At 51.3% G+C, this 57,671-nt stretch carries 47 protein-coding genes, 4 pseudogenes and 3 riboswitches (2 of these 54 only partly in view); of the genes and pseudogenes, 44 read left to right on the top strand and 7 right to left on the bottom strand.

The annotated features are described in order from the left end of the window. The 11 genes and pseudogenes from DWZ16_RS02720 to DWZ16_RS02675 all read left to right on the top strand — a co-directional run. Positions 1-859 carry the 3' portion of a V-type ATP synthase subunit B gene (locus DWZ16_RS02720; RefSeq protein ID WP_022358662.1) on the top strand. Its footprint begins 515 nt before the window's first position, so the window shows 859 of its 1,374 coding nt (coding positions 516-1,374); its start codon lies beyond the left edge, outside the window; it ends in the stop codon at positions 857-859. Positions 860-972: 113 nt separating this feature from the next. Further along, a pseudogene (locus DWZ16_RS02715) lies at positions 973-1,643 on the top strand (V-type ATP synthase subunit D). Between the two features lie 332 nt (positions 1,644-1,975). Next, complete coding sequence (locus DWZ16_RS02710) at positions 1,976-3,217, top strand: glycoside hydrolase family 10 protein (protein WP_118522237.1); 1,242 nt, start codon at positions 1,976-1,978, stop codon at positions 3,215-3,217. Between the two features lie 205 nt (positions 3,218-3,422). Next, complete coding sequence (locus DWZ16_RS02705; RefSeq protein ID WP_022358659.1) at positions 3,423-4,343, top strand: nucleotidyltransferase family protein; 921 nt, start codon at positions 3,423-3,425, stop codon at positions 4,341-4,343. Between the two features lie 195 nt (positions 4,344-4,538). Further along, on the top strand, positions 4,539-5,132 hold the full coding sequence (locus tag DWZ16_RS02700) for a hypothetical protein (RefSeq protein ID WP_118522236.1): 594 nt from the start codon (positions 4,539-4,541) through the stop codon (positions 5,130-5,132). A gap of 299 nt (positions 5,133-5,431) precedes the next feature. Then, positions 5,432-5,920, top strand: a complete 489-nt coding sequence (locus tag DWZ16_RS15850; protein ID WP_243015235.1) for a hypothetical protein — start codon at positions 5,432-5,434, stop codon at positions 5,918-5,920. 20 nt (positions 5,921-5,940) lie between these two features. Beyond that, complete coding sequence (locus DWZ16_RS02695; protein WP_243021901.1) at positions 5,941-7,911, top strand: hypothetical protein; 1,971 nt, start codon at positions 5,941-5,943, stop codon at positions 7,909-7,911. A 290-nt stretch (positions 7,912-8,201) separates the two neighbouring features. Next, positions 8,202-9,493, top strand: a pseudogene (locus DWZ16_RS02690) (UDP-N-acetylglucosamine 1-carboxyvinyltransferase). A 96-nt stretch (positions 9,494-9,589) separates the two neighbouring features. Further along, positions 9,590-9,733, top strand: a riboswitch (SAM riboswitch). Between the two features lie 78 nt (positions 9,734-9,811). Next, positions 9,812-10,999 carry a methionine adenosyltransferase gene (gene metK, locus DWZ16_RS02685; RefSeq protein WP_022359473.1) on the top strand — a complete coding sequence of 396 codons (1,188 nt, stop codon included), beginning with the start codon at positions 9,812-9,814 and terminating at the stop codon, positions 10,997-10,999. A 268-nt stretch (positions 11,000-11,267) separates the two neighbouring features. Then, positions 11,268-12,743: a sensor histidine kinase gene (locus DWZ16_RS02680; protein ID WP_118492943.1), complete on the top strand. Its 1,476-nt coding sequence runs from the start codon at positions 11,268-11,270 to the stop codon at positions 12,741-12,743. A 49-nt stretch (positions 12,744-12,792) separates the two neighbouring features. Beyond that, positions 12,793-13,482, top strand: a complete 690-nt coding sequence (locus DWZ16_RS02675; RefSeq protein ID WP_022359471.1) for a response regulator transcription factor — start codon at positions 12,793-12,795, stop codon at positions 13,480-13,482. A gap of 336 nt (positions 13,483-13,818) precedes the next feature. On the opposite strand, the gene DWZ16_RS02670 is transcribed toward DWZ16_RS02675, so the two are convergent. Both DWZ16_RS02670 and pflB read right to left on the bottom strand, forming a co-directional pair. Next, a complete protein-coding gene (locus DWZ16_RS02670; protein WP_118522235.1) occupies positions 13,819-14,631 on the bottom strand; it encodes a radical SAM protein in 813 nt (270 codons plus the stop codon). A gap of 2 nt (positions 14,632-14,633) precedes the next feature. Further along, positions 14,634-16,928 (bottom strand): formate C-acetyltransferase, encoded by a 2,295-nt coding sequence (gene pflB, locus DWZ16_RS02665; RefSeq protein WP_118522259.1) that lies wholly within the window; start codon positions 16,926-16,928, stop codon positions 14,634-14,636. Between the two features lie 93 nt (positions 16,929-17,021). After that, a riboswitch (ZMP/ZTP riboswitch) is annotated at positions 17,022-17,101 on the bottom strand. A 254-nt stretch (positions 17,102-17,355) separates the two neighbouring features. Here pflB and DWZ16_RS02660 point away from each other — a divergent pair. Further along, on the top strand, positions 17,356-19,014 hold the full coding sequence (locus DWZ16_RS02660; protein ID WP_118522234.1) for a hypothetical protein: 1,659 nt from the start codon (positions 17,356-17,358) through the stop codon (positions 19,012-19,014). 96 nt (positions 19,015-19,110) lie between these two features. Here the strand turns inward: DWZ16_RS02660 and DWZ16_RS02655 are convergent, their stop codons facing one another. Continuing rightward, entirely contained in the window at positions 19,111-19,923 is an 813-nt protein-coding gene (locus DWZ16_RS02655; RefSeq protein ID WP_022359467.1) for an amidohydrolase family protein, read from the bottom strand. A 413-nt stretch (positions 19,924-20,336) separates the two neighbouring features. Between DWZ16_RS02655 and DWZ16_RS02650 the strand changes: the two genes are divergently transcribed. Next, positions 20,337-21,983 (top strand): DEAD/DEAH box helicase, encoded by a 1,647-nt coding sequence (locus DWZ16_RS02650; protein ID WP_117796518.1) that lies wholly within the window; start codon positions 20,337-20,339, stop codon positions 21,981-21,983. A gap of 388 nt (positions 21,984-22,371) precedes the next feature. On the opposite strand, the gene DWZ16_RS02640 is transcribed toward DWZ16_RS02650, so the two are convergent. Both DWZ16_RS02640 and lepB read right to left on the bottom strand, forming a co-directional pair. Further along, a complete protein-coding gene (locus DWZ16_RS02640) occupies positions 22,372-23,691 on the bottom strand; it encodes an aspartate kinase (RefSeq protein ID WP_107000817.1) in 1,320 nt (439 codons plus the stop codon). Between the two features lie 35 nt (positions 23,692-23,726). After that, entirely contained in the window at positions 23,727-24,239 is a 513-nt protein-coding gene (gene lepB / locus DWZ16_RS02635; RefSeq protein ID WP_227589452.1) for a signal peptidase I, read from the bottom strand. A gap of 550 nt (positions 24,240-24,789) precedes the next feature. Here lepB and glgB point away from each other — a divergent pair. The 14 genes and pseudogenes from glgB to DWZ16_RS02570 all read left to right on the top strand — a co-directional run bounded on the left by glgB (position 24,790) and on the right by DWZ16_RS02570 (position 39,632). Beyond that, positions 24,790-27,312, top strand: a complete 2,523-nt coding sequence (gene glgB / locus DWZ16_RS02630) for a 1,4-alpha-glucan branching protein GlgB (RefSeq protein WP_243021900.1) — start codon at positions 24,790-24,792, stop codon at positions 27,310-27,312. A gap of 21 nt (positions 27,313-27,333) precedes the next feature. Further along, positions 27,334-27,909 carry a mechanosensitive ion channel family protein gene (locus tag DWZ16_RS16490; protein WP_347475078.1) on the top strand — a complete coding sequence of 192 codons (576 nt, stop codon included), beginning with the start codon at positions 27,334-27,336 and terminating at the stop codon, positions 27,907-27,909. Then, the gene (locus DWZ16_RS16485; RefSeq protein ID WP_412694217.1) at positions 27,906-28,223 is read left to right on the top strand and encodes a hypothetical protein; all 318 of its coding nucleotides are present in this window, start codon (positions 27,906-27,908) and stop codon (positions 28,221-28,223) included. Before DWZ16_RS16490 ends, DWZ16_RS16485 begins: the two co-directional genes overlap by 4 nt. Before the next feature lie 43 nt (positions 28,224-28,266). Then, complete coding sequence (locus tag DWZ16_RS02620) at positions 28,267-28,830, top strand: HD domain-containing protein (protein WP_118522233.1); 564 nt, start codon at positions 28,267-28,269, stop codon at positions 28,828-28,830. Positions 28,831-28,976: 146 nt separating this feature from the next. Beyond that, positions 28,977-29,656: pseudogene (gene cysE / locus DWZ16_RS02615) on the top strand (serine O-acetyltransferase). Between the two features lie 82 nt (positions 29,657-29,738). Next, positions 29,739-31,310, top strand: coding sequence for a DUF3794 and LysM peptidoglycan-binding domain-containing protein (locus DWZ16_RS02610; protein ID WP_118522232.1), 1,572 nt, complete (start codon positions 29,739-29,741; stop codon positions 31,308-31,310). A gap of 467 nt (positions 31,311-31,777) precedes the next feature. Beyond that, positions 31,778-32,050 carry a GIY-YIG nuclease family protein gene (locus DWZ16_RS02605; RefSeq protein ID WP_022359457.1) on the top strand — a complete coding sequence of 91 codons (273 nt, stop codon included), beginning with the start codon at positions 31,778-31,780 and terminating at the stop codon, positions 32,048-32,050. 282 nt (positions 32,051-32,332) lie between these two features. Beyond that, a pseudogene (locus DWZ16_RS02600) lies at positions 32,333-33,795 on the top strand (metallophosphoesterase). Between the two features lie 24 nt (positions 33,796-33,819). After that, positions 33,820-34,317: an NUDIX hydrolase gene (locus DWZ16_RS02595; RefSeq protein WP_107000811.1), complete on the top strand. Its 498-nt coding sequence runs from the start codon at positions 33,820-33,822 to the stop codon at positions 34,315-34,317. Between the two features lie 378 nt (positions 34,318-34,695). Next, positions 34,696-35,712: a LysR family transcriptional regulator gene (locus DWZ16_RS02590; protein ID WP_022359453.1), complete on the top strand. Its 1,017-nt coding sequence runs from the start codon at positions 34,696-34,698 to the stop codon at positions 35,710-35,712. After that, the gene (locus DWZ16_RS02585; RefSeq protein WP_022359452.1) at positions 35,712-36,209 is read left to right on the top strand and encodes a pyridoxamine 5'-phosphate oxidase family protein; all 498 of its coding nucleotides are present in this window, start codon (positions 35,712-35,714) and stop codon (positions 36,207-36,209) included. The genes DWZ16_RS02590 and DWZ16_RS02585 overlap by 1 nt, the downstream gene beginning before the upstream one ends. Next, entirely contained in the window at positions 36,206-37,927 is a 1,722-nt protein-coding gene (locus DWZ16_RS02580) for a metallophosphoesterase (protein WP_118522231.1), read from the top strand. Before DWZ16_RS02585 ends, DWZ16_RS02580 begins: the two co-directional genes overlap by 4 nt. Further along, positions 37,890-38,768, top strand: coding sequence for a radical SAM protein (locus tag DWZ16_RS02575; RefSeq protein WP_117796508.1), 879 nt, complete (start codon positions 37,890-37,892; stop codon positions 38,766-38,768). The genes DWZ16_RS02580 and DWZ16_RS02575 overlap by 38 nt, the downstream gene beginning before the upstream one ends. 6 nt (positions 38,769-38,774) lie before the next feature. After that, on the top strand, positions 38,775-39,632 hold the full coding sequence (locus tag DWZ16_RS02570) for an EamA family transporter (RefSeq protein ID WP_022359449.1): 858 nt from the start codon (positions 38,775-38,777) through the stop codon (positions 39,630-39,632). Here the strand turns inward: DWZ16_RS02570 and DWZ16_RS02565 are convergent. Next, entirely contained in the window at positions 39,629-40,576 is a 948-nt protein-coding gene (locus DWZ16_RS02565; protein WP_118522230.1) for a DNA-3-methyladenine glycosylase family protein, read from the bottom strand. The two genes, DWZ16_RS02570 and DWZ16_RS02565, sit on opposite strands and share 4 nt — an antisense overlap. 391 nt (positions 40,577-40,967) lie before the next feature. Here DWZ16_RS02565 and DWZ16_RS02560 point away from each other — a divergent pair, with 391 nt between their 5' ends. The 7 genes from DWZ16_RS02560 (at position 40,968) to DWZ16_RS02530 (ending at position 47,972) form a co-directional block, all read left to right on the top strand. Beyond that, positions 40,968-41,441 (top strand): zinc ribbon domain-containing protein, encoded by a 474-nt coding sequence (locus tag DWZ16_RS02560; protein WP_333489790.1) that lies wholly within the window; start codon positions 40,968-40,970, stop codon positions 41,439-41,441. A gap of 120 nt (positions 41,442-41,561) precedes the next feature. Then, positions 41,562-41,951: a thioesterase family protein gene (locus tag DWZ16_RS02555; protein WP_022360593.1), complete on the top strand. Its 390-nt coding sequence runs from the start codon at positions 41,562-41,564 to the stop codon at positions 41,949-41,951. A gap of 238 nt (positions 41,952-42,189) precedes the next feature. Beyond that, positions 42,190-42,906, top strand: a complete 717-nt coding sequence (locus DWZ16_RS02550; RefSeq protein ID WP_118522228.1) for an MBL fold metallo-hydrolase — start codon at positions 42,190-42,192, stop codon at positions 42,904-42,906. After that, the gene (locus DWZ16_RS02545) at positions 42,903-43,280 is read left to right on the top strand and encodes a VOC family protein (protein WP_118522227.1); all 378 of its coding nucleotides are present in this window, start codon (positions 42,903-42,905) and stop codon (positions 43,278-43,280) included. The genes DWZ16_RS02550 and DWZ16_RS02545 overlap by 4 nt, the downstream gene beginning before the upstream one ends. A 216-nt stretch (positions 43,281-43,496) precedes the next feature. Then, complete coding sequence (locus DWZ16_RS02540) at positions 43,497-44,696, top strand: dihydroorotase (protein ID WP_243021897.1); 1,200 nt, start codon at positions 43,497-43,499, stop codon at positions 44,694-44,696. Further along, positions 44,693-46,192 (top strand): 4-alpha-glucanotransferase, encoded by a 1,500-nt coding sequence (malQ, locus tag DWZ16_RS02535; RefSeq protein ID WP_118522226.1) that lies wholly within the window; start codon positions 44,693-44,695, stop codon positions 46,190-46,192. The genes DWZ16_RS02540 and malQ overlap by 4 nt, the downstream gene beginning before the upstream one ends. A gap of 142 nt (positions 46,193-46,334) precedes the next feature. Further along, positions 46,335-47,972: an ABC-F family ATP-binding cassette domain-containing protein gene (locus tag DWZ16_RS02530; protein ID WP_022360588.1), complete on the top strand. Its 1,638-nt coding sequence runs from the start codon at positions 46,335-46,337 to the stop codon at positions 47,970-47,972. A 127-nt stretch (positions 47,973-48,099) separates the two neighbouring features. Here DWZ16_RS02530 and DWZ16_RS02525 read toward each other — a convergent pair whose 3' ends face one another. Then, positions 48,100-48,462, bottom strand: coding sequence for a helix-turn-helix domain-containing protein (locus tag DWZ16_RS02525; RefSeq protein ID WP_022360587.1), 363 nt, complete (start codon positions 48,460-48,462; stop codon positions 48,100-48,102). Between the two features lie 287 nt (positions 48,463-48,749). On the opposite strand from DWZ16_RS02525, the gene DWZ16_RS02520 reads away from it, so the two are divergent. The 10 genes from DWZ16_RS02520 to DWZ16_RS02490 form a co-directional block, all read left to right on the top strand. After that, positions 48,750-49,676 (top strand): nucleotidyltransferase family protein, encoded by a 927-nt coding sequence (locus tag DWZ16_RS02520; protein WP_107001017.1) that lies wholly within the window; start codon positions 48,750-48,752, stop codon positions 49,674-49,676. 36 nt (positions 49,677-49,712) lie between these two features. Next, positions 49,713-50,903, top strand: a complete 1,191-nt coding sequence (locus tag DWZ16_RS02515) for a dicarboxylate/amino acid:cation symporter (protein ID WP_118522257.1) — start codon at positions 49,713-49,715, stop codon at positions 50,901-50,903. Positions 50,904-51,178: 275 nt separating this feature from the next. Beyond that, positions 51,179-51,949 (top strand): exodeoxyribonuclease III, encoded by a 771-nt coding sequence (locus tag DWZ16_RS02510; RefSeq protein WP_022360584.1) that lies wholly within the window; start codon positions 51,179-51,181, stop codon positions 51,947-51,949. Beyond that, on the top strand, positions 51,946-53,814 hold the full coding sequence (locus DWZ16_RS02505; RefSeq protein WP_118522225.1) for an ABC-F family ATP-binding cassette domain-containing protein: 1,869 nt from the start codon (positions 51,946-51,948) through the stop codon (positions 53,812-53,814). Before DWZ16_RS02510 ends, DWZ16_RS02505 begins: the two co-directional genes overlap by 4 nt. 189 nt (positions 53,815-54,003) lie before the next feature. Then, positions 54,004-55,020: a hypothetical protein gene (locus tag DWZ16_RS15835; RefSeq protein WP_243021896.1), complete on the top strand. Its 1,017-nt coding sequence runs from the start codon at positions 54,004-54,006 to the stop codon at positions 55,018-55,020. A gap of 5 nt (positions 55,021-55,025) precedes the next feature. After that, entirely contained in the window at positions 55,026-56,024 is a 999-nt protein-coding gene (locus DWZ16_RS15830) for an alpha amylase C-terminal domain-containing protein (protein WP_243021895.1), read from the top strand. 28 nt (positions 56,025-56,052) lie between these two features. Continuing rightward, on the top strand, positions 56,053-56,202 hold the full coding sequence (locus DWZ16_RS15385) for a hypothetical protein (protein ID WP_182427286.1): 150 nt from the start codon (positions 56,053-56,055) through the stop codon (positions 56,200-56,202). A 20-nt stretch (positions 56,203-56,222) separates the two neighbouring features. Further along, on the top strand, positions 56,223-56,648 hold the full coding sequence (locus tag DWZ16_RS16480; RefSeq protein WP_412694269.1) for a S8 family serine peptidase: 426 nt from the start codon (positions 56,223-56,225) through the stop codon (positions 56,646-56,648). Between the two features lie 5 nt (positions 56,649-56,653). Continuing rightward, complete coding sequence (locus DWZ16_RS16475; RefSeq protein ID WP_412694273.1) at positions 56,654-57,232, top strand: S8 family serine peptidase; 579 nt, start codon at positions 56,654-56,656, stop codon at positions 57,230-57,232. Positions 57,233-57,362: 130 nt separating this feature from the next. Then, a riboswitch (FMN riboswitch) is annotated at positions 57,363-57,480 on the top strand. 181 nt (positions 57,481-57,661) lie between these two features. Then, positions 57,662-57,671: the beginning of an ECF transporter S component gene (locus DWZ16_RS02490; protein WP_118522224.1), read on the top strand. Its footprint extends 602 nt past the window's final position; 10 of the gene's 612 nt are visible here — the first part of the coding sequence; its start codon is at positions 57,662-57,664; its stop codon lies off the right edge, out of view.

Below are 57,671 nucleotides of genomic sequence, written 5' to 3'. Positions count from 1 at the left end.
CACGGACGAACCGTTTGCCGTTGTCTTTGCGGCGATGGGTATCACCTTTGAGGAAGCGCATTTCTTTACCGAGAGCTTTAAGGAGACGGGCGCGATCGACCGTACCGTCCTGTTTATCAACCTGGCAAACGATCCGGCGGTTGAGCGTATCGCGACCCCGCGTATGGCGCTGACGGCTGCCGAGTATCTGGCATTTGAGAAAAATATGCACGTTCTCGTTATCCTGACGGATATCACGAACTACGCGGATGCGCTGCGAGAGATTTCGGCTGCCCGCAAGGAAGTTCCGGGACGCCGCGGTTATCCGGGTTATATGTACACGGATCTTGCATCCCTGTATGAGAGAGCCGGACGCCAGAGAGGCAAGAATGGTTCGATCACGATGATTCCGATCTTAACCATGCCGGAGGATGACAAGACGCACCCGATTCCGGACTTAACCGGATATATTACCGAGGGACAGATTATCTTAAGCCGTGATCTGTACCGCAAGGGCATCACACCGCCGATTGACGTACTTCCGTCGCTGTCCCGTCTGAAAGATAAGGGAATCGGCGAGGGCAAGACGCGTGCTGACCATTCGAACACCTTAAACCAGCTCTTTGCGGCGTATGCGCGCGGCAAGGAAGCGAAGGAACTCATGGTGATCCTGGGCGAGGCGGCATTGTCCGATGTTGACTTAATCTATGCAAAATTTGCGGACGCCTTTGAAAAAGAATATGTTTCCCAGGGCTACAATACGGACCGCGATATCGAGGAGACGCTGCGGATTGGCTGGAAACTGCTTTCCATCCTGCCGAGAAGCGAGCTGAAACGTATCGATGAGAAGTATCTGGATCTGTATTATGGGAAAGAGTAAAAATGCCTGTGCATGGCGGATGCGCTTGAAAACGAAAGTGGCGTGTCATAACGCGGCTGCGGGAGCTGGCGGATCTGTCGTGACAAAGTGATTGCAGGAGAGAGGTGGTACGCATGGCATCGACACAGGTCAACCCGACCCGAATGGAGCTTACGAGGCTGAAAAAGAAGCTGGCGACAGCCACGCGGGGACATAAACTGCTGAAGGATAAGCGGGATGAGCTGATGCGCAGTTCCTGGATCTGGTCCGGGAAAATATGGCGCTGCGCCAGAAAGTGGAGGCGGGCATCAGGAGTGCGAATGTGAATTTCGTCATCGCTAAAGCCGGGATGTCCGAGCAGGCGTTAAATACCGCGCTTGCCGCGCCGAAACAGGCGGTTTATCTGGAGGCAGACAAGAAAAATGTAATGAGCGTCGATATTCCGGTGTTCCATTATAAGACCCGGACGGCGGATGAGAACGATATTTACTCGTATGGATTTGCGTTTACTTCGAGCGATCTGGACGGGGCAGTCAAGTCGCTGGCGGACATTCTGCCGGATATGCTGCGGCTGTCCGAGACAGAGAAAGCCTGCCAGCTCATGGCAGCCGAGATCGAGAAAACGCGCCGGAGAGTCAATGCGCTGGAACACGTAATTATTCCGGAGGCGCGCAAAAATATCAAATATATCACGATGAAGCTGGATGAAAATGAGAGAAGCACGCAGATCCGCCTGATGAAGGTGAAGGATATGATGCTGGAGGAGAAGCATCATTATAAGGAGAAGCGGGAGCTTTGTTCGTGATGATGAAAATGCCTCTTCTGGCGGCTTTAGGGCTGTCAGGGGAGGTTTTTTTGCACATAGTTGTGAAAATGACGGGACGAGCCCACGAGGTCCGAACCGCCCTTTCGATATACCTTTGTTCGCTTGCTTTCACTACAGATGTTCGCCCATGACGGACTGCGTCCGCCCTGTTCGGACACCTGTGTTCAAGATGCGTACAAAGATATATGAAAGGCGGTTCGGACCTCGCGGGCTCGTCCCTGTGTATTGGAAAAATAAAAGAGACAGAAAAAAGTAAAGTATTTATTGGAAATATTTGGTAGAATAGGAGGAAATGAGGGGAGGAATTTTGCATGACAAAGCAGGTACAGAGGGCGATCGGCTGGGTGGCAGCATTTCTTTTGGCGGTGGGGATGTTGTTCCTGCCGGTTTCGAAGGCGTATGCGGGTCCGGTATCGGGCGGCAGTCCTGGAAGTGGAGAGATGAGAGGTGTCTGGGTTTCGTATCTGGACTGGAATGGATGGGCGAAGGATGAGGCTGGATATAAGAAAGCGATGGATCAGACACTGGACCTCTGTGTACAGAAGGGGTTAAATGCGGTTTTCCTACAGGTTCGCCCGGATGGAGATGCGATGTATCCGTCACAGTATTTCCCGTGGTCGAAATTTGCCTCTGGAAAACAGGGAAAGAATCCGGGGTATGATCCGCTGGCATATGCGGTGCAGGCGGCGCATCAGCGGGGCTTGCAGCTTCATGCGTGGATCAATCCGTACCGGATCACGGGGTATCTGAACCGTTATTCGGATCTGTGTGCGTCAAATCCGGCGATCGCGTGGGCGAAGGACGGGGACAGTTCGAATGACCGGTGGGTATTGTGCCAGAATGGTGAGTATTATTACAATCCGGCGATTCCGCAGGTGCGCCAGCTGATTATTGACGGTGTGAAAGAGATCGTGACGAATTATGAGGTGGACGGCATCCATTTTGATGATTATTTCTATCCGAATCTCGATGACAGCAAGGCGGAAACATGGTTTGATTATCCAGAGTACCAGGCGGGCGGCACATCGCTGAGTGTGGCGGCGTGGAGACGGAATAATGTCAATGAGCTGGTAAGGGGCGTTTATAGTGCGGTCAAGTCGATCCGTCCGCAGGCATTGTTCGGTATCAGCCCGGAGGGATATTTACAGAACCTCCGAAAAGATACCCGCCAGTTTACAGATGTGGATGCGTGGATGACCCAGAGCGGCTATGTGGATTACCTGATGCCGCAGATTTACTGGGGATTTGAGGCGAAGCAGAACGGCCAGGCAGCGGGCTATGCGTTTGCAAACTGCCTGAATGAGTGGGTGACGCTGAAAAAGAAGGGCAATGTGAAGCTGTATGTCGGTCTGGCGCTCTATAAGACCGGAACAGATGCAGTGGACGGCAACGAGGTGCCGGAGTGGCAGCGGTATCATGATATCATGAAGCGCGAGGTGCAGGCTGGACGGGCAACCGGACAGGTAAGCGGTTACTGCTTCTATGATTTATCGTCCCTGACGCGTGCGGCGGCAGCGGAGGAAGTGGCGAATGTGACGGCGCTGTTCCATTAAGTGCTTCCTGATAGTTACTGTTCACGCATACGTGCCCAGTAACGGAATTTGCCGTGGCTTCGCATTTAATTGTGGAAATGGAAACCCCTGTGGATGATTGCAACCACAGGGGTTCTGTGCTATACTGGACATACGATTGCAGTAAAAATGTTGTTGTTTACATAATGTTCAGATGGCAGCAAATATACGGACGAGGAGAGGGAAGATGAAAAAAACAGCACTTGTCATTATGGCAGCCGGAATCGGAAGCCGTTTTGGCGGAGGGATCAAACAGCTGGAGCCGGTGGGTCCGAATGGGGAGATCATTATGGATTACTCCATCCATGACGCGCTGGAAGCTGGATTTGACCGGATTATCTTTGTGATCCGTCATGATTTGGAGGAGGACTTCAAAGAAGTGATCGGGAACCGGATTGAGAAGATTGCGCCGGTGACATACGCATTCCAGGAGCTTTCGGATGTACCGGAGGGATTCAGTGTCCCGGCAGACCGGAAAAAACCGTGGGGAACTGGACAGGCGATTTTGAGCATCCGCGGACTGGTCGAAGAGCCATTCCTGGTGATCAATGCGGATGATTATTATGGAAAAGAAGTGTTCCGAAAGATTCATACATACATGGTGGAACAGATGGACGTGAACGCACCGGTGTATGATATCTGCATGGGCGGCTTTATTCTGGCAAATACGCTCAGCGAGAACGGCGGCGTGACACGCGGCGTCTGTGAGGTGGGCGAGGGAGAGATTTTAAAACGCGTAACCGAAACCTACAATATTCAGAAGACAGCGGACGGCATGACGGCGACGGATAAAGAGGGGAATCCGGTTTCGGTTCAGGAGAACCAGCATGTATCGATGAATATGTGGGGACTCACACCGGGCTTTGTGGAGGAGCTGGAAAAAGGATTTCCAGAGTTTCTTGCGGGGCTGAAAGAGGGCGACGTGAAGTCGGAGTACCTGCTTCCGACGATCATCGATCAGATGATCCACGACGGGCGCGCAAGGGTGAAACTTCTGGAGACGCACGACTGCTGGTTTGGTGTGACCTACCGTGAGGATAAGGAGAGCGTGACGGAGTCGATCCGGGCGCTGATCCGTGAGGGCGTGTACCCGGAAAAACTGTTTTGACAATTTGAGGAACAGTTTAAAGAAACAGAATTATTTAAAAAGATAAAACATCATGAGAACGATACTGCGAAATGGAGCAGCTGATTCGGCTGTGCAGAGGATAACGTGAAAAACGGTACGTGAGAATAACATGATACGCATAAATCCTGCATAGGATACCATGTAAGCCTTGAATTAAGGGGGAATGGCAGTCCGATGCAGGATTTTGCATATTTTAAGAGTCTTTATCCGGCTGCATGTAAGCAGATGCAGCTTTGCGTGGAAGCGGTCTGTGATGAGCTGGAGTATGAGGGGAGTCCCATCTATGATGAATATCCGGATCGGATCTTTCTGGAAAAACTGACAAAACGGGCACTGGAAAAATGGCAGAAAGTTTATCCGGCTGGAACGGAAAGGACGGATACACTGACGACCTATATGAAGGCGGCGGACGTGGGCACCGTATCCACAGAAGAAGGAACGGCGATGGTGGAAAATTCCCTGAAAATAGATTCTCCTGGTGGAGAAAGAGAAGAGAATCTGGCGGGAACCAGCATACAGCCGCATCTTCCTGGAAATGATGTATGGTATGGACCACTTCGGGGCGAACAGAAGGGCGGAAACGCTGGATATATGGTGTGGGAGGCGGATGAGCCGAATCTGACCGCGCAGGAGCGCCGTCCATGGAGTCCGCCGCCGGGACCGCGCCCGGGAGGACCGGGGAATCCGTGGGGAGCGCCGCTTCAGGATTTTCTTCAGGTTTTATTAATGAATGAGCTGCAGGAGCGAAGACGGTGTCGGAAGTGCTGAAATGGCAATTTTCAGGTGTAAATTTTCTGAATTAAAATGCGAAGCCACGGCAAATTCCGTTACTGGGCCCGTATGCGTGAACAGTAACATAATCGGAGTTCTTACAAATCATAGAAATTCTGGAATTTGAAGCCTGCTTGTGTTATACTGAAACAAAGGCTGCCGCCGGGACAGATGGGTGCCTGCGGCAGTTTTTGGCGTGCATGACAAAACGGAAACAGTTCGGCGGGTAGATTTTCCTGTACCTGTGAAGATACGGACCTGCTATGGTGGAGCGATAAAAGGAATTGATTTGATATATGAAGAAAAACCTGAAAAAGATACTGATTTTACTGATCTTATTTGTGCTGGCAGCAGCCGGTTATTTTACCTGGTCCTGGATGCAGCTGCGGGAGGATGGGGCAGTCTATACTTCGATTGAGGACGCGAACCTTCCAGTCGCTTATGTGAATATTCTGGGGCGGCGGATGAACGAGCTGGACGGTTTCGTGGAGGACAGCCAGAAAGCGGCTGGACGCGGGGATCTGACGCTGCTTCCGGCAGACCGGAAACTGTCGGTGACGATCGACAAGCTGGACTCCCAGATTACGGGGATGCAGTATGAGATCCGCAGTCTGGACGGCGAACGTCTGGTAGAACGGACAACGCTTGACCACTGGGAACAGTCAGGGGAAGAGGTTTCTGCGGAGCTTCCGATCCAGAACCTTCTGACGGAGGAAAGCGAATACCGCTTAACGATTGCGATCGCGACGGAAAAGCACCCGGCGATCTATTTTACACGCGCGTGATGTGGCAGCAGGAGAGCCGTGTGCAGGAGATGGTCGATCTGGCGGTGTCCTTTTCTGAAAAGACGTTTGATTATGATTCAGCGAGGGAGCTGACGACCTATCTGGAGACGGATCCGAATGCGGATAACAGTTCGTTGGGACATGTGATGTTAAAAAGCGATTTCAGCCAGCTGACCTGGAAAGGGCTTTCGATGGAGCGGGTCAGCGAACCGGAAATTCATCTGCGGGAGCTGCAGGGCATCATTGGGACGATCGATTTAAAGTATGTTGTAAGTGAGATGAAGGATGGCAAGGCGGCTGCTTATTACGATGTGATCGAGAGCTTCACGATGAAGCTGGGCGCACAGCGCATCTACATGATGAATTATGACCGCCGCGCGGACCAGATTTTTACGGGGGAGAGCAGCGCCTATTCTGGCGACCGGATTCAGCTGGGGGTTTCGGATGCGGAGGATCTGCAGTCGATGCAGGATGAAGCGGGGAAATACCGTGCCTTTGTGGCAAACCGGGCGCTCTGGATTTATGATACAGGAAAAAAAGAGAGCACAAAGGTATTTGCGTTCCGCAAGAGCGAGAATGATACGAGGGTCAATTATGATACCTACGGAATCAAGATTCTGGATGTGAGCGAGGCAGGCCAGATTGATTTTGCCGTGTACGGCTATATGAGCCGCGGTAACCACGAGGGAACGACGGGAATCGCGCTGTACCGCTATGAGAGTGCGGGAAATGCCCTGACAGAGCGGCTGTATCTGCCGGCATCGACCGATTACGGCAACCTGCGTCAGGATATCAACCAGCTGTGCTACTTAAGCGGCGGGCAGACACTGTATGTGCTGATGAACCATGCGGTTTACAGTGTCGATCTGACGGGAAAAGAGTACATGGTGGTGGCAGATGGCCTGACGGAGGAAAATTTTGCAGTCAGCACGGATGCCTCCCGGATTGCGTGGCAGGATGGGGCGGATATTTACCGTTCGACCAAGCTGCATGTCATGAATCTGGAGACAGGCAAGAAGGATGAGATTTCTTTCCCGGATCAGACCGTGATCCGGCTGATCGGATTTGTCGGAACCGACTTAGTCTACGGGCTTGCCCATCCGAACGAGCAGCTTACGATGGACGGACGTGTGACGGGGCTTCCGCTGTATGCGGTCGAGATCGTCGGCAGCAATATGGAGATGGAGACCCGCTATGAGAAGCCGGGCATCAGCCTGGTGGATGTGCGGATTCAGGACAGCCGGGTTCATCTGTCACGGATGCGCCAGATAGGAAGCGGCTATCAGCCGATGGACGAGGACACGCTGGTCTGTAATGAGGAAGTGTCGAAAGATCCACTGGATGGAATCGCTACGTTAAATGACAGCGCAAAGGGGCGTCTCTACTGCGTCAAGCTGGATGCAGGCAAGACGGCACGGAGCACGAAGGTGCATGTTCCGAAGCAGGTGGCAGCAGAAGAAAATGATGTGATTGTGCTTCAGAACAATGGCGCGGCTGCACAGCGGATTTACAGTGCCTACAGCGAGGGACGCCTGAAAGGCTCGTATGCGGAATTTTCCAGCGCGGTGCAGGCAGCTTACGATGGCATGGGACTCGTAACGGATGAAAATGACCGGGTTGTCTGGGTGAGAGCAAACCGGAGCGACGCGAAGACGATCCGAGACGTCCAGAATATGGCGGGAACCGTCAGCCGCTATCTGTCGGATATGGCGGACGGAAAGACGACCTCCTCGGATGGCACAGAGTTAATCGACGCACGCGGGCTGACGCTGAACCAGATTCTCTACTTTGTCTACGCGGGCATGCCGGTGGTGGCATATCTGGGAGACGGAAGCTATGGTCTGATCTGTGGATACGACGCGTACAACATCTCCTGTCTCTGGTATCCGGGCACGGAATTTGCCTACACGGATAAGATGGGACTCAACGATGCAGCGGCATTTTTCGAGGGAAACGGAGGCAATGATTTCATTTGTTTCCTTTCCAATTAAGGGAAAAACGGAAATTACTGTTCACGGGTAGGCACTTTTGGAACCGAAAGTGCCGTAAGAAAACGTGGTGGCAGCAGGAATTTGCCGTATTAAAATGCGAAGCCACGGCAAATTCCATTACCGGGCACATATGCGTGAACAATAATAAACGGAAAGCCAGTGCTTTACAAATTGAGATGTTATGATATAATCATGTAGATAACGTGATATAAATTTAAGAAAATATTAAAGATTTGAGGCGCCATCTGGCGCGTGTAAGTATCGTAAGATAATAGATTTTGAGGTGCAGAATGGAACAATTTATTATGAAGGGCGGAAATCCGCTGGTAGGCGAAGTGACTATCAGCGGAGCGAAGAATGCGGCGCTGGGAATCTTGGCGGCATCGATTCTGACTGACGAGGATGTTTTAATAGAAAATCTGCCGGACGTGCGTGATATCAACGTGTTTCTGGAGGCTGTTTCGGAGATTGGCGCGATGGTAGACCGGATTGACCGGCACACTGTCCGCATCAATGCGAAGGGGATTCATGCGATCCATGTGGATGACGAGTACATCCGTCGGATCCGAGCTTCCTACTATTTTATTGGCGCCCTGCTTGGCAAGTATAAAAGCGCACAGGTTCCGCTTCCGGGCGGATGCAACATCGGCAGCCGTCCGATCGACCAGCATTTAAAGGGCTTCCGTGCCCTCGGTGCGAAGGTACAGGTGGAAAATGGCGCGGTGCTCGCACATGCGATTGATTTAGTTGGTACCCATATTTATCTGGATATGGTGTCGGTCGGCGCGACGATCAATATCATGATGGCAGCGACGCTGGCAGAGGGCGAGACGATCATCGAGAATCCGGCGAAAGAACCGCATGTCGTCGATGTGGCGAACTTCTTAAACAGCATGGGAGCCAATGTCAAAGGTGCCGGAACCGACGTGATCCGCATCCGCGGCGTCCACAAGCTGCATGGAACCGAATATTCGATCATCCCGGACCAGATCGAAGCAGGTACATTTATGTGTGCGGCAGCGATCACCCGCGGCGATGTGATGGTACAGAATGTCATTCCGAAGCATCTGGAAGCAATTTCTGCGAAGCTATCGAGATGGGCTGTGAGGTGACGGAGTTTGATGAGGCGGTTCGTGTTGTGGGACGCCCGAGCCATGTGCATACCGATATCAAGACACTTCCGTATCCGGGATTTCCGACTGATATGCAGCCGCAGATCACCGTGACCCTGGCACTGGCAGAGGGAACCAGTGTAGTGACCGAGAGTATTTTTGAAAACCGTTTTAAATATGTGGACGAACTTGCCCGCATGGGTGGACGCATCAAGGTTGAGGGCAATACCGCGATCATTACCGGTGTGAAGAAGCTGACTGGAGCACAGGTGGAGGCACCAGATCTGCGCGCAGGCGCTGCCCTGGTCATTGCGGGGCTGGCAGCGGAAGGATATACGACCGTTGATGAGATTGGTTATATCCAGAGAGGCTATGAGCATTTTGAGAAGAAGCTGCAGGGACTGGGCGCGGTGATCGAGAAAGTCGATTCCGAGAAAGAGGCGCAGAAGTTCAGACTCAAAGTGGGCTGATAAAAAAGAATACGGTGTCACATATTGCTTGACAGACACCGCGGAGTATGTTATCGTACTGTTGAAACTTTTAACAATTAAAAAGTTCGTATATATCCCTTATTCAGAGTGATGGAGATACAAAGGATCTATGAAGTCACGGCAACCCCGTTACATGGGACTGAAAATTGGTCTCAGCAGGGAACGGAAGGTGCCAGCCTGAGCGAGGAACCGGGAGATCGGTTTATCGAGCAATAAGAGGAGTTGATCGAGATAATCAAGTCCGTGTTGCTGCGGACTTTTTTTATGTCTTACGACAAACTTATCAAAGGAGGAAATATGGAGAGATTACTTTTTACATCTGAATCAGTAACCGAAGGACATCCGGATAAAATGTGTGATCAGATTTCCGATGCGATTCTGGACGCGCTCTTAGAGCAGGATCCGATGAGCCGTGTGGCTTGTGAGACGGCGACGACAACCGGTCTGGTTATGGTTATGGGCGAGATCACAACGAAAGGCTATGTGGATATCCAGAAGGTAGTCCGCAATACCGTCCGTGAGATCGGTTATGACCGTGCGAAATACGGTTTTGACTGTGATACCTGCGGCGTGATCGTGGCACTGGATGAGCAGTCCCCGGATATCGCGATGGGAGTTGATAAAGCGCTGGAGGCAAAAGAGAACAAGATGACCGACGAGGAGCTGGAGGCAATCGGTGCCGGCGATCAGGGTATGATGTTTGGTTATGCGACCAACGAAACGGATGAATATATGCCATATCCGATTTATCTGGCACACAAACTGGCACGCCAGCTGACCAAGGTCCGCAAAGACGGAACCCTGCGCTACCTGCGCCCGGACGGCAAGACACAGGTAACCGTAGAGTACGATGAGAACGGCAAACCATCACGTCTGGATGCAGTGGTTCTTTCCACCCAGCATGACGAGGAAGTAACCCAGGAGCAGATCCATAAGGATATTAAAAAATATGTATTTGACGAGATTCTGCCGGCAGAGATGGTTGATGAGAATACAAAATTCTTTATCAATCCGACCGGACGTTTCGTTATCGGCGGTCCGCACGGAGACAGCGGCCTGACCGGACGTAAGATCATTGTGGACACCTACGGCGGCATGGCGCGTCACGGCGGCGGCGCATTCTCCGGAAAAGACTGCACAAAGGTGGATCGTTCTGCTGCATACGCAGCCCGCTATGTTGCGAAAAACATCGTAGCAGCCGGACTGGCAGACAGATGTGAGATTCAGCTTTCCTATGCGATCGGTGTTGCACAGCCGACCTCCATCATGGTAGATACATTCGGAACCAGCAAGTTGCGTGAGGATCAGCTGGTTGAGATGATCCGCAAGCACTTTGACCTGCGTCCGGCTGGCATCATCAAGATGCTTGACCTGCGCCGCCCGATCTACAAACAGACGGCTGCATACGGACATTTCGGCCGCGACGATCTGGATCTTCCGTGGGAGAAGCTGGATAAGGTGGATGAATTAAAGGCGTATCTGTAAGAGTTGGAAACACTGCAGGGATATCTGCCCGTAAAAAATCATAAGATCAGAACGAGGGGGCTGCCGCTTTTGCGGCAGTCTCTTTTATTACACAAAAAGGCACATGCTTTTTTATTTATAATACTTTTAGAGACGTAATCTGCAAAATATGATACACTACTTGTGGAAGATATCAGGAGCAAAAGCGCAGAAGTCCGACGCAGTTTTGCGGGAGAATTTTTGTAGGGGCAATCTGGTATCAGACCGGGCAATGACTGGAGGAAATAGGATGAAGATACGCACACGTCTGGCGATTGCTTTTGTGACGATTACGGTCGTTCCGATTGTGCTCATATTTGTGGCGGCGTTCGGACTCGTAAACTATCAGGAGCATCTGTTTCAGAAAACATACGGGCTGTCGGAGCAGATCGATCTGCTCTCCGGCAATCAGACACAGGTGTTTAACCGGCTGACGCAGGGAATCCAGGAGGAGATCCGCGAGGCGGTCGGGGAAAATACAGATTTATTTGAAGAACCGGCTTATTTGAGCAAGGTCAATGAAGAACTGCGCGATAAATATTCGTATCTGGTCATCCGCAAGGGCAAGGACATCACATTCTGCGGAAGCGAGGATGGACGCGAGCTCTGCGAACGGCTGGCGCCGTACGGTGATCAGGGAAGTATGGCAGGCAGTATTTACATGGATGGCGAGGAACAGCATCTGGTCAAACAGATCGATTTCCGGTTTTCAGATGATTCACAGGGCAGTGTGTTCATCGTGACGAACGTCGGGGATTATGTGCCGGAGATCAAGGCGCTGCTCGGAGAGATGCTGCTTCTCGGCGTGCTGATCATCAGTTTTATGGGCGGTCTGCTGATCATGTGGATCTACCGTTCTCTGCTGCGTCCGCTGCACAAGCTGCAGGAGGCGACCAAGCAGATCCGGGATGGAAATCTGGACTTTACGCTCGATGTGGATGATGAAGATGAGATCGGAATGCTCTGCCAGGATTTCGAGGAGATGCGTCTGCGTCTCAAGGAATCGCAGGAAGAAAAACTCCAGTACGACAAGGAGAGCAAAGAGCTGATCAGCAATATTTCCCATGATCTGAAGACTCCGATCACGGCGATCAAGGGGTATGTGGAAGGTATTCAGGATGGCGTGGCTTCTTCACCTGAGAAACTGAATAAATATATTCGGACGATTTATAATAAAGCAAACGATATGGATCGACTGATTGACGAGCTGACGTTCTATTCGAAGATTGATACGAACAAGATTCCGTACAACTTTTCAAAGATCAATGTGGCGGAATATTTTGGTGATTGTGTTGAGGAAGTTGGTCTGGATATGGAGACGCGCGGCATCGAGCTGGGATATTTCAACTATGTGGACGAGGATGTGGTCGTGATCGCGGACGCGGAGCAGATGAAGCGAGTGATCAACAACATTATCGGAAATTCGCTCAAATATCTGGACAAGAAAAAGGGTATTTTAAATATCCGCATCAAGGATGACGGCGATTTTATCCAGGTCATCATCGAGGACAACGGAAAGGGAATCGCGGCGAAAGATCTGCCGTATATTTTCGACCGTTTCTACCGGACGGATTCGTCGAGAAATTCGTCCAAGGGCGGCAGCGGCATCGGGCTTTCGATCGTAAAGAAGATTATCGAAGATCACGGCGGACGCATCTGGGCGACCAGCAAGGAAGGCATCGGAACGGAGATCCATTTCGTTTTGCGCAAGTATGTCGGGGCATAGTGATTTGAAGTTTGGTCGTTTAAATAAAAACAGCAGGAGGAATTCACAGATGAGCAGAATATTAATCGTAGAAGATGAGGAGAGTATTGCAGAGCTGGAAAAAGATTATCTGGAGCTTTCTGGTTTTGAGGTTGAGATAGAAAATAATGGAGAAACGGGACTGAAACGTGGCATGGAGGAAGATTTTGACCTTCTGATTCTTGATCTGATGCTGCCGGGGGTCGATGGCTTCGAGATCTGCAAGAAGATCCGGGAAGTAAAAAACACACCGATCATCATGGTATCTGCGAAAAAGGACGATATTGACAAGATCCGCGGTCTGGGACTGGGCGCGGACGATTATATCACGAAACCATTCAGTCCGAGCGAGATGGTGGCGCGTGTCAAGGCGCATCTGGCGCGTTATGAGCGCCTGATCGGCAGCGGTATGCCGGAAAACGAGATCATCGAGATCCGGGGACTCAAGATTGATAAGACTGCCCGCCGCGTTTACATCAACGGCGAGGAGAAGAACTTCACGACGAAGGAATTTGACCTGCTGACCTTTTTAGCACAGAACCCGAACCATGTATTTACCAAGGAAGAACTCTTCCGCGAGATCTGGGATATGGAGTCGTTGGGAGATATCGCGACGGTTACCGTGCATATTAAGAAGATCCGTGAGAAGATCGAGTTCAACACGGCAAAACCGCAGTATATTGAGACGATATGGGGCGTTGGATACCGGTTTAAAGTCTGATGACTGGATAAGTCACATAAAAACGACCCTTGGGAAACGCAAACAGGAGCGCTTTCCAAGGGCCGTTTTATATTTCATAAGAAATTGCGTCCTATGAAATATAAAAGTTATTGTTCACGGGTAGGCACTTTTGGAACCGAAAGTGCCGTAAGAAAACGTGGTGGCAGCAGGAATTTGCCGTATTTAAATGCGAAGCCACGGCAAATTCCGTTACTGGGCACGTATGCGTGAACAGTAACATATAAAACGCTCCGCGAGGATGCGCACTCGCACGAAGCAGAAACATGTCGCAAGCGACCGCGCGAGACGCCCGAATGTGCCAAGGCACATTTTTTTTCATCCCAACAGGATTTGGTTTGCCCGTTTCAGATCGTTCTCGTCCGGGATACGGATGTCGGACAGGGAGTAGGGAATGCCAAGCGTTTCCCATTTATAGATGCCGAGTGTGTGGTAGGGGAGAATTTCTACCTTTTCCACATTTGAAAGTGTGTCCAGAAATGCACGGATTCCATGCAGGTTGGCCGGATCATCGGTAATGCCGGGGACTAAAACATGCCGGACCCACATGGGCTTATGAATCTGGTCTAAAAACCGGGCAAAGGAAAGAATGGATTCGTTGGAGTGCCCAGCCAGAAGACGATGTTTTTCCGGATCGATGTGTTTCAGATCCAGAATAACAAGATCGGTGTGCTCTAAAAGCGTGGTCAGGCGGGAAAAGAAAGGTTCGGCGGTGGTAAATGGCTGTCCCGCGGTGTCCAGTGTGGTGTGAATGTGCTGTTCTTTGGCAAGCTGGAAAAATTCACATAAAAAGTCAGCTTGAAGGAGCGGTTCTCCGCCGCTGACGGTGATGCCGCCGCCCCCGCGCCAGTAACTCCGGTAGCGGAGTGCCTGGCGAAGAAGTGCTTCCGGGGTGATTTCCTGCGAACCGGTGTGTTTAGATGGGCAAGAAACACCTTCGGAAAGAGCGGATGCGCCGGAAGTGCGGGTGGAGGCGTCCGGGAGGGGAAGTCCCTTTGGCAGTACCCATGTATCCGGATTGTGGCAGTAGCGGCAGCGCATGAGACAACCCTGCATGAATACCACGAAGCGGACACCGGGACCGTCTACGGAGCCGAAGGTATCGATGGAATGAATATAACCGGTATGCATCGTTACAGCACCTCGTGGCAGGTACGGGCGATCACGTCGAGTTGCTGTTCTCTGGTCAGATTGATAAATTTAACGGCATATCCGGAAACGCGGATGGTGAAGTTGGCATATTCCGGTTTCTCCGGGTGTTCCATCGCGTCTTTCAGTTTTTCGATTCCAAAGACATTTACATTTAAATGATGCGCGCCCTGATCAAAATATCCGTCCAGGACGTGAACCAGGTTGTTTTTCCGTTCTGTCTCGGAGTGACCGAGCGCCCCCGGTGCAATCGTTTCTGTGTTGGAGATGCCGTCGAGCGCATATTCATATGGAAGCTTTGCGACCGAGTTTAAAGAAGCGAGCAGACCGTTCTGCTCTGCGCCGTAGGAAGGAGTTGCGCCCGGGGCAAACGGGGTAAATGCCGGCCGTCCGTCCGGAAGTGCGCCGGTTGCCTTGCCATATACAACATTGGAGGTGATCGTGAGGATCGAGGTGGTTGCCTCGGAATTCCGGTAGGTGTGGTATTTTTTTACTTTATGTAAAAAGGTTTTTAACAGCCGTACGGCAATCTCATCGGCGCGGTCGTCATCATTTCCGTAGCGTGGGAAATCGCCCTCTGTCTCAAACTTGCGGGCGATGCCGTATTCATCACGGATGACCTTCACTTTTGCATACCGGATCGCGGAGAGAGAATCGACCACGTGGGAGAAACCGGCGATTCCGGTGGCAAAGGTACGCCGGACATCCGTGTCGATCAACGCCATCTCAGCGGACTCATAGTAATATTTATCGTGCATATAGTGAATCAAATTGAGGATATTCACATAAATGCCCGCCAGCCAGTCCAGCATCTGATCATATTTATGCATGACTTCCTGATAATCGAGGTATTCGGATGTAATCGGCGCATACGCCGGACCAACCTGCATCGGGCGTCCGTCTTTGGTAGTGTATTTCTCGTCTCTGCCTCCGTTGATGGCATAGAGAAGGCATTTGGCAAGATTGGCACGGGCGCCGAACAGCTGCATTTCCTTGCCTGTCTGGGTGGCGGAGACGCAGCAGCAGATGCTGTAGTCGTCCCCCCAGATCGGACGCATGACATCGTCGTTTTCATACTGGATCGAGGATGTGTTGATGGAGATTTTGGCAGCATATTTCTTAAATGCCTCTGGCAGGCGGGAAGAGTAAAGGACGGTCAGGTTTGGTTCCGGGGACGGTCCCATATTTTCCAGCGTATGTAAAAAGCGGAAATCGTTTTTCGTTACCATCGGACGCCCGTCTTGTCCCAGACCGGCAACCTCCAGCGTCGCCCAGACCGGATCTCCGGAGAAAAGTTGGTTGTAGGATGGAATCCGGGCGAATTTTACCATGCGGAATTTCATTGTCATATGGTCGATTAATTCCTGCGCCTCGGCTTCGGTCAGTGTTTGTTCTGTTAAATCCCGGTTGATGTAGATATCAAGGAAGGTGGAAACGCGTCCGACACTCATGGCGGCACCGTTCTGGGTCTTAACGGCAGCGAGGTAACCGAAGTAGAGCCACTGGATGGCTTCTTTGGCATTGGAAGCCGGACGGGAGATATCAAAACCATAGATGGCAGCCATCTCCTGAATGCCCTTTAGAGCGCGGATCTGCTCGGAGATCTCTTCCCGCTGGCGGATGATGTCATCAAACATGGCGCCATTTCCACAGCGTTCCAGATCCTTTTTCTTTTCCTGAATTAGGAAATCGATTCCGTACAGGGCGATCCGGCGGTAGTCGCCTACGATCCGGCCGCGTCCATAGGTATCCGGAAGCCCGGTGACGATATGGCAGTGGCGGGCGGTTTTCATTTCCGGGGTATACGCATCGAAGACGGCCTGGTTGTGGGTTTTATGGTATTCGGTAAAGATTTTATGAAATTTTGGATTGACATGGTAGCCGTAGGTTTCGGCGGCTTCCTCCGCCATCTTGATTCCGCCGAACGGCATAAAAGCCCGCTTGAGTGGTTTGTCGGTCTGAAGTCCGACGATGCGTTCCAGATCTTTAAGCTCCGGATCGATATATCCCGGACCATAGGCGGTCAGGCTGGATACGATTTCAGTTTCGCATTCGAGCACACCGCCCTTTTCGTGCTCTTCCTTCTGAAGCTTTTGAAGGCGTTCCCAGAGCAGATGAGTGGCACTGGTCGGGGCAGCGAGAAAGCTTTCATCACCATCATATTGCGTATAGTTGTTCTGGATGAAATCGCGGACGTTCACTTCGTCGGTCCATTTGGAGCCCAGAAAACCTCTCCAGGCCGTTTGAAAGATAGGTGTGTTTTGGAATGTTTGATACATAGCAGACATGTGTTTCCCTCCTGGTTGAAAAATTTCGATCCCAGCAGAGACAGTGAGAGTGAAAAAAAGTAAAAAAAATACCCACGGTCTGTGCTGTGACGCCCAGACGGTCGGCAATTTCCAGTCATACTTCATGTGGTTGATCCACTTATCCGTCAGTTGTATGACTGCTATGTTTAAGATATATCAGAACCGAAGAGGAATGTCAAGCTATATTTTGGGGAAGAGGTAACGGTTCAAATCCGTAGCTGTTCACAGTAACAAAAAGAGTGCCGGAAAGAGTGGACATTTGGCAAATGACTTGATAAAATGAGTGAAGTTTTAGTGCAGATGGGAATGAAAAAGGGATAAAAAGTTGCTGGGCACGATGCTTGAACAGTAATGATGAAACCTGAATTTGACAGAAATGACAGAAGAGAGGAAGGAAATGCTGGAAAAATTTTGTGTCGGGCTGGTGCGGATTTTGTTGGGAGGAATTCTTTTTTTTCTGACACTGCTCAGCGCGGTTGTGACCTGCCGGGTCTATGGAGGTTCTGAGATTGTACAGTATGGAAGGGACAGTCTGTTTCTGCACCTGTTTTTTGGTGCGGGTGTGATTGGACTGACGATGTTTTACAGGCGGAGAAAGGAACGAAAGTGCCGGAAGAACCAGTGGCTTCTTTTAGCGGCTGCTGCCTATCTTTTTTGGATTCTCCTTGTCCCGTCCTGGGGCGGTTCTGACTCCCATCAGTGTATGGCGTCCGCGCAGGGACTTCTGCAGGGCGATTTCAGCGCCTGGGAGCCGGTGGCGTATTCATATGGGACAGCGGAAGGACCGCTTGGGTATGCGTACACTTATCCGTCTCAGAACGGGCTGATTCTCTATATGGCAGTGCTGGCATTTTTCTTTGGAGATGCGGCGTATGCAGTTTTCCAGATTTTAAATATCGGATTTTTTATTCTGGGGATCGTGAGCCTGCAGCGGATGATGGTCCGGGGAAACGAAAGGTGCAGCTTGCTTTTGTGGATGGCGTGCTGTCTGCCATTTTCTTTCTATATCCTCTTCGTGTACGGCACGATGCCAGGATTTGGACTTTCGTGTCTGGCGATGGAACGTCTGGTGCGGTATGTGGAAGAGGGGCGGGGAAGAGACTTCTGGATTGGCGCGGCAGCAGTAGCGGCGGCGGTGATCCTCAAGTCGAATTATGAGATTGTGCTGGTGGCGCTGTTTTTGTATCTGGCATCCTCGGGAGTCTTTCGAAGGAAAGCACGCCTGCTGGTGGCAGCGGTGCTTCTGATTACAGTGTATGTGATTGGAAACCGGGGGATTCAGACAGGAATTTCTTCTGTGACCGGACGCACGGTATCGGACGGTGCGCCGATGATTGCCTGGGTGCAGATGGGACTGGAGGAGAGCAAACGTGGACCGGGCTGGTACAATGGCTATCAGGTAAAACTCTTTCAGAAGGCAGATGGGGATGCGGATCTGGCGGCCGCATGGGCGCAGGCAGATTTGCGGAAAACGATTTCAGATATGGCAGAGGAACCGGCGAAAGCCGCTGATTTCTTTGTTCGGAAGATCGAGTCAATCTGGGCGGAACCGACCTTTCAGAGTCTCTGGATCCAGGAGGTGGGAAATACCTCCTGGGCGGAGGGAAGCCCGCCATGGGAGCTTTTCAAGGAAGAAGGGGGTCTGAACCGGCTCTATGTTTTTGCGGCGAATCTGGTGCAGACGTTTGTGTATGCGATGGCATGCGTATGGGTGATTGCCGGGATGAGTGCCAAAGGAAGCCGAAGTAAGCATGTCCTGATGAAACGAACATGGGAAAAGAGGATAGAAGCAGAAAAGGCAGAAAAAACTGTGAAAGCTGTGAAAAAACAGGGAATGGAAACGGTCTGGGAGAGGCAGGAACGTGGAGAACCGGACAGATGGGGGATGCTGCTTCCGGGAATCGTGTTTATTGGGGGATTCCTGTTCCATCTGGTCTGGGAGGCGAAGGGGCAGTATTCGGTGGTGTATTTTATGCTGCTGCTGCCGTATGCGTATCTGGGGATGGAAAGAGTGGCGGATGTGTTTTTAGACGTGACAGGTGCCGGGAAAGAATGATGGTTTGAGATAAAAAAGATACTGGGAACAGCCTGAAATAAGCCGTTTTCAGTATCTTTTTTATGGTTTAAAAGAGCTATGATTTCTAAAAATCCATTAAAAATTGCAATGATAAATCCGCTCCGCTGCCTGATAGAACACAGTTTCCCAGTATTTTTCCGGAATCAGCCGTTTCGTAATTTCGATGTAATCTTCATAGTTGGCGAGCGGCCAGTCGGTGCCGAACATGAGCTTATCATAGTCGCGGATGTAGGCAAGCCAGGTTTTCAGGGTGCTGATATACCCGCTCTGCTCTTCCAGAAACTCCGGAATGTCAAATTTGCCCTCTAAAAGCCCCGAGAGGTCGGCGGCGACATTTTCATTTTTCTCGACAACGGCGGCGGCATCCATCAGCCACGGGTTGCCGAAGTGGCACATGACGAACTGGACATCCGGATGGCGGACGGCGGCTTCATCGAGGGTCAGCGGATGGCTGTATTTGATGAATGCTTTGGAACCGGCGGTCTGTCCGGTGTGGATGGCAACCGGCTTTTTATACGCCTTGGCGAGGTCGTAGATCGGTTCGAAGCGCTCGTCGGTAACGTAGATGGAATCATATCCCGGATAGAGTTTGATGCCGACGCAGGTATTCCGTTTTAAGTTTTCTTCGACAAGATCGCATGTCTTCTGAATCTTTTCCGGCGTCAGTTTTCGTGCTTCGACGCCGACGCAATAGCGCAGAAAATCCGGGTATGTGTGATTATCCGGGTGAACGCCGCGGTTTCCCATGACGATGCCGCCGACGATATTATATTTCTGAAAGCATTCCCGCAGATGCTCTTCATTATTGATATGACCGGCTTCGATGGCAATCTCATCGAAATGCGGGTAACCGGGACAAAAGTGCAAATGTGAATCAATGATTTTCATAATGATAACAGGCGCCTGTATCAAAAACCTTTTGGAAAAAGAACGGCGCTGTCCTCCTTTCTGCTGTGATGTATGTCTGGAAGTTTTGAGAAAATCCGGTGCAACAAAACTTCGGGTGTATATAAATAAGAAATGCAGTGACAGTCCGGCAGGTTCATAGAGCATGCAGCAACTGTATGAAATCAACTGTTAGTGTAGTCCCAAATGGGGTGGATGTCAAATTTTTCTCCATCTGTTTGACATCCACACTATGATCTGGTATAGTGATAGCTATGCGTATTGCAAAGGGGCAAACTGCCTCTTTCTTTTTTTGTAAATATTCCGGAAGAATGCAAAAAAAAGATAACTAATATGATATATGAAATGTATCTCCGGAATGTGCAGACCGTTAATCAGACAATGAAAGGAATAGAATGGAAACAATCAGATTTGAAGATTTAGAGTTAGATGCAAAGATCATGCGTGCGATCACCGATATGGGGTTCGAGGCGGCTTCTCCGATTCAGGGACAGGCGATTCCGCTGGAACTGCAGGGACTGGATATCATCGGACAGGCACAGACCGGTACCGGTAAGACGGCTGCGTTTGGTATTCCGCTGTTACAGAAGATCGATCCGAAGAATAAGAAGCCGCAGGCGATCATTCTCTGTCCGACCCGTGAACTTGCCATCCAGGTATCTGAGGAGATCCGCCGCCTGGCAAAATACATGCACGGTGTCAAGGTTCTGCCGATCTACGGCGGACAGGAGATCGGACGTCAGATCCGTTCCCTCAAGGATGGTGTGCAGGTTATCATCGGTACGCCGGGGCGTGTGATGGATCACATGCGCCGCAAAACCGTCAAGATGGATCAGATCCACACGGTTGTTCTCGACGAGGCGGACGAGATGCTGAACATGGGCTTTTTAGAGGATATGGAAACCATCTTAAGCGCACTGCCGGAGGAGAGACAGACGCTGATGTTCTCAGCGACGATGCCGCAGGCGATTCAGCGGATCGCGGCGAACTTCCAGAAAGATCCGCAGATTGTGCGCGTGGTCAAGAAAGAGCTGACCGTTCCGAAGGTAACCCAGTATTATTATGAAGTAAAACCGAAGAACAAGCTGGAGGTTATGTGCCGTCTGCTGGATCTCTATGATCCGAAGCTCTCTGTGGTATTTTGCAACACGAAAAAGCAGGTCGATGAGCTGGTACAGGGCTTACAGGGACGCGGCTATTTTGCAGAAGGGCTTCACGGCGATTTGAAACAGGAGCAGCGTGACCGTGTCATGCGTGCATTCCGTACCGGACGGACGGACATTCTGGTGGCAACGGATGTGGCAGCCCGCGGTATCGACGTCGATGATGTCGAGGCGGTATTCAACTATGATGTACCGCAGGATGACGAGTATTATGTACATCGCATCGGACGTACCGGCCGTGCCGGACGCGAGGGCAAGGCGTTTAATCTCGTAGTTGGCAAAGAGGTTTACAAGCTGCGCGAGATCCAGCGCTACTGCAAGACCCGCATCATTCCGCAGGCGATTCCGTCTCTGGACGATGTGACCTCCATTAAGGCAGATAAGATTCTTGACCAGGTGGGCGAGGTGCTGCAGGACAGCGATCTGAGCAAGGTGATCGATATTGTAGAAAAACGTGTGCTGGAAGAGGACTACACGACGCTCGATCTGGCAGCAGCGCTGCTCAAAATGATGATGGGCGAAGAGGGCGAGGAGCTCTTAGAGGAGAACCGCCCGCTGCGTGAGCTGGAGGATCTCGAGGATGAGAGCCGCCGCAGCCGTGGTGGAAGAAACGGCAGAGGAAGCCGTGGCAGAAATGAGGACGTAGCGCGTCTCTTCATCAACATCGGAAAGAACCAGGGCATCCGTCCGGGCGATATCCTCGGTGCGATCGCCGGAGAATCCGGCATGCCGGGACGTATGGTCGGAAGTATCGATATGTTCGATAATTACACATTCGTCGAGGTGCCGAGAGAGCATGCGGACGTTGTACTGCAGGCGATGCGCGGTGCGAAGATCAAGGGCAAGAACGTGCATATGGAGAAGGCGAACCGGAAGTAAAGAGCATATTGAAATTATATTTGGCATATGCTATAATGCCATTAGGCGAAAAGACAAAAGTGTTCAAAGTGGCACAAAAACAAATCCCTCAGGTGCGGGCACACCTGAGGGATTTTATTCCATTTGGGCGAGGTGGCTTAAGCCTCTGGCTGACTACCTAACGATGTCCGTCCAACCACTTGCATATGTAATAGGCGATTACACTTGCCACGACGGACACAAGAAAAGACAGAAATATATTCAAAATGGCACACCCCCCTTTCTGCACCTGTCTAGGGGTGGTAGCTGTATTAGTATATCATAAAGATAAAATTATAAAAAGTCATCTTTGAGATGTTTTGTTTGTCTCAAAGATGACTTTTTATCTTAATAACTTTAAAATTTGCTCTTACAGCTCCGCTGTAATAAAAATATCATAAATCGCTTTCACAGCCGCCTCGAAATCTGCGTTCTTCACGCCGATGATGATGTTGAGTTCACTGGAACCCTGGTCGATCATCTTGACGTTGATGCGGGCGTGTGCCAGGGCGGAGAAGATACGTCCGGCAGTGCCGCGGGTGGACTTCATGCCGCGTCCTACGACGGCGATGAGTGCTAAATCGGACTCAAGCTCGATGGAATCCGGCTGTACCGCGCGGTGGATGTTGGAGATAACGAACTGCTCATGCTGTTCGAATTCGGACTGGTGTACGAAGATGGTCATCGTATCGATTCCGGACGGCATATGCTCGAAGGAAATACCGCAGTCCTCGAAGACACCCAGAACTTTTCTCCCAAACCCAATTTCGGAGTTCATCATCGCTTTCTCGATGGTGACAGAGCAGAAACCAGTCTTTCCGGCGATACCGGTGATGGTGTATTTCGGCTTCCGGCAGGTATTCTCGACGATGAGTGTACCCGGATCCTCCGGCTTGTTGGTGTTGCGGATGTTGATCGGGATGCCCTCGCGGCGTACCGGGAAGATGGCATCCTCATGAAGGACGCTGGCACCCATGTAAGCCAGTTCACGCAGTTCTTTGTAGGTGATGGTCTCGATCGGAACCGGATTTTCCACGATGCGCGGGTCGGTTACCAGGAAACCGGATACATCGGTCCAGTTCTCGTAGAGGTCTGCGTGAATCGCGCGGGCTACGATGGAGCCAGTGATATCCGAACCACCGCGGGAGAAGGTGTGGATCGTGCCGTCCGGATTGGACCCGTAGAAGCCTGGGATAACGGCGCGCTCAGTGTGCGCGAGGCGTTCGGACAGCTCTTCATTGGTTTTCTCGGACAGGAATGTACCATTCTCGTCAAAGAAGATTACCTCGGCTGCATCGATGAACTCATAGCCCAGGTAATGGGACATGATGATACCGTTTAAATACTCACCGCGGGAAGCTGCGTAATCGCTGCCTTTTTTTGCGATAAAGTTTTCCTCGATGGTCTTGAACTCATAATCGAGGTTTAAATTCAACTCCAGGCCGTCGATGATCTGCTCATAGCGCTCTTTGATGGCGGAGAGAAGCTTGCCGTAGCTTGCGCCGGTGGAAGCTGCCTCGTAGCAGGCATAGAGCATATCGGTTACTTTGGTGTCATTTTTGTTGCGTTTGCCCGGAGCAGACGGTACAACGTAGCGTCTGGATTTATCAGCACGGATAATATCTCCGACTTTTTTGAACTGTTTTGCGCTGGCGAGGGAACTTCCGCCAAACTTTACTACTTTCTTCATGATGTTCTTTGTTCCTTCCTAAAGTAAATATTGGGTTAATTCAGTTTCTGGATCTTCGGAAAATACTGGAACAGTACCTTGGCAACCAGTTTGTCGCGCTTGACGTATTTGTGCGTCCAGCGGCGGGCGTCGTTGGAATAGTTCCGGTTGTCGCCCAGCATGAAATAGCAGCCATCCGGCACTTCGTAGTGCTGCGGTTCCTCCGGTTCCATCGGTTCATGCAGATACGGCTCGTCGAGCGGTGTATCGGAACCATTTAAGTATACCTTGCCGTCCACGATGTCGATCGTGTCGCCCGGCATACCGATGATACGTTTGACATAGTACGTTTTGATGCCTTTCGCTTCATCATCCGGATAAATGAAAATGGCGATGTCACCCCGCTGCGGATCTCCGAATTTGTAGCTTAACCGTGAGCCGATGACGCGGTCGCCAGCCATGATGGTCGTTTCCATCGAGCTGGTCGGGACTTCGCTGTTGGCGATGATGAAATGGTTGACGCAGAATGCGATAATAGCGGCGGCAACCAGGACTTGAATCCAGCTTATGACCTCGTCCCTGAGATTGAAGCCTTCCTTGCGGCTCTTGCCCTTCTTGGATTTTTCGGCATTTCCGGTACCTGAAGCGTTGTCGTTCTCTTCGGGCGTATCTTCCGAATCGTGTTCCGAAGAGTTCTGGCCCGGCTGGTTGATGCCGATTTTTCCGGCGCGGAGTTCATCGAGCATCTCATCCAGTTCCTGATCGGAACGCCCGGAGAAATGGCTTCGGGACGAAATATGGTCTCTATCTTGATCTTCCATATATATCTCCTCTCTCTGCTGTTGCTGTCTGTGTGACGTTATCTTATGGCACTTTCAGTTCCAAAGGTGTCTGCTACGGCAGTAACGTTTGTGCAACGCATGAGCAGTAATAGGCTACTGTAATATGGTAACCTTCTGCCATAATAGTGTATATGAGATGCCTTGATTTATCAAGTTTTTTCACGAAATTTCGGGAAAATTCATAAATGTTTTGAAGTGTATGATTGTATTATTGGGCGCGGGATGCTAAAATGAAGCTAAAACCAAAAACCACAAAGGAACGCAAGGGGGCGTATGTATGGATAAAACATTATACGATCTGATGGACTGGGCTGGAATTGAAGAAATTGTCTATTCGGAAGCGGCAAACCCGCACCGGATGCTGGGAGCCCATATGACGCCGGAGGGAATGCTGGTACAGGCGTTTATTCCGACGGCGCGCGATATTACGGTCAAACTTTCGGCAACCGGCAAGCAGTACCAGATGGAGATGGCGGACGAGACTGGCTTTTTTGCGGCGCTGATTCCGCGCAAGACTCTGGCGGATTATACCCTCCTTGTGTTTTATGATAATGGTACGTTAAGTGAGATACACGATCCGTATTCCTTTGCACCGCAGTTTACGGAATCGGATTTGAAGAAATTCGAGGCGGGCGTCCACTACAGCATTTATAATAAGATGGGCGCGCATCCGATGACGGTCAAAGGTGTGAGCGGCGTCTATTTTGCAGTCTGGGCGCCGGAAGCGATGCGCGTGAGTGTTGTCGGTGATTTCAACCTGTGGGATGGCAGACGCAGCCAGATGCGGCGGTTGGGAGATTCGGGCGTGTTTGAGATTTTTATCCCGGAGCTAAAAAAGGGAGCTGTTTATAAATATGAAATTAAGTTCAAGAACGGTGACCCGGCGCTGAAGGCGGATCCGTATGCGAACTATGCGGAACTTAGACCGAACACGGCATCCATCGTCTGGGATCTGGACGAGTATAAATGGAACGATCAGGACTGGATGAAGAAACGGGCGGCGCTCGACACGAAGACGGCGCCGATGTCGATCTATGAGGTACATCTCGGTTCCTGGATGCGAAAACAGATCGAGGTGGATAAGAGAGGACGCGAGATTGTCGGATCGGAGTTTTACAATTACCGTGAGATCGCGGTCAAGCTGGCGGAATATGTGAAGGAAATGGGGTATACCCATGTGGAACTTCTGCCGGTCATGGAACATCCGCTGGATGCTTCGTGGGGCTATCAGGTGACAGGATATTACGCACCGACCAGCCGCTTCGGCACACCGGATGATTTCATGTATTTTATGGATTATCTGCACAGACAGGGAATCGGCGTTATCCTTGACTGGGTTCCGGCACATTTCCCGCGTGATGCATGGGGCATGGCGCAGTTTGACGGAAGCTGCCTCTATGAGCACAAGGATCCGAGACAGGGGGCGCATCCGCACTGGGGTACGCTGATCTACAACTACGGCAGACCGGGGGTTTCAAACTTCCTGATTGCGAATGCGATGTTCTGGGCGGACCGCTATCACGCGGACGGCATCCGGTTTGATGCGGTGGCGTCGATGCTGTATCTGGATTATGGCAAGAATCCGGGTGAATGGATTGCCAATATGTACGGCGGTCATGAGAATCTGGAGGCGGTCGAGTTTTTAAAGCATCTGAACTCTGTCTTCAGGGGACGCAAGGATGGTGCGATTCTGATTGCCGAGGAATCGACGGCATGGCCGAAGGTTACCGGCGACGTGAAGAACGGCGGTCTTGGATTTGATTATAAATGGAACATGGGCTGGATGAACGATTTCCTGGGCTATATGGAGCAGGATCCATATTTCCGGTGCCACCACTACAATGAACTGACCTTCAGCATGATTTACGCCTATAGTGAAAATTTCGTCCTCGTTTTCTCACATGACGAGGTGGTTCACGGAAAAGGTTCCCTGGTCAATAAGATGCCGGGACAGACGTTTGAGGACAAGTTTGCGAACCTGCGGGCGGCATACGGTTTTATGATGGGACATCCGGGCAAGAAACTCCTCTTCATGGGACAGGATTTCGCCCAGATGGATGAGTGGAATGAGAATGCATCGATCGAGTGGGAACTGCTGCAGTACCCGATCCACAGCCAGATGAAGGAGTATGTGAAGGAGTTAAATCACCTTTATACCAGCCATCCGGCACTCTATCAGAAAGATTATCAGACGGAGGGCTTCGAGTGGATCAACTGCATGGATGCAGCGGACAATATCATTGCATTTCTCCGGCGCGGCGCGGATGAGACACTGCTCTTTGTCTGCAACTTTGCCCCGCAGTTGCATGAGAAGCTGACGGTCGGCGTACCGTTTAAGGGAAAATACAAAGAGATTTTCAACAGCGATGCGGAGAAGTTCGGCGGAAGCGGAAAGGTCAATCCGCGTATGAAGTCCTCGAAGGTAGAGGAATGTGATGGAAAGGAAAATTCCATCACGATCCAGCTGGCGCCGCTTGGCATCAGCGTCTTCAGCTGCACGCCGACGGAGCCGGAGAAGAAAGAAAAACCGGCGAAGACGAAAAAGACGACCCACAGCACTAAGAGTGTAAAAGAAAAGGCTGAAACCGATCTCCAGAGCATGATGGCGGATGCAGCGGCGGCATTCAATGGAAAAGCCGGGGGGACAGCTGCTGCGGCAGCAGAACGCTTGGCGGGTATTTCAGATAAGCTGGCAGAGGCGAAGGCGGGGCTTTCCTCCAAGATTATCAGTCTGTCCTCGATTGCGAGACGACAGGCGGGATTGGAAGAAGGTCTGGATAAAAAGGTGGGAAAAGAGTAAGTACAGGAAGGAATGAAATAGATGGCAACAGCGGCAGAGCTGACAGGCGAGGAGATCGCGGCGGTAGCAGAGTCACTATCGGATCCGGCAAATTTGAACGTGGATACGATGGCTGCGATCATGCACCGGATTGGCCCGGGGCTTATGGCATTGGGACAGAAGGTACTGGTGGCGCTCATCATTTTCCTGATTGGACGTAAGGTCATTTCGATGATCGAGAAGATGCTGTCCCGCTCGATGGAGCATGCCGGTATGGATGTGGGGGTGACTCGTTTCCTGCGGGCGCTGACCCAGTTTGTGATGAATGTATTCCTGCTTTTTATGATTGCAGGGCAGCTTGGCATGGACAGCGCCTCGATTGTGGCGGTTCTTGGCGCGGCAGGTCTTGCGCTGAGTTTGGCGCTCCAGCAGAGTCTTGGAAACTTTGCGGGCGGACTCTTGATTTTAATTATGAAACCGTTCCGGGTGGGGGATTATATCATTTCCCCGTCCGGGGAGGGAAGGGTTTCGATGGTCGGGCTGGTTTACACGACTATCCTGACAACCGATAATAAAGCAATTACCATCCGAATGGCACCCTTTCAAACTCAACCGTGACCAACGTGACGGCGATGGACAAGCGGATGCTGGAACTCAAGGTCGGTATCGCCTATGAGGCAGATATCCGGACGGCAAAGGCAGTGTTAGAGCGCGTTTACAGGGAACATCCGATGGTGAAGAAGGACGAGGACATCAAGGTATTTGTGGACAGCCTGGGCGACAGCAGCGTGGTTCTTGGTATCCGGGGCTGGGTAGAGACGTCCGATTACTGGCAGACGAGATGGGACATTCTGGAACGGATCAAGCTGTCATTTGACGAGGCGGGCATCGAAATTCCATACAACAAGATGGATGTACATTTGAAACAGTAGCAATCGTTTAAACAGTATAAGCAATATAGACAGAGGAACAACCATGATTGACAGAGCGGCAAAATTCGCAGAACAGGCGCATAAGGGCGCACATCGGAAGGGAACCAGAATTCCGTATATCGTTCATCCGCTGGAGACGGCGCTGATTGCGTCGATGCTGACGAACGATGAGGAGATACTGGCAGCGGCACTTCTGCATGATACGATCGAGGACACGGGTGTGACCTACGAGGATTTGAAACAGGAGTTTGGCACCCGGGTTGCAGATCTGGTCTTGGCGGAGAGCGAGGATAAGTCCAAAACCTGGATTGAGCGCAAGGGGCACACGCTGGAACATTTGAAAACAGCGAGTCCGGCGGAGAAGATCCTGACGATGGCGGACAAGCTGAGCAATATCCGCAGCATGGCGCGTGACTATCTGTTGGTCGGGGAGGAGCTCTGGCAGCGGTTTAATATGAAGGACAGAGAGAAACAGGCGTGGTATTACACGTCGATGATAGACCTTTTAAAGGACTTGAATGAGACACCGGAATATCAGGAATATGTGCGTCTCTGCGGCAAGGTATTTGGCGGGATCGCAGGGTGTTGTAGTTTACAAAATATATGAACGGCAGCATAAAAACAACATAGGATGACAATGAGAAACTGCAGCAGCCAGTCAGAAAGAATGGCTGTCGGAGAAGAGAAGGATGATAGGTTCTGAGATTTTGCGGAAACGGAAAGGTCATTCAGTTCAGTAAAAGGGGAAGAGACATGATTTTAAAAGATATTTGGATGGATGTAAAAGCGGTTCAGGAGCGAGATCCGGCTGCGAGAAATGCATTGGAGGTACTACTTTTATATCAGGGCGTACATGCCTGATCTGGCACCGGGTGGCGCACTGGTTTTATGAGCACCATATGTTTTTCATTGCGCGCCTGATTTCACAGGTGGCACGTTTCTTTACATTGATTGAGATTCATCCGGGTGCGCAGCTCGGACACGGTATTCTGATTGACCACGGCTGCGGCGTTGTCATCGGTGAGACGGCGGTGGTTGGCGACAACTGTACGATTTACCAGGGTGTGACGCTGGGCGGTGTCGGAACACAGAAGGGTAAACGTCATCCGACGCTGGGAAATAATGTGACGGTCGGTTCCGGCGCAAAGATTCTCGGTTCTTTCGAGGTCGGTGATAACTGTTCCGTAGCGGCAAATGCGGTTCTGCTCCGCCCGCTCGAGGAAAATACCACGGCTGTCGGCATTCCGGCGCGTCCGGTCAAGAAGGACGGCGTGGCGCTGCCGAAGAAGCAGAAGATGATCATCGGCGAGGACGATCAGCGTATTTTAGAGCAGATCGACGCGCTCCGGAAAGAGCTTCAGGAACTTAGAGAAGAGTCGGCAAACCTGCGGAAGGAACTGGAGGCAGTGCGGGCAGGACAGGAGAAAGCCTGACACAAAATTATTCATAACACCCCTTTCGGCTGCATAAATTTCTTTGAGAGAAATGCGTGCGGTTTGGAAAGGGGCGTTTTTTATGATAGAGCTGATCAAAAAAGAGATACATATGAACCGGCAGAGGGGGACGGCGGTGTCGCAGCTGACGCTGGATGATGATTTTATTGTGCCGGATGCGCTGGATGATGCGGTGCAGATACTGCTGTCAGACGGGGAGGTTCAGATAGAAAATTCACGGATTCAGGGAGAAAAGGTGCTGATCCGGGGAAAGCTTGTGTTCCGGGTGCTGTACCGCCGGGAGTCGGGCGGGCTGCAGGCGATGGGCGGGGAGATCCCATTTGAGGAAACGGTCAATGTGCCGGAGCTTTCGGAGCGCGACTATACGCAGATCGTATGGAATATCGAAGATTTGAATATTACCATGATTCATTCGCGCAAGCTGAGCGCCAAAGCGGTGCTGACGCTTACGGTGCGGGCGGAAAGCCGCGTCGATGCGCAGGCTGCCGCGGACGTCGAGACGGATGATGCGGGGCTGCAAGTCCTGAAGAGAAGCGTTCCGGCAGCGACGCTTGCAGTGCGGCGCAAAGATATCTACCGGGTCCGGGAGGAAGTAAGCGTATCGGCAAATAAGCCGAATATTGAGACGATTCTCTGGCAGGAGATGCGTCTTCGGGATGTTTCGGTGCGCCCGTTGGATGGAAAACTGCATCTGGACGGTGAATTGTCGGTGTTCCTGATTTACAGCGGCGAGGGCGAGCACACGCCGGTTCAGTGGTTGGAGGAGAGTATTCCGTTTTCCGGTGAAGTGGAACTCTCGGAGGCGGTGGAGGAGATGATCCCGGCGGTCGGGGTCCGGATTCTTCATGCAGAGGCGGGCAAAAAGCCGGACAGCGATGGGGAGATGCGCGAAGTGGAAGTGGAGGCGGTGCTGGAGCTGGACATCCGCCTTTATAAAGAAGAATCAGTGGAACTTTTAAGCGATCTCTATTCGACCGGCTGCGAGGTCGTGAGCGAGCAGGGGGAGGTGTGCTTTGACCGGCTTTTGACGCGCAACAGCTGCAAAATGCGGGTGGGCGGAAGTGTTTCTTTTCAGAAACCGGAGCGAATTCTGCAGATTTGCCACAGCAGTGGGATTGTCCGGCTGGATGAGAGCCGCCCGTCAGAAAACGGTCTGGCGATCGAGGGAGTGTTGGAAGTCAGTCTCCTGTATCTGACGGATGATGACGCGGCGCCGGTCGGGGCAATTTCTGAGGTTCTGCCATTTTCCGGCACGGTCGAGGCGGAGGGGATCCGGGAAGACTGCGTCTGGCAGTTGAATCTGGGGCTGGAACAGCTCGGCGCGGTGATGCTGGGCGGCGGTGAGGCGGAGGTCAAGGCGCAGCTCACGGTGGAACTGCTTGTATTCCAGCCGATGCAGGAAGAGGTGGTTACATCCGTGCAGACACAGCCGTTCGATTTAAAGCGCTGGGAGCAGCAGCCAGGAATTGTGGGTTATATTGTGCAGCCGGGGGATTCTCTGTGGAAAATTGCAAAAAAATTCCACACGACGGTGGATCAGGTGCGGGAAATGAATGAAATCGACGGGGAGGAAGCCGGTGCAGGGGCGCGGCTGCTTCTGATCAAAGAGGTAACGGCGGGTAACTGTTCATAGGTAGGAATTTTAGAGAGAAAAAATCGTTTCTGTTCACGGGTGGGCACTTTTGGGGCCGAAAGTGCCGTAAGAAAACGTGGTGGCAGCAGGAATTTGCCGTATTGAAATTCGAAGCCACGGCAAATTCCGTTACTGGACACGTATGCGTGTACAGTAACAAAAAATCCAGCCGGAATGGTTGCATTTGGGGGAAAACTTTATATACTATTATTGTAACGGTTCAATATCTTTACAGTTACAAGCAAAAATCCATGCAGATTTGACTTTGACAAAGGATTTTTGCCTTGTAAGCTAGGAAAACGCATCCGGCCGGTGCTTGATGATAGATCCGGGGAAGGAGTTTCCCGAACCGGGCGGTGCCCGTGCATTGCAAGGCGCGGCGCCGTTTACATAGGGCGTCCGGATGCGTTTTCCTGTGTACTGAGAAATTTTTGTCGGGAGTGCGAACCATAAAGGCAGGACGAGACATGAATTATACATATCTTTTGCGCTGCGCGGACGGAACCTTGTACTGCGGGTGGACGAACCATCTGGCAGCGCGGGTGGCGGCGCACAATGCCGGGAAAGGTGCAAAATACACGAAAACCCGCCGTCCGGTAGTGCTGGCATACTATGAAGAATATGCGACGCGCAGCGAGGCGATGCGCCGGGAGGCAGCGATCAAGAAACTGACCAAAAAGGAAAAAGAGGCGATGGCAGCGCTGGGGCGGACGGAGCTTCCGGTGGATGACGAGACGTAGATATATCGTGCCGGGGCAGATTATGTACGAAGAATTGGTACAAACAATAGCGGTAAAGGCAAGAAACAGCAGTAGAAATTGGTAACTGTTCAGTAGGTCTGCACATTTACTGTGCTGACCGTACGAAAACATGGGCCAGCAGGCAAAAATCCCATTGCCGTAGGCAATTTTTAATGGATTTTTGCGCGTGACTGTGAAGGTACTGAACAGTTACAGAAATTGAAAGATAGAGAGAAAACAGGAGCAGATAGGTACAGTGAGAAAAAGTAGAAGAAACAAAGGATGTATAGTGATGGCAACAGCCTTTCTGGCAGCGCTACTTGGCGGCTGTTCGTTCTATCGAAGGAGGCAGACGCGACGGAGGTTTCCAGCGAGGCGGAAACGGAAAGTCCGGGTGCCACACAGGAGTCGGAGACTGAGACAACTGAGACAGAGGAGACACAGGAGAGCCATGAGGCTGCCGAAGACGAAGGAAGCGGGGAAGAGGAAACCGAGGACCATTTCGTGGAAAAGAAGATCGTGGTGGCAACGGATATGCACTATTTTGCCGAGAAACTGGCAGGAAACCGCTGTGATTCCTTTGTCGGAATGGCGAGGGGCGGAGACGGGCGCGTGCTGGAGTACGGCTGGGAGGTCATGGACGCCTTTCTCGATGATATGAAGGAGGAAGATCCAGACCTCCTGATTCTGAGCGGAGATCTGACGCTGGACGGAGAGAAAGCGAGCCATGAGGAATTGGCAGAACTTCTGGAAGGACTCAGCGAGGCGGGAATTGAGGTCGCGGTTATACCTGGAAACCACGATATCAATAACCCGGATGCCCGCCGCTATACGGCGGATGGAACGGAAAAGGTGGAGTCCATCACAGCGGACGAGTTCCGGGATATCTATGCTGATTTTGGCTATGTAGCGGCGGACAGCCGGGATCCGGCATCGCTGAGTTATCTTTATAAGATAGACAGTGCAAACTGGTTGCTGATGCTGGATTCCTGTCAGTATGAACCGAAAAATGAGGTCGGCGGCATGATCCGCCGGGAAACGTATGAGTGGATGGAGCCGATTCTGGAAGAGGCGGAGCGGGAAGGCGCCCGCGTGATATCCGTCAGCCATCATAACCTGCTGGATGAGAGCGGAGTGAGCCGGGCCTTTTATGACAACTGTACGATCGAGCACAACGAGGAACTGGTGCGGATGCTGTCGGATCATGGCGTGCGCCTGCACTTGAGCGGACATCTGCATATCCAGCATTATAAGGAAGACGAGGACACGGGCATCTATGAGGTTGTGACGGGTTCCATGGTGATGGCTCCGTGCCATTACGGGATTGTCCGCATCTGGAACGACGGGACCTACCAGTATGATGCGAAACCTGTCGATGTGGACGGCTGGGCGATACGCCACTCGTACCACAACCGAGATCTGGCAGATTTTACGGCTTATTCGGAGTCGATCCTGCGTCGGGCGGCAATCCGCGATGCAATTCGGGATCTGAATCGCCATATCGAGGATCGCCATGCATTTTTTACGGACGAGAAGAAACAGGAAATGGCTTCGTACTACGCGGATCTGTGCGTGAATTATTATGAGGACGGATGTATCAGATCGAGGAAGCCGCAAAGGAAAATCCGGTGCTAGAAGATTGGAACAAGATCGGCTATGTCAGCGAACTGAGCGATTTTCTGCAGAATATCCTGGAGGACGAGGCGAAGGACTACGGGCATCTGAAGATTCCGAGCGTACATTAAATAAAAATGGAGGTACCAGGAGGCATGGGAGAGACAAAAAAACAGCGTTCGCCGCTGACAACGCTCTGCTACATTGAAAAAGACGATTCATATCTGATGCTGCACCGCATCAAGAAGAAACAGGATGTGAATGAAGGAAAATGGATTGGCGTCGGCGGACATTTTGAGGAGAATGAAAGCCCGGAGAACTGCCTGTTGCGCGAAGTGAAGGAGGAGACAGGGCTGACTCTGACTTCCTGGCGCTTCCGCGGAATCGTGACGTTTATCGCGAAAGGCTGGCCGACGGAATATATGTGCCTGTACACGGCGGATGGATTTGAGGGAACGCTTCGCGAATGTGACGAGGGCGAGCTTGCCTGGGTGGCGAAAAAGGATGTATCGGCTCTGCGGCTCTGGGACGGCGATCGGATCTTTTTGAAGCTTCTGATTGAAAGGGATACGTTTTTTTCATTGAAATTGTCATATGATGGGGACGAGCTGATAGAAACTGAGCTGGACGGGGTAAAAATTACATACAAATAAGCACGCAACTGCGGGTTGGTTGGGGAACGAGGGTTCTGCAGTGCGTGCTCATGAGGAATAATCAATATATGGGAACCGATTTTGGGGAAAATCGGGGTGGTTGGCTATGCCAGAAAGATAAGAAGATGAATTATTTTCTCTTGTTCCTTATCTTTAACTTGATTATATATCATTCATCGTATATAATCAAATATAAATAAGAAGATAATTATTATAAATTTTTTGTTATAGAATCATAAGTGGACAAAAGTGCCGGAAACCCTGTAGATAAAGGGAAAAGAATGGAACGGAATGAGAATGTTCACGGGCGGGAAGTTTCGGGATGAAATATCCCGCAGGATGCAGCGATGAGAAAAAGCAGGGTACATAGGAGGAAACATGTTCGACGGAAAAGAGTATGTATACGCGGTCTACGAGGAAAAGAGTTTTTCGAAGGCGGCGCAGAAACTGTATATTACGCAGCCGGCGTTAAGCACGGCGATCAAGAAGGTGGAGAAAAAGATAGGAACTCCGATTTTTGACCGGAGCACCTCTCCGATCGGACTGACGCCGGGCGGTGAAGTTTATATCGACGCGATCGAAAAGCTGTTTGCGCTGGAACAGAACACGCTCAATCAACTGAATAACTTAAATGGGCTTCTGGCGGGCAAGCTGTCGGTTGGCGGAACGATCTTTTTTACCTCGTTTGTACTTCCGGGCGTGTTGAGCGAGTTTTCCCATCGGTATCCGCAGATCAAGATTGATCTGCAGGAGGGCACGACCACACAGCTGACCGATAAGCTGGTTGCCGAGGAACTGGATCTTCTGATCGATAACTCGGAACTGGATGACAAAAATTATGAAAAGTATTATTATAGCACGGAGAGAATTATTCTGGCTGTTCCGAAGAGTTTTCCGATCAATGAGGAGCTGACCCAGTATCAGCTTACCGCGGAAGATATCCGGGCAGGACGCCACAGTCAGGCGGAGTTCCCGGTACTGCCGCTGCCGCTCTTAAAGAGTACTCCGTTTATCTTCGTTAAAGAGGAAAACAGTATTTACAAGCGCAGCATGAAGATGTGCAGCCGCCAGAATTATTCGCCGAATATTATCATGAAACCGGACCAGGTTGTCTCTGCGTTCAACATGGCAGGACGGGGCGTGGGCGCGACCTTCATCCCGGATGGCCTGATCGTCAATCTTCCATATGAAGTGCCGCTGTGCTTTTACAAGATGAATGAAGAGCTGGCGGTCCGTTACGTTTATTTGTACAAGAAGAGAAATAAGTACCTCACGAAAGCGATGGAGGAGTTTATCCGCGTGGCAGTCGGCGACGAGGCGTTCCAGAAGGTACGGGAGCAACGGGAGAAAGAGAATCAGGAGAAGAAAGGTTCGGATAAGAAGGGGGATAAATAATGCGAAGAGGAGAACGTGCGATTGAGTCGAAAGACGGGCAGAAAGCCATTTTGGAACACTGCCGGGTGTGTAGTCTCGCCTTTTCTGGGGATGAATACCCGTATGTGATCCCGTTAAATTATGGTTTTGTGTGGAACGAAGACCAGGAGACGCCGGTGCTGTATTTCCACGGCGCTCCGGTGGGAACGAAGATTGAGCATATGGAGCGCGACAACCGGGTGGCATTCTGTGTGCAGAATGAAAAAGAGATAAAGATTCTGGAACCGGCATGCAGAAGCACGATGATTTATGAGAGTGTCTGCGGGACTGGACGGTTATCCCGTGTGGCTGATCCTGGGGAGAAAGGAGAGGCACTGACAAGGATCATGCAGCAGTATGACCCGGAGGGCGGACCGTATGAGTTTGCTCCGGAGGTAGCGGCGAGAACCACCGTCCTCTGCCTGCGTGTGGAAACTCTGACAGGTAAGAGCAATGCGCCGAAACCGGAGCAGCCATGAAACAGTTAAGACAGATGTCGATTCTGGTGCGGGGGACACAGCTTCTGCTGCTGGTCCTCGCACTTTTTCTGGTTGTATGGCTGGTGCCGGATGCAGGGAAAAAGCATGCATCCGGGACGGAAGCTTCGGAAGCTGAGACAGATGGCGGCGATGTGGCGGAGAATGAAAAAAATAGAGCCGCCGGGAATCTGGAGGAGGATGAATCATCCGCCGGGGAAGTGATACAGGATGATGCAGATGAGAACGCTTCGGATGGAGAAACGGCTTTAAAGCGCCGGACTTCCCGGAAACAGCTGTATAAAAGAAAAAAAGAGCCCCAGAAGGCACAGGAAGAGACAGTTTATATGCCGCCGACCATCTGGCTGGCGACGGATCTTCACTATCAGTCCCCGCAGATGACAGATTTCCAGTCGGCGTTTGATACCTATACGATGGGAAATGATGGGACGATCGTGCCGTATCTGGATGAGATCACGGAGGCATTTCTGGAGGAGGTGCGGACGGCGCATCCATCGGCACTGGTTTTGAGCGGAGATCTCTCCCAGAATGGTGAGAAAGCAAACCATGAAGCGCTTGCAGAGAAGCTAGAGCGGGTGCAGGCAGCGGGAATTCCGGTGCTGGTGATTCCGGGCAACCATGATATTAACCATCCGTGGGCGGCAACGTATTTTGATGATCAGGTATCCCCGGCAGAGGGAACAAGTTCGGAAGAGTTTTACCAGATTTACCATAAGTTTGGCTATGATCAGGCGGTGTCCCGGGCTTCGGATTCGCTGAGTTATGTTTACCGCCTGGATGAAAAATATTGGCTGATGATGCTGGACAGCTGCATGTGTGAACCGGTCCATGAGACGGGCGGAAAGCTAAGCGAAGAGACGGTTGCGTGGATGAAAATGCAGCTGGAGGAGGCGAAAAAACAGGGTGTGACGGTCATTCCGGTTTCACACCACAATCTGCTGGATGAGAGTACACTCTATCCGGAGGAATGCACGATTGAAAATACGAAAGAAGTGACCGCGCTTCTGGAAGCATATGGAGTTCCGGTGTATTTGAGCGGGCATCTGCATTTGCAGAGAATCAAGAAGCATACGTCAAATCTGAACACACCGGGCGGATATGGAATCCGGGAGATAGTGACTTCCCCGCTTCCAATGGCGCCGTGCCAGTACAGTATCCTAAAATGGCAGGCGGATGGCAGTCTGTCCTACCATACAAAAAAGGTAGACATAGCAGGCTGGGCGCAGCGCTACGGGGAAGAAGACGAGAATCTTCTCAATTTTGATGCTTATGCGGATCAGTTTCTGGTAGATGTGATTTCGGAACAGGCGTTTAAGGCGCTGCAGTCGGCATCAAAGGATATCAAAGAAGAGATGGCAAGGCTCTATGCCGATATGAACCGTGATTATTGTTCGGGCACGAAGATTGATGTGGCAAAGATCAGAAAAAGCGAGGCATATCAGTACTGGATCCGTTACAGCGGCAATGATTTCTGGCTGGCAAGGCTGCAGGCGATCCTGCACGATGCCCGGACGAACAACACGGTGCTGGAGCTGAAAGCGGGCGTGGATTTCCCGCTGCCGGGGGAGACGATAGAAAACCCGGAGAATGCAGAAAATGGGGAAACTGCCGGAGCAGATGCGGGCAGTCCGGCAGAGGAGATACAGAAAAAGGAGGAATCATATGGACTACGAGGGAATTGTATACAGACCGCCGAGTGAGGCGCGCAGCCTGATCATTCAGGTGACGATCGGATGTGCACACAACACCTGCGGCTTTTGCAATATGTATAAAGAAAAGAAGTTCCGGATCCGGAGCCTGGCGGAGATTCTGGCAGATTTGACGGAGGTTTCGCACAATCCGTATGCGCCGTATATCGAGAAGGTATTTTTGGCGGACGGCGATGCGCTGGTTATGAAAACAGAGGATCTTCTGGTGATTCTGGATGCGATCCACCGCCTGTATCCGGGTGTGAAGCGGGTGGCTTCCTACGGAACGGCACAGGATATTTTGCGGAAATCGGAAGAAGAGCTGATCCGCCTGCGCGAGGCGGGACTCGGAATCGTCTATGTGGGCGCGGAATCCGGCGACAATGAGATTTTAAAATATATCAATAAAGGCGTGACGGCGGAACAGACCATTGAGGCAGGGCAGAAGCTGAAACGCTGCGGCATCGCGACCTCAGTGACGCTGATTTCGGGGCTTGGCGGACGCAGCAAGGTGGAGGAACATGCCTTGTCCTGTGCGAAGCTCATCACGGCGATGAACCCGGAGTACGCATCCTTCCTGACGCTGCGCCTGTACGAGGGCACGCCGATGTATGCAGATGTCGTGGAAGGGCGGTTCCAGCGGATAACTCCGGATGAAATTGTGGATGAAATGGAAATTTTCCTGAAAAATGTGGATTCTCCGGGCACTGTATTCCGGACGAACCATGCGTCGAACTACGTGATTCTGGCGGGAACCTTAAACGGGGATATCCCGGCCATGCTTAAAAAACTGGAGGAGGCAAAGAGAACGCATCATTACCGGAAATTCCGGGAGACCGGCGATCTCTTATAAGTAGGTATGATTTATCTGATTTTTGCGATTCTTTTCAGCGCGTCCCTGGCGCTGGCGCTGCGGATCAGTGAGACGTTCAGCGATAACCGGTATGGGATTTTGGTTGGAAATTATGTGACCTGCCTGGTGGTGGCGTTTGTTCTGCTTCCAGATAAAAATATCTTTGCGGCAGGCAGCCGGACGGCGGTTCTCACGGGAATCGTGAATGGATTTTTGTTTACAGGAAATCTGGTTCTAATGCAGAAATGCATCCGTGAAAATGGGGCAGTTCTGTCGTCGGCATTTGCGAAGCTTGGTATCGTGATTCCGGTCACGGCGAGTATCCTGTTTTTAGGTGAGATCCCAACGCTGTTCCAGCTGGTGGGGATCGTGCTGGTTATTGTGGCGATCTGGGTCATCAACAGCGAGGGGGACCGCGGCTGCGGACGCAGACGGAGGATGGGTTCGGCGGGACTTCTGCTCGTTTTATTTGTCGTCAGCGGTATGGCAGACGGGATGTCCAAGGTAACGGAGCGGATCGGCGAGAGACGGTTTGATGCGCTGTTTCTGTTCTATACGTTCCTGACCGCACTGGTTCTGACTGTGGTTCTGGCATTTCTCGAGCAGCAGAGAACCCGCCGCAAGATTGGAAAGATGGACTTTTTGAGTGGTGTGGCAGTCGGATTTCCAAACTATTTTTCAACCTCGCTGCTGCTGGCGAGTGTGTCGAGACTGCCGGCGTTTATCGTGTATCCGAGCTTTAGTGTCGGCACGATCCTGGTGGTCAGCTTTGTGAGCGTGCTGGTGCTCGGGGATCCAATCAGCCGGAGACAGATTGGGGGATGCGGGATTATTTTGGTGGCGTTGGCGCTGCTGAATCTTTAGGATTTTCCGTTTCGGATGCTGCGCTCATAATAAAAGATATACTGCTGCATTACCCCTGCGTATCCTTTATAGCTTCCAAAAAAATCCTGGATAATAGTAGTGTACAGGCGGCTTTTTGGAAGGCGGCGGTAGCGGATGGGGTGTTTGGGAAGGTATTCTTTGGTCAGGATCTGTTCAATCCAGGTATCGACGGGGAAGGCGTCGATGTGGTGGAGTCCGAAGAGGCAGACGCAGTTGGCGACCTTGGGACCGATGCCATAGAGGCTGGTAAGTGCGGTCATGGCTTCGTCCGGCGGCAGGGCTGCGAGGGATTCTAAGGATACGGTTCCGGCGAGGACATCCTGGATGAGGCGGTGGATGTATTTGGCGCGGTAGCCGAGTTTTAAGGTTAATAGGTCGTCCAGGCTGGCAGATGCCAGTTCTTCGGGCGAGGGAAAAGAATAGTAGGTGCGGATGGAACCGTCGGACAGGGCGGCGGTTCTCTTCGCACCGTATTTTTTTGCCAGGGCTTCGACGGCTTCGCGGATCTTTGGGATGGTTTTCTGCTGGGAGATCAGGAAGGTGATCATCATTTCCCAGAGATCCTGACGGAGAATCCGGATGCCGGAACCGGCGTCTGCCGCCGCCGCGAGGTAGGCATCGTCTGCGCGGATGGAGGCGATGAAAGAGCCGTAATCGGTGCCGAGATCGAAGTATTGTTTCCAGAAAGGAAGCGCTTCGTCCGGGCAGTCGAAGAAGAAACCGTCCGGCGTCCCGGAAATTTCCAGATAGTGCGTCCCGCTGATGAGTGACCAGCTCCCCGGTTTTTCCGGAACCGGAAGCATACGGAAACATTGACCAGAGGCGGCGATCTGGGCGAGGTTCAGGTTCCGGCAGGAGATGATGTGGGAGTTGGGGAAAGTGTGTGTTTCGATTGCAGGCAGGTTTGTTGTATGTGTGTTCATGGCAGGGCATCCTCTTTTTTAAAAATATTTTTGCTTATATCAATGGAATATCAAGTTATAAAACCTTGAATCATAAAGTATCAAATCATGTAATTCTTATGAAACGTATCATAGCATAGAAGACCTTTGCCTGCAAACGGTTACCTTTTATCAGAAAGGAATTGGTTACTGTACACGCATACGTGCCCAGTAACGGAATTTGCCGTGGCTTCGCATTTCAATACGGCAAATTCCTGCTGCCACCACGTTTTCTTACGGCACTTTCGGTTCCAAAAGTGCCTACCCGTGAACAGAAACGCATCAGAATTGCATTAGAGCGTAAAAAAATCTTGCGAAAGACGCGCTACTTAGGTATGATGTATATATGTGCGCACTCGCGCGAAGAGGAATCATGTCGCAAGCGACCGCGCTCGGCGCGAGAATGTGCCAGAGCACATTCTTTGTTCTATGGCAGGAGGGGAGACGGATGTTTTTTATCGGTGGCATCAGTTCCGGCGTGAAGCCGCTGGAGTACCTGAAAACAGTGATCTGCGGGCGCTGCGGCGCTTATGGGCGGTATCAGGTGTACATGACCTATATGTATTTTAGTTTCTTTTTTATCCCGATTTTTAAATGGAACCGGCGCTTTTTCGTAGAAATGTCGTGCTGCGGTGCGGTCTATGAGCTGGATCCGGAGGTGGGAAAGAGGCTGCTTCGGGGCGAGGAGGTCGAGATCACGGAAAGAGATCTGACACTTCGGCAGGATGGAAATGGAAATCCGTGGACGGGAAGTGATGCATTACACCGTCATAAGGTCTGTCCGTCCTGTGGATTTGAGACGGATGAGGATTTTTCGTACTGTCCAAAGTGCGGCAAACCGCTGTAAGGCGGGGAAATACAGACGGATACCGCTAAAAGAGTGATGGCGGCTGTGGAAGCACGGGACGGTTACAAAAATTTGATACAGCGCAGATTTTGGCGCAAAAAAGAAAGAGAGGCAGACAATATGTTAGAAGCTGGTATCAAGGGAAGACAGGAAGTTATGGTTACGGATGAAAATTCCGCAGCAGCAGTGGGAAGCGGTCTGTTACCGGTGTTTGCAACTCCGGCGATGGTTGCACTGATGGAGAAAACCGCGTGGATGAGCGTGGCTCCGTACTTAAACGACGGTGAGGGAACCGTTGGTACAAAGCTGGAAATTGCCCATAATGCAGCGACCCCAGTCGGCATGCAGGTTTGGTGCGAGAGTGAGCTGGTAGAAGTAGACGGCAGACGTCTCGTATTTAAGGTAGAGGCATTTGATGCGAAAGGTTCCATCGGCGGCGGCACACATGAGCGTTTCATCATCAAAAATGAGAAATTCTTAGCAAAAGCACAGAGCAAGAAAGAAAACTAAAGGTTGCGAAGAGAGCACAGCCGGCTGAAAGCGCTGCGAGTATCGTATGCGGGATACTTTTGGCTGGCTGTTGTTTCGTGTAATAGGAAATTCCTTGAAATTTCCTATTACACAAAAAGGCACTAACGTGCCAATGATGCGCACTCGCGCGAAGCAGAAACATGTCGCAAGCGACTGCGCTCGGCGCGAGAATGTGCCAAGGCACATTCTTTTTCATTATAGAAGGGAATTAATTCGTTTGAAAATCACATATATTCATCACAGCTCGTTTTCAGTTGAGCTTGAAAATGCCGTGATTCTGTTTGATTATTTTAAGGGAACTCTCCCGGAGTTTCCGGCAGGGAAGCCCCTCTTTATCTTTGCGAGCCATTTCCATGCCGATCATTATGCTCCGGTAATCTTTCAGCTGGGAGAGAAACGGGAAAATGTTTTTTATATTCTCTCAAAAGAGATTGGGAAAAAGATACCGGAGGAATATCGTAAACGATATAAAGACAGGATACGGCTGGTAAAGGCAGGAGAAAGATTTTGCCTGAATATTTCTGAAGAAAGCCTTATCGTCGAGACGTTCCATTCCACTGACGAAGGCGTCGCCTTCTGGCTCTCCTGCGAAGGAAAGGAGATTTATCACGCCGGTGACTTAAATAACTGGTGGTGGGAAGGCGAAGATATGGCATGGAACCGGAATATGGCGGCTTCTTATAAACAGGAGATGAAAAAGCTTTCCGGGCGCACGGCGGATCTGGCATTTATCCCGGTCGATCCGAGACAGGAGCAGTGGTTTTATCTGGGCGCTGCCGGTTTTATGGAGCAGGCGGACACAAAATGGATTTTCCCGATGCATTTCTGGGAAGATTATACGATTATACCAAAATTAATCGAACATCCATCCAGTGAAGGCTGGCGGGATCGGATTGTAGAGATTCACAAGGAAGGAGAGGAGTTTATCCGATGAAATTTACATTTGCACACAACAATTTCAATGTCATCGATCTGGACAAGTCACTGAAATTTTATGAGGAAGCACTGGGACTTAAGGAGGTACGCCGCAAGGAGGCGGCAGACGGAAGCTTTATACTCGTTTATCTGGGCGACGCCACGACCGGCTACCAGCTGGAGCTGACCTGGCTGCGCGACTGGGAGAAGGACTCCTACAACCTGGGCGACAATGAGTTCCATCTGGCATTTGAGACGGAAGACATGGAGGCGGCACATGTCAAACATAAGGAAATGGGATGCATCTGTTTTGAAAATCCGGCGATGGGTATTTATTTCATTAACGATCCGGATGGATATTGGCTGGAGATCGTGCCGGCAAAGAGGAGTTAAGGGCTGAGTTTGTCTGAAAAAATGTTTTGACGTGACTGTGAAAGTACTGAACAGTTACGTTTTAACATATGAGTTAAAAAGGGGTTAGAATGGTAAAAATAATTAAAAACGGCAGAGTCATCGATCCGGAGAGCAGATTCGACGGAAGGGCAGATTTGTGGATTGAAAATGGGAAAATCCAGAAAATCGTGAAAAAAGATACAAAAGCAGAATCAGATGCGGCATCTGACGCACCGTCCATCCCGCAGATGCCGAGGTGCTGGACGCAGAAGGCTGATCGTTGCGCCGGGACTGGTGGACGTCCACGTGCATTTCCGCGATCCGGGTCTGACCTACAAGGAGGACATCGAGACGGGCGCGGCGGCTGCGAAGGCGGGCGGCTTTACGACGGTGGTTTGTATGGCAAACACGAAACCGGTTGCCGACACGCCGGAGATTGTCCGGTATATTCTGGAAAAGGGCGCGAAAACGGGAATCCATGTGGAAACCTGCGCGGCAGTCTCGAAGGGATTTCAGGGAAAAGAACTGACCGATATGGACGCCCTCAAAGAGGCGGGTGCGATCGGATTTACGGATGACGGAATCCCGCTGATGAGCGAAAAATTGGTCAAAGAGGCGATGGAGACGGCGAAAAGCCTCAATGTGCCGCTCAGCTTCCATGAGGAGGATCCGGCATTTATTTTCAACAACGGCATCAACCGCGGTCCGGTGTCCGAGCAGCTGGGAATCGGCGGTTCCCCGGCGCTGGCGGAGGATTCGATGGTGGCGCGCGACTGCATGATCGCGCTTCACACGGGCGCAGATGTGGATATCCAGCACATCAGTTCCCGCAATGCAGTGCAGATGGTCGGCTTGGCGAAAAAGCTGGGCGCGCATGTCTGGGCGGAGGTGACACCGCATCATTTTACACTGGACGAGACGGCGGTTCTGGAGTACGGAACACTGGCGAAAATGAATCCGCCGCTGCGGAGTGCCGCGGATCGCGAGGCGTTGATTGAGGCAATCAAGGACGGCACGATTGATATGATTGCGACGGATCATGCACCGCACAGCGCCGAGGAGAAGGCAAAACCGCTGACCGAGGCGCCGAGCGGCATCATCGGGCTGGAAACCTCCCTGCCATTGGCAGTTACCAGGCTGGTAAAAGCTGGTCACATTGATTATCTGACTCTGTTTGAGAAAATGTGCCTGAATCCGGCGAAGCTGTACCGGATGAAGGAGGCGGGACGCATCCGCGAGGGCGGCGCGGCGGATCTGGTTCTTTTTGACGACCAGACACCATATACCGTAGAAAAATTCCATTCCAAGGCCTCCAACTCCCCGTTTGCGGGAGCGAAGCTCTATGGAAAGGTTCACTATACCATCTGCAGCGGTGAGACAGTATATCGGGCAGAATGGGAGGAAATGAAGCGATGAAGACAATGTTAAAACGCGGCGCAGGCGTGCTGATGCCGATTTTCAGCCTGCCGTCGCCGTATGGAATCGGTACGTTCGGACGGGCGGCGTATGAGTTTATTGATCAGTTAAAACGCGGACGCCAGACGTACTGGCAGGTGCTTCCGATGGGACCGACCTGCTACGGGGACAGCCCGTACCAGTCCTACTCTGCATTTGCGGGAAATCCGTATTTTATTGATCTGGATACGCTGAAAGACGAGAAACTTCTGACCCAGGATGAGATAGACGCCTGCTGGTGGTGCGACAAGCAGGATCAGGTCAAATATGACGCGCTGTATTATTACCGTTTTCCGCTTCTGCGCAAGGCGTATGAGCGGAGCAGCCATAAGGAAAGTGTGGAATATCAGGCATTTCTGGAAGAAAATGAAGAATGGCTGGACGACTATGCGCTCTACATGGCAGTCAAGGGTAAATATGAAGGAAAAGGCTGGATGGACTGGGACAAGGACATCCGGTTCCGCCGTCCGGAGGCGCTTTCGGCATGCCGCGAAGAGCTGGCAGAAGAAATAAATTACTGGAAGTTCCTACAGTTTAAGTTTTTTGAACAGTGGAAAAAATTAAAACAGTATGCAAAAGAAAAAGAACTTCAGCTCGTCGGCGATATTCCAATTTACGTGGCGCTCGACAGCGCGGATGTCTGGAGCCACCCGGAGCTGTTCCAGCTCGACGAGGAAAATCTGACGCCACTCAAGGTATCGGGTGTGCCGCCGGATGCATTTTCAGAGGATGGACAGCTCTGGGGCAACCCGCTTTACGACTGGGAGAAAATGGAACAAACCGATTTCGCCTGGTGGCGAAGCCGGATGAAAGCGTCCGCGAAGCTCTACGATGCGGTGCGGATCGACCATTTCATCGGCGTGGTGCAGTATTATGCAATCCCGTATGGCGCTGTGACTGCGAAAGACGGCGAGTGGGAGAAGGGTCCGGGCAAAAAGCTGACCGACGCACTTGACGAGGCGGCAGGCGAGACGAAGATCATCGCGGAGGATCTGGGTGTCTTCTGTCAGGAGGTCAAGGATCTGCTGGCAGAGACGGGCTATCCGGGCATGAAGATCATTGAGTTTGCGTTCAGTGGCGACCGTTTCAACGAGCATCTGCCGCACTGCTATGACCCGAACTCCGTAGTCTACGGTGGAACGCACGACAATGAGACGCTGGCGGGGTATTTCAAACCGGAAAAACGTCAGTGGTGGGAACTTCAGTACATTGCCGATTACCTCGGTGCAGCACACCAGAGTGAGGTGGTAGACCGCGTGTTCCGCGCGGCATACGGTTCAGTCGCGAGCGTTGCCATTTTCCAGATGCAGGATGTGTTGAAACTCGATAACTGGGCGCGCATGAATACGCCGGGAACCCTCGGGGAAAACTGGCGCTGGCGTCTGGTTCCGGGGCAGTTTACGGATGAGCGGGCAGATTATTTGTCCTGGCTGGTGGATACGTTCGGAAGATTTTAGTTTTTGGCGGATGGGAATAAAAACCCGTAAAATGCTTGCAAATTCGGGAAAAACCTGTAAAATATACATGGATTGCACCCGCCCGGGGCAAAGATGCACCTGGGGAGTATGAACGATTTGAACAGTATGAAAGGAAATTGCCATGATTAGTACAAGCAATGTAACACTGCGAGTAGGAAAGAAGGCGTTATTTGAGGACGTAAGCATTAAATTTATCGAGGGAAACTGCTACGGACTCATCGGTGCCAACGGTGCCGGAAAGTCTACCTTTTTACGAATCCTGTCCGGACAGCTGGAACCGACCAATGGTGAGGTTATCATCACACCGGGACAGAGACTTTCATTCTTACAGCAGGATCACTTTAAATATGACGCATATCCGGTACTTGATACCGTTATTATGGGAAATGCGAGACTCTACGAGATCATGAAAGAGAAGGAAGCCATCTACATGAAGGAAGACTTCTCCGAGGAGGACGGCGTCAAGGCTGCCGAGCTGGAGGGCGAGTTCGCCACGATGAACGGCTGGGAGGCAGAGTCCGACGCGGCGAACCTTTTAAATGGTCTGGGAATCGAGACGGATCTCCACTACAAACAGATGGCAGATCTGACCGGTGCCCAGAAGGTCAAAGTTCTTCTGGCACAGGCACTGTTCGGAAACCCGGACATCCTGCTTCTCGACGAGCCGACAAACCACTTGGATCTCGATGCGATCGCATGGCTCGAGGAGTTCTTGATCAACTTTGAGAATACGGTTATCGTGGTATCCCATGACCGTTACTTCTTAAATAAAGTCTGCACCCAGATCGCAGATATCGACTATGGCAAGATTCAGCTCTATGCCGGAAACTACGATTTCTGGTACGAGTCCAGCCAGCTGATGATCAAGCAGATGAAGGAAGCCAATAAGAAGAAGGAAGAGAAGATCAAGGAGCTGCAGGAGTTCATCCAGCGATTTTCTGCCAATGCTTCCAAGTCTAAACAGGCAACCTCCAGAAAACGTGCTCTGGAGAAGATTGAGTTAGATGAGATCAAACCGTCCAGCCGTAAGTACCCGTATATCGACTTCCGTCCGGAACGTGAGATCGGTAATGAGGTATTAAGCGTAGAGAACCTGTCTAAGACTATCGATGGTGTGAAGGTTCTTGATAATATTTCCTTCATTCTCGGACGCGAGGACAAGGTGGCATTTGTAGGACCGAACGAGCAGGCAAAGACCGTTCTCTTCAAGATTCTTTCCGGCGAGATGGAGCCGGATGAGGGATCCTATAAATGGGGTCTGACCACCAGTCAGGCATATTTCCCGAAGGACAATTCGAAAGAGTTCGATAACGACGACACGATCGTAGACTGGCTGACCCAGTACTCTCCGGTTAAGGATGTGACCTATGTCCGCGGATTCTTAGGACGTATGCTGTTTGCCGGTGAGGACGGCGTGAAGAAGGTCCGCGTTCTTTCTGGTGGTGAGAAGGTGCGCTGCATGCTTTCTAAGATGATGATCTCCGGTTCCAATGTCCTGATTCTGGACGAGCCGACCGACCATCTGGATATGGAGTCCATTACCGCTCTGAACAACGGTATGATCAAGTTCCCGGGCGTGCTGTTATTCTCCTCCCGTGACCACCAGATCGTTGAGACGACCGCAAACCGTATCATGGAAATCGTAAACGGCAAGCTGATCGATAAGATTACTACTTACGATGAGTATCTGGCAAACGATGAGATGGCGAGAAAACGTCAGGTATTTACTGTTACGGATAGTGAGGAAGAGGACGACTAAGAGCTGGAATCAAAGTGATTTAGACAAAAGTCTGAAAGATAAAAGACAGCCCCAGACGCTGCATGTGAGCGATGCCTGGAGCTGTCTTTTGCACATCTATGGTGTCAATGTCCCGTTTTCACCGCGATCAATCCTTCTTATGGCGTGATTCCAGATAAACCAGGTAATTGATGTATTCGATCAACTGCTTTTTCGTGGAAGTCTGGAATGATGAGATACGCCCATTGACCTCTCCATAGGTGACATTTTTAAGAAATGGTTTCGCCATTTCGGGCGGATTCTTCGGGTAGGAGGTTCGACCGAGAATATAGTCGGCGCTGACCTGGTAATAATCCGCCAGCTTTATCAGATGCCGAAGAGGCAGATCCGTCCGGTTTGTTTCATAGCGGGAATAGATTTGCTGAGTTGTACCCAGCAGACTGGAAATTTCCGCCTGCGTTTTTCCTTTGTCCTCCCGTAAATCACGGAGCCGGTCACCAGCAGCAATCATTTAAAGCACCTCCCACATACATCAAATATTTGTGAAAACAATCTATCATACAAGTATGCGCAGAACTAAAAGATACAATTAACTGGTGTAGAAACAGTAAACAATACATTTATAAAAATGTAAACAAAAAAAGAATATCCGCTCTATGGAATAAAACGGCAGCCGGGTTTTTGTTTTACTGTTTACAGTCTGCCCGAATTAGTTTAAAATAAAAGGAAATAGGCAATTCTGCTTTGAATGAAAACGGCAGGATTGTGGATAAGAAACAGAAAGCGAGGACAATTTTCATGAGTCAGAAGCCAGTTCTGGTGATCATGGCGGCTGGTATGGGCAGTCGGTACGGCGGCTTGAAGCAGATTGATCCGGTCGATCGGGAAGGAGATCTGATCATTGATTTTTCGATCTTCGACGCAGTCGAGGCTGGATTCGAAAAGGTCGTATTTATTATCAAGAAATCGATTGAGAAAGAGTTTAAGGAACATATCGGAAACCGCATGGAAAAGCACGTGCAGGTGGAGTATGTGTATCAGGAAAATGACCGTCTTCCGGATGGGTTTGAGGTTCCGGAGGGACGCGTCAAACCGTGGGGAACCGGTCATGCGATTCTCTGCTGCAGCGAGGTGATCGACGGACCGTTTGCGGTGATCAACGCGGATGATTACTATGGAAAATCGGCGTTCAAGGCGATCTATGATCGTCTGGCATCCTGCGGTGATGATGACAAATATCAGTATGCGATGGTTGCCTATCATCTCTACAACACATTGACGGAAAACGGGCATGTGGCGCGCGGCGTCTGTACGGTGGATGCGGATGGACATCTGGCGGATATCCACGAGAGAACGCGCATCGAGAAGCACGGCGATCAGGCGGAATATACCGAGGATGACGGCGCAACCTGGGAGCAGCTGGGGGAGGATACGCTTGTATCGATGAACCTCTGGGGCTTTACTTCCAGCATCTTAAAGGAGTTAAAGGCGCGCTTTGTTCCATTTTTGGAGAAAAACCTGTCGGTAAATCCACTCAAATGTGAGTATTTCCTCCCGTTTGTGGTGGATGAACTTCTGAAAGAGGGGAAAGCCGAGGTGACCGTGTTAAAGAGCGTGGACCGCTGGTACGGCGTGACCTACAAGGAAGATAAGAAGATGGTGACAGACGCGATCCAGGGGATGAAGGACGGCGGTCTGTATCCGAAAAAACTTTGGGAAGAGTAAGAATGAAGAGATAGGTATTAGGAAGGAAAAATGGGTATGAGCAAGTTGATGAAAAGCCTGCCGTTTCGGCTGGCGCTGGGTGTAGCGATCGGTATTATTGCCGGTCTTATAGCAAATGAAAGTTTTATGAATCTCGTTGTGACGCTGAATTACATTTTTGGGCAGATTATTTCGTTCTGTGTACCGCTGATCGTCATCGGCTTTATTGCCCCGTCGATCACGAAGCTTGGAAAGAATGCCTCCAGATTGCTTGGAGTAGCGCTGATTCTGGCGTATACATCGTCTCTTGGCGCGGCGCTGTTTTCGATGGCAGCCGGATATACGTTGATTCCGCATATGTCGATTCAGTCGGCAGTCGATGGACTGCGCAGTCTGCCGGAGGTTGTCTTTAAATTGGACATTCCGCCGATCATGGGCGTCATGAGTGCGCTGGTATTTTCCATTATGATTGGTCTGGCAGCGACCTGGACCAAGGCGGTGACGGTAACGAAACTCTTAGACGAGTTCCAGAAGATCGTTCTGGAGATAGTACAGAAGATTGTCATTCCGATTCTTCCGGTTTACATCGCATTTACGTTCTGTTCCCTGGCATATGAGGGAACCATCACAAAACAGGCTCCGATCTTCATTTCGGTTATCCTGATTGTTATGGCAGGCCACTATATCTGGATGGCGCTGCTGTATACACTGGCTGGTATTTACTCTGGCCGTAACCCGAGAGGCGTTATCAAGCATTATGGTCCGGCATATCTGACGGCAGTCGGTACGATGTCTTCTGCGGCGACCCTGGCAGTGGCGCTCAGTTGTGCCAAAAAGGCAGAGCCGCTTCGTGACGATATGGTTGATTTCGGTATTCCGCTGTTTGCGAATATCCATCTGTGCGGTTCGGTTCTGACCGAGGTATTCTTTGTCATGACGGTATCCAAGATTTTGTACGGCGCCCTCCCGGATATGATGACGATGGTTCTGTTCTGTGTTCTTTTAGGTGTATTTGCCGTAGGTGCACCGGGTGTTCCGGGCGGTACGGTTATGGCATCCCTGGGACTGATCACCGGTGTCCTCGGTTTCGATGCGACTGGAACGGCGCTGATGCTGACGATCTTTGCGCTTCAGGACAGTTTTGGTACTGCCTGCAACGTAACGGGTGATGGTGCGCTGACCCTGATGCTGACGGGATATGTGGAGAAACATGGGATTAAACATCAGGATTTACACGTAGATTTATAAAAATGAGAGAGGTGGGGCAGGCAGCAGCCGCCCCGAAACAGGTCTGTGAATGCGCCGCTGGCTCTTCGCACTATCGTTGTTCGCTTGCTTTCACTACACTTGTTCGTCTGTGTCGGACTTGCGTCCGCCCCATTCAGACAAGCGTGTTCAAGATGCGTACAACTGATAGGCGAAAGCCTGCTCTGCATCCACAGACCAGTTTCGGAGCGTCTGCCACCTGCCTGCTGTCTTTTTATGTATCGGAAAAACTTTATTTGATAAAAAGGAGAGATAGAATGAAAAAAATGATTTCCTGGAACGTAAACGGCTTGCGGGCGTGTGTGGGGAAGGGATTTCTGGATGTATTCCATGAGCTGGATGCGGATATTTTCTGTATTCAGGAGAGCAAGCTGCAGGAAGGGCAGATTGATCTGGAGCTTCCGGGGTATTATCAGTATTGGAGCTATGCGGAGAAGAAGGGGTATTCGGGAACAGCGTTGTTTTCGAAGGAGGAGCCGCTTAGCGTGAGCTACGGTCTTGGCATTGAGAAGCACGATCATGAAGGGCGCGTCATTACGGCGGAGTACCCGGATTATTATGTGGTGACCTGCTATACGCCGAACTCCCAGAATGAGTTGGCGAGACTTCCGTACCGGATGCAGTGGGAGGATGATTTCCGCCAGTTTTTGAAGAAGCTGGAGGAGAAAAAGCCGGTCATTTTCTGTGGGGATCTGAATGTGGCGCACACGGAGATTGACCTGAAAAATCCAAAGACGAACCGGAAAAATGCCGGATTTACGGATGAGGAGAGAAGCAAGTTTACGGAGCTTCTGGACTCTGGATATATCGACACGTACCGCTATTTTTACCCGGATAAAGAGGGCGTTTATTCCTGGTGGTCGTACCGGTTTAAGGCGCGCGAGAAGAATGCTGGGTGGCGGATTGATTATTTCTGTGTTTCCAAGAGCCTGAAGGACCGGCTGGCGGGCACACAGATTCATACGGAGATACTGGGTTCGGATCACTGCCCGGTAGAATTACAGATAAAGGATCGGGATGAGACATGAATTTACTGACAGCAGAACATCTGAAAAAATCATATACGGAACGGCTGCTTTTTGATGACGTGGCATTTTCCATCGGTGAAGGTGATAAGATTGGTCTCATCGGCATCAACGGAACCGGAAAATCTACTCTTCTAAAGATTGTAGCCGGTCTGGAAGAGCCGGATGAGGGTACGGTGGTAAAGGGACGAAATCTCTATATCCGTTATCTGCCTCAGAATCCGGAGTTTGAAGCGGGACGGACCGTCTTAGACTGCGTGATCCGAGAAAATATGGCGCATGAGCACGCCTGGGATCTCGAGGGCGATGCGAAATCCATGCTGAATAAGCTTGGAATCACCGATTATAGTGCCAAGGTGGAGACACTTTCGGGCGGACAGAGAAAGCGCGTTGCGCTCGCAGCGGTGCTGTTATCGACTGCGGATCTGTTGATTTTAGACGAGCCGACGAACCATCTGGACAGTGCGATGGCGGACTGGCTGGAAGAGTACCTGAAAAAATTCCGCGGCGCGCTTCTGATGATCACGCACGACCGGTATTTCCTTGATAACGTGACGAACCGCATCGTCGAACTGGACAAGGGAAAGCTGTACAGTTATCAGTCCGGCTATGAGGGCTATCTGGAATTAAAGGCAGAGCGCGAGGCGATGGCGGTGAGCTCGGAGCAGAAACGCCAGAATATCCTGCGGACGGAGCTGGCGTGGATCCGGCGCGGCGCACAGGCACGCAGCACGAAGCAGAAAGGGCGTATTCAGCGCTTCGAGGCGTTGAGTGCGGTGGAAGCGCCGAAAGTAGATGGAAATGTGGAGATGAGCTCGATTTCCAGCCGTCTCGGACGAACCACGGTCGAGGCACACCATCTTCATAAGGCGTATGGTGACCGCCTCCTGATCGATGATTTTTCCTATATCTTCTTGAAGGATGACCGCATCGGCATCATCGGACCGAACGGCAGCGGCAAATCGACGCTGATGAAGATGATTACCGGCTGGGTGAAACCGGATTCGGGCGAGACGATCATCGGCCAGACCGTAAAAATGGGTTATTTTTCACAGGAAAACGAAGATATGGATCAGTCGATGCGCGTGATCGACTACATTAAAAATGTGGCAGAGTACGTGCGGACGGCGGACGGGCTGGTATCGGCATCCCAGATGTTGGAACGGTTCCTGTTCCCGTCCCATATGCAGTACACGCTGATCGGCAAGCTATCGGGCGGCGAGCGGCGCAGACTCTATCTGCTCCATATCCTGATGGGCGCGCCAAACGTCCTTCTGCTCGACGAGCCGACCAACGACCTCGATATCGGCACGCTGACGATTCTGGAGGATTATCTTGATCATTTCCAGGGGATCGTGATTACGGTATCGCATGACCGGTATTTCCTTGACCGCGTAGTGCGCCGGATCTTCGCCTTTGAGGGCGGCGGCGCGATCCGTCAGTACGAGGGCGGCTATACCGACTATCAGGCAGCCTGCGGGGAACGCATAGCGGCAGAGATGGAGGAATCCGGTCAGGAACACGGCAGAGGCCAGAAGACCGGAGGCGCTTCTGGTGCGGGAACGTCAGATGCAGCGGAGACGGCAAAGGATAAAAACCGCGGCCGCCAGCGCGAGAAAAAGCTCAAATTCAGCTATATGGAGCAGAAAGAGTGGGAGACGATCGAGGATGATATCGCGGCGCTGGAAGAGGCAATCGCGGATCTGGAGCAGCAGATGCAGGACTCTGCCCGCGATTATACGGCTCTGAACGGCATCATAAAGGAAAAAGAGGAAAAAGAAGCTCTTTTGGAAGAAAAGATGGACCGCTGGATGTATCTGAACGATCTGGCGGAAAAAATAGAAGCGCAGGCAGCTGCTCACAAGTAGGCACTTTTGGAACCGAAAGTGCCGTATGAAAGCGTGGAGGTGGCAGATTTTGCCGATTTGGAATGCGAAGCATCGGCAAAATCCTGTTACAGTCTGCATATGTGTGGACTGTAACAGGCGCAGGCGGCTGCTCACAAATAGGCACTTTTGGAACCGAAAGTGCCGTATGAAAACGTGGAGGGGATACAGGTGAAAGCAGAAAAAATCGTGAGACAGAAGATAAGAACCCCTGATTTTACACCGGGAATCAAGCGGACAGAGACGGGAATGCACTTGTGCGTCGAGGCACCGGGGACATTCTGCCATCTGACAATTTATGAGACAGGTAAAAAACAGGGTGTCCGGATCCCATTTTCCCCGGAAGAACGGGTGGGGGATCTCTGGATGATGGAGCTTGCGGGCGATGATTTTTCGGGACTGGAATACACGATCGAGACTGAGCAGGGGGAGCTGCCGGATCCGTGCGGGCGCATCTATACAGGACATGAGCGCTGGGGCGATTTAAAAGCGGCGCTCCGTCCGGTCCGCTGCCGTTTCCCGGAAGAAGCGTATGACTGGGAAATGGATCAGCCGCTGAAACATCCGTATGATGATACGATCCTGTACCGGCTGCATGTGCGCGGATTTACCCGTCATACTTCTTCCGGCACCGGGGAGCGGGGAACGTTCCGTGCGCTGACGGAGAAAATTCCCTATTTAAAGGAATTGGGTATCACAGCAGTTGAATTAATGATGCCGAATGAATTTCAGGAAGTGATGATGGAGGATGGGGCAGACGGGAATCCGTATGCGACCGGGACACCGACCGGACGGCTCAATTACTGGGGCTATGGGGCGGGATATCTGTTTGCGCCGAAAGCTTCGTACACATCTGGGAAAGAGAAAGAACCGGAGCGGGAATTTAAGGATCTGGTGAAAGAATTTCATAAAAATGATATTGAAGTGCTGGTTGAGCTTTATTTTACCGGCGAGGAGAGCGCGGCACTGGCGCAGGAGGCGGTTCGTTTCTGGGTTTACGAGTATCATGTGGATGGCGTGCACCTGTCCGGGTTTGCGCCGGCCGAACTGCTGGCGTCGGATCCGCTGTTAGCTGATACGAAGCTATTAGCTGGTTCCTGGGATGGCGTGCGTGTGCCAAAAACGGCAGCGGCATCGAGCTGCGGGAGCGCCGCTGGCATCTGGGCGAGTACAATGAAGGATTTTTGATCGATATGCGCCGGGTATTAAAGGGCGATGAGGATCAGGTCGGCCGTCTCATTTACCAGACACGCCGGAATCCGGACGCGTATGGCGTGATCAACTATATGGCGGCGACAAATGGCTTTACGATGATGGATATGGTTTCCTGTGAGCAGAAGCACAACGAAGCGAACGGGGAGAATAACCGGGACGGAAGCGATTATAATTATACGTGGAACTGTGGCGTCGAGGGCACGACGCGGAAAAAGAAGATTGTGCAGATGCGGAAAAAACAGCTCCGCAACGCATTTTTGCTGCTCTTTCTGAGCCAGGGAACGCCGATGTTTTTAGCGGGCGATGAGTTCGGCAATTCCCAGAACGGCAACAATAATGCTTACTGTCAGGACAATGAGATTTCCTGGCTCAACTGGCATCAGCTGGAGACGAACCGGGATATTTACGAATTTGTAAAATATATGATAGCGTTCCGCAAAGCGCATCCAGTGTTCCACCTGTCGGTGGAGCCGAAAAATATTGATTACCTCGTCTGCGGACACCCGGATGTTTCCTACCACGGCGTCAAAACATGGTGCCCGGAGTTTGAAAACTTCCGCCGCCAGCTCGGCATTCTCTACTGCGGCGAGTACGGGCGAAGAGCGGACGGCACCAGCGATGACTATTTCTTTGTCGCCTACAATATGCACTGGGAGCCGCATGAATTTGATCTTCCGAAGCTTCCGAAGGGAATGCAGTGGACTCTGTGCATCAACACAGACGACGCAGACAATAACGGAATCTGTCCGTCGGAAAGCCTGGAGGCAGGGCAGGAGCCGCAGGAAGAGCTTCGCCAGTATATGGTTCCGCCGCGGAGTATTCTGGTATTTCGCGGCTTTAAGCCAATTTCCGGTCCGGCATCCGAAAAGGATGGCAAAAAAGCCGGGAAAGTGGTAAAATCGGTAAAACGGCAGAATGTCAGAAAAGAACCAGAAAAGGAAGCGGAGACTGTGGTTGCGGCAGCGCGCGAACTGTAAGAACGGAATTGAAAGAGGATAAAGCAAGTTGAAAAAGAAACTTTTTAGAGGGCTGGCAGCCGCCCTGTGTGCTGCCATGATGGCAGGGAGCGCGGCGCTTCCGGCATATGCGGCGGGTCCGTCACGGGAGTCGGTTCCCTATGCGGATTCCTATGCTCCTATCAGTGGGCTTTTTTAAATACAGGTGAACTGCGTCTGGTGCCGAGCCATACGGCGGCGGTGGATGCAGCGATTGGGGCGATTACCGGCAGCCCGGCGCTCTCAGCAGATGGAACGGTTCGTTCTCTGGAAGGGATCGATATGAATATTGTCCCGGCATGGAAGAAATATGACGCGAAAAGTGGAAAACGTCAGGTGATTGTGGCGCTGATTGATACAGGGGTTGACATAACTCACCCGGAGCTTAGCGGTTCGATCTGGACGAATACGGGGGAAATTCCGGGCGATGGCATTGACAATGACGGAAATGGTTATATCGATGACGTTTACGGCTGGAATTTCTATGATAATAATGCCCAGGTATTTACCGGGGCGGATGACAATCATGGTACCCACTCGGCGGGCACGATCGCGGCGGCGAGAAATGGAGTCGGAACGGTTGGATCTGCGATCCGGCGTATGTGAAGATCATGGTGATCAAGACGCTTGGAACATCGTCCGGTGTCGGAACCGTCAGCAACGTGGTTAAGGCGATCCGGTATGCGCAGGCGAATGGCGCGTCGATCTGCAATCTGAGCTTTGGCACGATGAAATATAGCGAGGAGCTGTATCAGGCGATCAAGGATTCGGGGATGCTGTTTATTGTGGCGGCTGGAAACGGCGACGCCTCCGGCAATGGCTACAGCATCGATGAGCAGCCGATGTACCCGGCAAGCTTTGAACTGGACAATATCATTTCCGTGGCAAACCTGCGCTTTGACGGTCAGCTCGACCGTGCGTCCAATTACGGGGTGAGAAGCGTGGATCTGGCAGCGCCGGGCAATTATATCCTGAGCACGATCACGGACAATGACTATGCCTACATGAGCGGCACATCGATGGCGGCGCCGATGGTGACCGGAACGGCGGCGATGCTGTACTCCTGCGATGCGTCCCTGTCGCTTATGGATGTGAGAAACCGTATTCTGCAGTCGGCGCGGCCGATTGAGAGTCTGTCCGGCAAGGTGGCAACCGGCGGTATGCTGGATGCCGGGGCGGCGATGCCGTAGATGGGAAAAACGAAAAGAAAGATTGTTAAAAAAATATTGAAATTCTTGTTTGTATATGATACTATGAACGGGTGAGATAATTGCCCCGCAGATTCATATGTTTATATGTATGAAGACGGAGTAATTACCATGATTTCTTCGGGGCAGGGCGAAATTCCCTACCGGCGGTATAGTCCGCGAACCGCGACGGCGGCCGATTCGGTGAGATTCCGAAACCGACAGTATAGTCTGGATGAGAGAAGAGGCAGGAGTCAGAGAGTGTACCGCTTGAGCGTAAGCAGGCTGGTGTACATCGGCTAAGTTGCGATTTATTATCCCAGGTCCCGAACAACCTGGGATTTTTTTAGTTTTACAAATGCAGCTAGTCCGGCACTTGATTCATACTCCTCCTTCGGAGAAATGAGTTTTAAAACCGAAAGGAGATTTAAGATGAAGACAG

This window comes from Clostridium sp. AF29-8BH (assembly GCF_003478145.1).
Taxonomy (GTDB): domain Bacteria; phylum Bacillota; class Clostridia; order Lachnospirales; family Lachnospiraceae; genus Otoolea; species Otoolea fessa.
Note: the sequence above shows the minus strand (reverse complement) of the source record. Positions and strands in the feature narration are given on the sequence as shown.

Excerpts from the sequence above, each read along its gene's own strand:
- DWZ16_RS02530 (WP_022360588.1), top strand. The coding sequence starts at position 46,335 with ATGATTAGTACAAGCAATGTAACACTGCGAGTAGGAAAGAAGGCGTTA.
- DWZ16_RS02555 (WP_022360593.1), top strand. The coding sequence starts at position 41,562 with ATGTTAGAAGCTGGTATCAAGGGAAGACAGGAAGTTATGGTTACGGAT.
- DWZ16_RS02505 (WP_118522225.1), top strand. The coding sequence starts at position 51,946 with ATGAATTTACTGACAGCAGAACATCTGAAAAAATCATATACGGAACGG.
- glgB (WP_243021900.1), top strand. The coding sequence starts at position 24,790 with ATGGATAAAACATTATACGATCTGATGGACTGGGCTGGAATTGAAGAA.
- DWZ16_RS02520 (WP_107001017.1), top strand. The coding sequence starts at position 48,750 with ATGAGTCAGAAGCCAGTTCTGGTGATCATGGCGGCTGGTATGGGCAGT.
- DWZ16_RS02540 (WP_243021897.1), top strand. The coding sequence starts at position 43,497 with ATGCGGCATCTGACGCACCGTCCATCCCGCAGATGCCGAGGTGCTGGA.
- DWZ16_RS02510 (WP_022360584.1), top strand. The coding sequence starts at position 51,179 with ATGAAAAAAATGATTTCCTGGAACGTAAACGGCTTGCGGGCGTGTGTG.
- DWZ16_RS02560 (WP_333489790.1), top strand. The coding sequence starts at position 40,968 with ATGTCGCAAGCGACCGCGCTCGGCGCGAGAATGTGCCAGAGCACATTC.
- DWZ16_RS02610 (WP_118522232.1), top strand. The coding sequence starts at position 29,739 with ATGATAGAGCTGATCAAAAAAGAGATACATATGAACCGGCAGAGGGGG.
- DWZ16_RS02595 (WP_107000811.1), top strand. The coding sequence starts at position 33,820 with ATGGGAGAGACAAAAAAACAGCGTTCGCCGCTGACAACGCTCTGCTAC.
- DWZ16_RS02660 (WP_118522234.1), top strand. The coding sequence starts at position 17,356 with ATGCTGGAAAAATTTTGTGTCGGGCTGGTGCGGATTTTGTTGGGAGGA.
- DWZ16_RS02565 (WP_118522230.1), bottom strand. The coding sequence starts at position 40,576 with ATGAACACACATACAACAAACCTGCCTGCAATCGAAACACACACTTTC.
- DWZ16_RS02525 (WP_022360587.1), bottom strand. The coding sequence starts at position 48,462 with ATGATTGCTGCTGGTGACCGGCTCCGTGATTTACGGGAGGACAAAGGA.
- DWZ16_RS02605 (WP_022359457.1), top strand. The coding sequence starts at position 31,778 with ATGAATTATACATATCTTTTGCGCTGCGCGGACGGAACCTTGTACTGC.
- DWZ16_RS02620 (WP_118522233.1), top strand. The coding sequence starts at position 28,267 with ATGATTGACAGAGCGGCAAAATTCGCAGAACAGGCGCATAAGGGCGCA.
- DWZ16_RS02680 (WP_118492943.1), top strand. The coding sequence starts at position 11,268 with ATGAAGATACGCACACGTCTGGCGATTGCTTTTGTGACGATTACGGTC.
- DWZ16_RS02570 (WP_022359449.1), top strand. The coding sequence starts at position 38,775 with ATGATTTATCTGATTTTTGCGATTCTTTTCAGCGCGTCCCTGGCGCTG.
- DWZ16_RS02670 (WP_118522235.1), bottom strand. The coding sequence starts at position 14,631 with ATGCATACCGGTTATATTCATTCCATCGATACCTTCGGCTCCGTAGAC.
- pflB (WP_118522259.1), bottom strand. The coding sequence starts at position 16,928 with ATGTATCAAACATTCCAAAACACACCTATCTTTCAAACGGCCTGGAGA.
- DWZ16_RS02705 (WP_022358659.1), top strand. The coding sequence starts at position 3,423 with ATGAAAAAAACAGCACTTGTCATTATGGCAGCCGGAATCGGAAGCCGT.
- DWZ16_RS02585 (WP_022359452.1), top strand. The coding sequence starts at position 35,712 with ATGCGAAGAGGAGAACGTGCGATTGAGTCGAAAGACGGGCAGAAAGCC.
- DWZ16_RS02655 (WP_022359467.1), bottom strand. The coding sequence starts at position 19,923 with ATGAAAATCATTGATTCACATTTGCACTTTTGTCCCGGTTACCCGCAT.
- metK (WP_022359473.1), top strand. The coding sequence starts at position 9,812 with ATGGAGAGATTACTTTTTACATCTGAATCAGTAACCGAAGGACATCCG.
- DWZ16_RS15850 (WP_243015235.1), top strand. The coding sequence starts at position 5,432 with ATGAAGAAAAACCTGAAAAAGATACTGATTTTACTGATCTTATTTGTG.
- DWZ16_RS02515 (WP_118522257.1), top strand. The coding sequence starts at position 49,713 with ATGAGCAAGTTGATGAAAAGCCTGCCGTTTCGGCTGGCGCTGGGTGTA.
- DWZ16_RS02575 (WP_117796508.1), top strand. The coding sequence starts at position 37,890 with ATGGACTACGAGGGAATTGTATACAGACCGCCGAGTGAGGCGCGCAGC.
- DWZ16_RS02580 (WP_118522231.1), top strand. The coding sequence starts at position 36,206 with ATGAAACAGTTAAGACAGATGTCGATTCTGGTGCGGGGGACACAGCTT.
- DWZ16_RS16475 (WP_412694273.1), top strand. The coding sequence starts at position 56,654 with ATGGTGATCAAGACGCTTGGAACATCGTCCGGTGTCGGAACCGTCAGC.
- DWZ16_RS02545 (WP_118522227.1), top strand. The coding sequence starts at position 42,903 with ATGAAATTTACATTTGCACACAACAATTTCAATGTCATCGATCTGGAC.
- DWZ16_RS02700 (WP_118522236.1), top strand. The coding sequence starts at position 4,539 with ATGCAGGATTTTGCATATTTTAAGAGTCTTTATCCGGCTGCATGTAAG.
- DWZ16_RS02710 (WP_118522237.1), top strand. The coding sequence starts at position 1,976 with ATGACAAAGCAGGTACAGAGGGCGATCGGCTGGGTGGCAGCATTTCTT.
- DWZ16_RS02675 (WP_022359471.1), top strand. The coding sequence starts at position 12,793 with ATGAGCAGAATATTAATCGTAGAAGATGAGGAGAGTATTGCAGAGCTG.
- DWZ16_RS02590 (WP_022359453.1), top strand. The coding sequence starts at position 34,696 with ATGTTCGACGGAAAAGAGTATGTATACGCGGTCTACGAGGAAAAGAGT.
- DWZ16_RS02640 (WP_107000817.1), bottom strand. The coding sequence starts at position 23,691 with ATGAAGAAAGTAGTAAAGTTTGGCGGAAGTTCCCTCGCCAGCGCAAAA.
- malQ (WP_118522226.1), top strand. The coding sequence starts at position 44,693 with ATGAAGACAATGTTAAAACGCGGCGCAGGCGTGCTGATGCCGATTTTC.
- DWZ16_RS16490 (WP_347475078.1), top strand. The coding sequence starts at position 27,334 with ATGGCAACAGCGGCAGAGCTGACAGGCGAGGAGATCGCGGCGGTAGCA.
- DWZ16_RS15830 (WP_243021895.1), top strand. The coding sequence starts at position 55,026 with ATGCGCCGGGTATTAAAGGGCGATGAGGATCAGGTCGGCCGTCTCATT.
- DWZ16_RS02650 (WP_117796518.1), top strand. The coding sequence starts at position 20,337 with ATGGAAACAATCAGATTTGAAGATTTAGAGTTAGATGCAAAGATCATG.